We start from the raw sequence: 57,671 nt of genomic DNA, 5'->3' as shown, positions 1-57,671 counted from the left end.
AGCGCAGGCGCAGCTCGGCCGAAAAACTTACCGTTCCCTCGATCCCCCGAATGATGCGGATCAGCTCATGCAGGTCGCCATCGACCGGCGTGGGCATGAAATCCTGCACCACGGCACGCCCCTGCGGCGTTTCGATCGTGGTTTCCAGAATCATCGTGTCCGGCACGTAACGGCGGGAAATGCGGGCCGTCGGGTCGGTTGCGCGCAGGACCCATTCGCCATTTTCCGGGGTCCCCAGAAGGGAGGCAAATATCGCCTCGGAATCGAAACGCGGCATGCACAGCCACTCGATCGTGCCGTTGCGATGCACCAGTGCTGCGCTGTGGGTGGAGCCGATCATCGCATAATCCTCAATCCGGCGCGAGGTGACTGAAACAGGCGACATGCATGGCCCTCAGCTGGATGGAGACGCGTCGCGCACGGGCGCTGCGGCCTCGTCACGGGTGGCGTAATCCAGCATGGCGCGGGCGATTTCACGTTCGCCCATGATGACCAGGCTGGCGCCATATTCGGAAAGGTAGTCGGCGGCGCTGTCGAAATGCGCCCGGGCGACGATATCAAGCTGGGGGCTGAGGCCTCGCGCCTGCTGTATGATTTCCCCGGCCTCGAACGCATCGGGAATGGCGACGATCAGGATGCGCGCGCGATCCAGCCCGGCGAGGGGAAGAAGCCCCGGATCGGCCGCATTGCCCAGCAGCACCGAGATCCCCCGCTCATTCAGCGCATGGACACGGGTATCCCCCGCCTCGATCACCAGCAGCGGGACATGACGCGCGCGCAGTCCTTCCGCCACGAGGGAGCCGACACGCCCGTACCCGATCAGCACGGCATGGTCATGCAGCATCGCCATGCTTCCGTCGCGGCCTTCCTGTCCCATCCGCAGCCATTCGCGCCGGTCGAGCATGGCATTGATCTGGTTGACGATCGCAATGACGACAGGGTTGAGCAGGATCGATACGATCGACGCCCCCAGCACCAGATCGTGCGCGCGCTGCGCCAGCAGCCCGGACTGCACCCCAAGGGCGGCCAAGATAAAGGAAAACTCCCCGATCTGGGCCAGTCCCGCGCCAACGCCAAGAGCAGTCTGCCACGACTGGCGCAGGCAGCGCAGGATGATGACCGTGATCGCCGGGGTGGCGATCATGATGACCCCAAGCGTCGCCAGCAGGGGCAGGGGGTCGTGCAGCATGATCCCCGGATTGAACAGCATGCCCACGGAAATGAAGAACAGCACCGCGAACGCATCGCGCAGCGGCAGCGTTTCCGCGGCCGCGTGCTGCGAAAGTGGCGATTCACTCAGGACCATGCCTGCAACAAACGCCCCCAGCGCGAAAGAAACGCCAAAGACCTCGGTCGCCGTCATCGCGACGCCCAGCGCAATCGCAAGCACACACAGGCGAAACAGTTCCCGCGATCCGGTATGGGCGACGGAATGCAGCATCATCGGAATCAGCCGCCGCCCCACCAGCAGCATGAGCGCGATGAACGCCACGACCTTGCCGATCGTCACCCCGATCGCCAGCGCCACCCGCCATGGATCGACCATGCCGGCCGGCGCATCCGGCCTGAGCAGCGGCGCCAGAACCGGCAGCAGCACCAGCACCATGACGGTCAGCAGGTCCTGTATGACCAGCCAGCCCACGGCGATATGCCCGCGCTGGCTTTCCATCAGTCTCTGTTCCTGCAGGGTGCGCAGCAGGACCACCGTACTGGCGATCGCGACCGTCAGGCCAAAGACCAGCCCGCCGCCCCATGACCACCCCAGCGCCCGCGCCAGCAGAATCCCGCATATCGTCGAAAGGATCACCTGCGTAAGCGCGCCCGGAATGGCAATCGCGCGCACGGATACCAGATCATTGATGGAAAAATGCAGCCCCACCCCGAACATCAGCAGGATGACGCCAATTTCCGCCAGTTGCGGCACCAGTTCCTGATCAGCCACGAAACCGGGGGTGAAAGGACCGATGATGATCCCGGCCAGCAGATACGCCACCAGCAGCGAACATCCGATCCGGTGGGCGATCGTCCCCAGTATGAACGCAAGACCCAGACCGATGACAAGGATCGTGACAAGGGGACTTCCGTGCGGCATGACCTGCTGATCCCTTGAAACCGGTTATGTCAGACTGCCTCAGGACTAATCCGGATGCGTTTCGTGCAGCCCCATCCAGCCGGGATGGCGCCGTTCGATCCATTCCAGAATGCGCGCCATTCCCCGACGCAGAAGGGGAACGTCCTCCGCCAGCAGCATGAGGCCCAGCGGGGTCATCCACAGGCCAAAGACCGGCAGGATGGCAAGGAATCCCGCCGGTACAAGAATGATGCCCACCGGCATGCGTATCCAGCGCGCCGACGGGCGACGCAGCCTGTGGACGACAGCCTGAAGCCGCGACGGAAGACGACGGACAAGAAGGTCCATCCGCCGTTCATAATCCTGATGAAAGGTTTCACCGGATGACGCGCGTCCGGGCCCGGGCTGCCTCATATGGTCTTCATGCCTTTCAATCCTGTATCAAAACGGTTCAGTGGGGCAGGTTACGCGCCATTTCCAGATGGGATTTCAGCGTCGGCAGCGTCTTGGCGGCCCAGTTTTTCAGCTCCGTATTTTCTCCATTATCGGCATAACGCTGGAAAAGCGAAATGGCCGTCTGGTGGGCGCTGATCTGATCTTCCCGGTAATGCTCCTCGAAACTGTTTCCATGCAGTTTCCTGAGCTTGTCAAGCATGGACATGTGCGAACTGTCCAGCGTTGTGGGCAGGTCCGCCTGAAGGTTGCCGCTATGCACCATTTCCTTCAGTTGTCCCGATGTTTCCTGATGGTCGGAAATCATCCGCGCCGCGAATGATTCCAGCGCCGGGACATGCTCGGTCTGGGCAAGCTGGCTCGACTGGATTTCAAACTGGTCGCTGATCGCGACTTCCTTTATGAAATCCGCCGTATTGGGCGCCATTCCCAGAAGGGAATTCATGCCCGTCTTTTCCGGGACCGACTGTGCCAGCGCGGAAGATGAGCACAATAGCGCGGCGCAAAAAAACAAGGCTTTTTTCATGACTATTCCTCCGGTGTGTCATGTAAAAAGCCTTTGAAAGGTCAAAAGTTTTATTTATTTTGTCATAACGCGAAATTTAATCATCCGTTTTTCATCGCCATTTCACCCCACCAGTTCCGGTTTGAGCACCGGCCGCCGCGTCAGCCAGTAACCGGCCTGCATGCATGGATATTCGACCAGCCAGAAACATGCCGTCGCCCCTGCTATGGAAACCGGCAGTGCAAGCACCAGCCATGCCCATACCGGCATGATGGCATTCAGCGCGTACGCCATGGACAGGACAATGACCAGATGGCTGAGGTACAGGCTGTATGAAATATGTCCCAGCCCCTGCATATGGGATTTCTGCAGATACCCGCATATCCTTTCATTATGCAGCGCCACACAGATCGTGGCCACGGAACCGATTGTGGTACAGACAAGCCAGATCAGATTCCTTATGACGCCAACGGCATTTTCCGGTCCGATTGCCGGCACGCCAAGAAGGATTATCGCCAGGGGAAGGACGGCATTACGGACCATCGAAGATCTTGATCCATAAAAAGTCCTGATATTTTCCCTGAACTGAAAAAAAAGAATCCCCACGACAAAAAGCGGAAGATATTCAAAGGTGAATATGAGGCTGTTCGTGAAAGTTGTGGGCGGATTCTGCCCCACGCTGTTCAGAAACATGCTGGCGGCAAAATACAGGATCATGACAGCGGCAAGCGTCTGCGCCCGGTATTTTTCCATCAGGACGAAAAGGACCGGGAAAATCAGCGAAACCCGCATTTCGATGACCAGCGACCATGCCGGGTTGTCAAGGCTGAGCAGGGGAACGGTGCCCGTCATCAGCAGATGCCCCATGATGACCTGCTCCGTGGGATAGACAGACCACGGGCCGTTCGAGAACCATTCGCTCACTCCCGTCAGGGGGGCCTTTTTTACCAGGACCAGCATAAGGGCCGCAAACAGGATGATGGCGACAAAGGGAAGATATATCCGGCATATCCTGCGCACGACAAAACGTTCGTAAGACGCCATTCCGTGCCGCGATATGGACAGGGACAGGACATATCCACTCAGGACAAAAAAAAGCCCCACTGCTCCCGATCCGGAAATCAGAAGCCGCAGGGGCGTAAAGTGGAACAGGGTTTCAAGGTTGAAAGAATGTCCCATAAGCATGGGAAACCTTACCGCCTGCGTTTTCCATTCATCTGGCATGATCAACCAGAAATGAAAGAATACCACGATCAGGGCGGCGATGCCGCGCACAGCATCAAGCTCCGTTTCACGACGCACGTTTTCCTCCATATTGATGGGTTTGGTCACAAAAAACGCGACATTACTTCTGATTTTCATGAATATTATTTGTGGAATCGGTGTGGTCAGATGTCCTGATGAAGGCAGTTTACATGTCATGACGATTTTCAATCGCCCATGCCATGTCCCGTGTTTCCACGCGGACTCGGTGCCACAAAAAAAACATAATTCCATATTCAGCGAAAAACCACTTTATTTGCGTTTCTGCTGACACACGTTTATTTTTACGAAATGGCAACAAGAATCCGTATCATTTTAATTGCCATTTTATTTGTTTCGATATCGTTTTTATAAAAGAGAATCCTGTATCCGACATCTCTCTTCAGTATTCATCCATCCTGAAACAGACACTCCACCGGGACGATTCCATGAAGAAACGATAGTGAAAGATTGCTGTTTTCTTCATGACTCCTGTTTTCATGCAGTATGCTCCGCCACGCCCCGCGTCCCGTCAGCGGCAGGATCAGATGCGTCTGCGCCAGCATGTCGGTATCAAGCCTCAGATCATGGGGGGAGGGAACCAGCCCCCATGAATGACGCATGACAACCGTCAGCAGGGATCGCTGTTCGTATCGCCGCACAAAGGCAATGACATGTTTCCTCGCCGGTCCCGATACCTCGACCTGTTCATAGGATCCCGCCTGAAATAAAAGGGGATATTCCGCCCGGAATTTCAGAAGGCGGTGGATGAGATGAAGCTTGATTTCCCCCGTCCGCCATCGTGCCGCCAACTGCTGCAGGGATGTCGCGTCCCGCAGGGATTTTTCACGAAGGTCATAATCAACCGGCCGCCGGTTATCTGGATCCACAAGCGTGAAATCCCATAATTCCGTTCCCTGATACAGATCGGGCACGCCCGGCAGGGTATAGCGCAGCACGACCTGCGCCAGCGCATTTAGCGCGGCGGCAGGTGAAATCGTGCCAACCAGCGTCTGCATGTCGATCAGGAAAGTCCCTGAGATCGCCGGATCCAGCAGATGGTCAAGAAACGCGTGGCATGCATTTTCGTATTCCGTATCAGGATCCGTCCAGCTGGTATGGCGCTTTGCCTCGCGCAATGCCTTGACCTGCCATGCGGCCATGCGCTCCTGAAAATCCTGTCGGGCCGCCGCGTCCGGCCACGGTTCCAGCGGCCATGCCCCCAGCATCGCCTGATACAGGATCAGTTCGTCCGCGCGGTCCGGCATCATCCGATGCTCGCGGCAATGGGCATTCCCCACGATCCACTGATTGACCAGCGCATGCCACTGTCCGGCAATCCCGCTCAGCACGGCGATACGCATGCGCGCATCTTCGCCGCGTTTATGGTCATGTGTCGCCGTCGCCAGAAGCGTATCCGGAAACATCCTGTGGCGACGCAGGTTTTCATCATGGAACCGCGCCAGCGACAGGCAGATCCGCCCCGGGTCGGAACCGACCTCATTACGTGACAGCAATCGCCCGTATCTGTAAAAGGCCGTGTCTTCAACGGATTTTGCGGCAAGGGGCGCCGTCAGATGCTCAAAACGTTCCTGCGCATTACATACCGCGGCATCCTGCCCGCCAGTCCTGCCAAGGATGGTCGCAACCCATTCCAGAACATCATGATATGACGTCAGAAGATCGGAACGGGCGGCTTTTGCCGCGATGTTGAGCGTCACATGATCCGCATGATGGCGTTCATGACCGTTTTCTGAAAAATATGTTCGATAGTAATGGAAGTTCATCAACAGGGCCTGCAGGGCGATCCCGATCCGCTCCATGCCATGATCGCGGGTATCGATATCCGCCGCCGCGATCATGGCTAGCCGGGTCTGCAGGCCGACCATCTCTGCCGGGAATGTATTGCGCAGGATCAGGAAACGGGCGTTGTGTTCCGTCATGGCAAAGGTGGGGCTGTCACTCACATGGTCGCGCCACAGCCCGTCAAGCACCGCCGTCCCCGCCGCGTCATGCAGCACGGCGGAAACCTGATCCATGAAGTCGTATCCCGTCGTCCCGTCGACATTCCACGATGAAGGAAGATGTTCGCGTTCATGCAGTATCTTCTCGACATGGATGGACAGGCTGTCAGGCGCGGTCGGCGGACGCAGGTGCCGCACGGCCGACAGGCATTGACGCAGGCGATGGCAATAGGAGGCCGGACGCGTCAGCCCATCGATATGATCGACCCGCACGCCATCGATCAGCCCGTCCGCATACAGGTCGATGACATGACGATGCACGGCATCGAACACGTCGTCATGTTCGACACTCAGGGCCGCCAGCCCGGTGATATCGAAAAAACGTCGCCAGTTGATGAGGTCCGGCGTCGTCCGCCACCATGCCAGCCGATAGGACTGTCGTTCCAGAAGTTCATGCAGGCGGGTCTGTCCGCAGGCGCCAGCCGGATCGTACTGGTCAAGAAGTGCCGCGATCGCGGCCTGTCCCGTCTCCGACCGGCTCCACGCCACCAGCCGCGACAGCACGCGACAGCATGCCTGCGTGCGGGTGTCGTCGGCGCTCAGGGCAGAAAGCTCCTCGCACAGCCCGGACGGCGCCTGCACGCCAGACAGCATGGCGCCGTAATCGCGCGGGCAGAGCGGGAAACGATGTTCGTGATGGTGGATGAAGAACATCCCCGTCGGCGCATCAAGGCCAAGGCGCAGCATCCCGTCCTTCAGCGCCTTCCCGTATGGACGGTCAAGAAACGGGACAAGGATGCGCCCATGCAGCCACGGCGCGAAAGCATGCCAGTCGATGTCGAAGAAATGGGCATGACGACTGTCGCGCCCCCATGCCAGCACATCTTCCCACCACCGGTTGCCCGAACCGCCCACGGCCATGTGGTTGGGCACGATGTCGGCAATCAGTCCCATTCCGTGCGCACGCAGGCATGCGACCAGACGACGCAGCGCGTCCTCCCCCCCCAGTTCCGGATTGACGCAGCCATAATCCAGCGTGTCGTACCCATGGGTGGAACCGGGACGTGCCTTCAGGATAGGGGAGGCATAGACATGGCTCAGCCCCAGACGCGCGAAATAGGGAACCCGCGCCGCCGCGTCGTCAAGGGTAAAACCTGCATGCAGTTGCAGCCGGATGGTCGCGCGCAGGTCGTTCATGACATCTCGCGCCCTTTACGCACCAGCGCCAGCCTGGCCGCGACCTCCGCATCCGACAGGATGGGACGGGAGGAAGCGGGATAGCGACGTCGCCAGTTGGGATGCCCGTCAACCGTGCCTGGCAGGTTGGGCTGCTCGATCAGGCCAAGTGCATCTTCCAGAGGCAGGATCACCAGCTGCGCCGCCGTCATTCCCAGAAACCGGGCGGCGGCATCCACGACTTCCTGCGCCCCCTCGGGCGTGATGGACGGGACGGGGACCGATGGCCCCTCCGCATGCAACGCGCGCCACAGTCCGATGCGCTCCGCCTCACGTTCCGCCCGCATCGTACGCAGGCTCCGGCGCAGGCCAACCTGCTTCAGCCGCTCGCGCCAGTCGATATCGGTTCCCAGCCACCATCCGGCCACGGTCGGCAGGTCATGCGTGCCCGTCATCCCGACAGAGCCGGGGGACCATTCCCCGGCATCCATGAACGTCCCGTCCCTGTGGCGCTGGAACCACAGGACGCTCATCCCCATGATGGAATGCCGCCGTGCCTCACGCCGGAAGGCAGGGGCGACCGTGCCCAGATCCTCGCCCACCACGATGGCCTCGTGACGCAGGGATTCCAGCGCGATCAGGCGCATCAGGTCCTGCCCCGGAAAGGCCAGATACGCCCCGTCGGTCGGCGCACCGCCCTCGGGAATGATCCACAGGCGCTGCAATCCCATCACATGATCGATCCGCAGGCCGCCGCCATGCGCGAAACCCGCGCGCAACGTCTGGATGAAAGCCGCATATCCATGCCGACGCAGCCCGATGGGGGAAAAACCGGTCAGCCCCCAGTTCTGTCCCATCGGGCTGAGGATATCGGGCGGTGCCCCGATCGACAGGCCGGTCAGGAACTGATCCTGCTGCGCCCAGCACTGGCTTCCTGTCGGATCGACGCCAATTGCCATATCCATGATAAGGCCGATTTTCATTCCCGCGCTACGTGCGCCTTCGCACGCGCGACGCAGGCTGGTGGCCGCCATCCATTGCAGGAATTCATGAAATCCTACCTCGGACGGATTGGAACGCGCGAATTCTTCCACTTCCTCGCTGTCGGGACGGTGCAGGGGGGATGGCCACATGCGCCAGTCCCCGCCTTTCGATCCTTTCCCGATTTCATGCGCGTGCAGGGCCTCGAAAATGGCATGACGTCGCAGGGGATCACCACCACGCGCCACGAAATCGGTCATGGCGACGGGTGGTACAGGGGCGATGACGTCATCATACAGCCTGCGCAGCAACGCCATGCGCAGGCGGGCGGCCTGTGGCCAGTCGATCAACGTCGCACTTTCCAGACGCGCCAGGTCGTCGCCCATGTCCTTTTGCGCATGCATCGCCATGGTGATGTCATGGCCGCTGAAAACACAGCGCGGATCGGCAAGCAGCACGTTGAGGAACAGGCGGCTGGACGGGGAATAGGGGCTGTACTGCTGTGGAACGGCCGCGAACATCGCATGGACCGGACTTACCGCCAGCGCATCGGCCCCATGCGCCACAGCCTGGCGGGCAAGCGATTCAACCGCGCTGAAATTCCCGATCCCGCCATCATGCGTGGTGCGCAGGCCGTATATCTGCGCCGCCAGTCCCCACAGGCGCGGACGATCGCTGCCCGCCCGCATCGCGACGTTGCAGCAGCGCGCGGGCGCCGCGGCAAGCGTCGTCACGGCATCGGCGACATGCAGCCGGTGATATCCGGGCTGCGGCACGGCAGGCAGCCTGCAGGTGCCATCCGCCTGCGCGCGCAGGAATCCCTCCAGCGATCCGCCATCCTCCAGCTCCAGATGGAATGTCCCGCTTCCGCGCAGCACATCACCGGGCAGGGGGGTGGGACGATCAACCTCGGTCACGACAAGCGGAGGCAGGACGGGCGTTTCCTCAAGGGTCGCCTCTTCCTTTTCCAGCACCCGCAGAAGATGGCGCAGGTTATCCGTACTGACGTGATGCCTGTGCCCCGCCGCATCCTGCCAGCGTGAACTCAGCCCCAGGGCGCGCAGCCGCGCGACCAGCACACGTTCATCCATGCGCGCCCTCCGTCATGAAAACCCTGACGCCGTACGCGGGCAGGTGTTCCTCCGCCACTTCGCGGGGAGGAATGGCGCACAGCAGCCGGTCCGCACAGGGCGGGATATCCGTTACGGGCGCGGCACCCAGATTGAGCAGGATCGTCAGGATCGCGTCATCGTTCATGCGCCAGCGCGCCATGACCGCCGCGGGTCCCACCGCCTGCGCATCAAGCGCGTGCGCGCCACGCAGGCGCGGGATGATCCATTGCGCCCGCAGGGCAAGCAGGCGCGTGGTCAGGTTGATACGGTCCTGGGCCGCGGTCGAAAGACGATCCGACTGCAACAGGCGCGAGGCCTCGAACGTCGCGGGATCATTGGGGTCGGGAATGGTTTCGCATTTCCGTGGATCGGAAAAATATGAAAACGCCGACAGTTCCCTGCGCCGGCCATCACGCACGATATGTCCAAGCGCCTCATTATGGCTGGTAAAGAACAGGAAGGGGCGCGTGCTGCCCCATTCCTCGCCCATGAACAGCATCGGGATCTGCGGCGACAGCAGCAGCAGGACATAGGCCGCCCGCAGGGCACGTGGGTCCGCCAGAACATCGAGGCGTTCGCCAAAGGCGCGGTTGCCGGTCTGATCATGGTTCTGCAGGAACAGGATGAAGCTGGTGGCGGGCAGGTCGCCGCTGGGGCTGCCACGCGGCGCGCCGGTCACGGGTTCGACCTGCCCCTGGAACAGAAAGCCATCACGCAGCACGGTTGCCAGTTCCCGCGCCGTGCCGGTTTCAAAGTTGCCGTAATATCCCTCGGTTTCCCCGGTCAGCAGGACATGCAGGACGTTATGGCCATCGTCATTCCACTGCGCATCGAACCCGCATCGCAGCAGGTCCGCGTCATTGTTGCGGTTTTCCAGCATCAGGTGAACGCGTCGCCCCGGTTCAACCGTACTGCGCACGCGCATCAGCAGTTCCACCAGCCAGTCGCGTTCCGTGATCGCGTCCACCGCATCGAGGCGAAGCCCGTCGAAACGGTATTCCATCAGCCAGTACAGCGCATTATCCAGAAAATAGGTCCGCACCTGCGGCACGCTGAAATCAATGGCCTGCCCCCATGCGGTATGTGACCCGGCGCGGAACACGGGGGCCGCGTACTGCGCCAGATAATTTCCGTCAGGGCCAAAGTGGTTATAGACGACATCAAGGAAGACCATCAGCCCGATCCGGTGGGCGGTATCAATCAGGGTCTTCAGATCGTCGGGCGTGCCATACGAAGATTCCGGCGCGTAAGGCAGCACGCCATCGTACCCCCAGTTGCGCCCGCCCGGAAATTCCGACAGCGGCATCAGTTCGACCGCACTTACCCCCAGCGCCGCAAGGCGAGGCAGATCATCGCACAGGGCCCGAAAGCCACCGGCAAGTCCGACATGCACCTCGTATATGACCGTTTCTTCCCATCTGCGTCCGGTCCACTGCGTGCTGCGCCATTCATGGGCGTTGGGATCGACCACCATGCTGGGGCCGTGCACGTCATCCGGCTGCGCCCGTGACGCCGGGTCCGGCACCAGAAGGTCCGGGCCAATGCGATAGCGATAGCGCGTGCCCGCGCCCACCGGGGCGATACATTCAAAGAACCCTTCGGCATCCTTGCGCATCGGAAGCGGTGGCTGCCCGTCCTCGATCTGGAGGGAGACGTCATCGCATGACGGGGCCCACAGCCGGAACAGCGTGCGCGACGGATCCAGCATGGTCGCCCCCATCGTGGTGCGAAAGGCGTGACGTGTGCTCATGATGGCATTTCTTTCGCTACGCCTTGTGGCGTGAAAGACAGGAACAGGATGGAATGGGCCGCGACACGCACCGTGCGCGCCATCCTTTCGCCCGTCTGGGGGCCGGATGGCTCCGCGCTGTCAAGCAGCAGGCGCCACTCCCCATCATCCGGATCGGGCAGCGTGCACGTGGCATCCTGAAAACCGGGATTAAGCAGCAGGAACGTGACATCCGGCGCGCCAGCAGGACGACGGCAGGCACGACGCAGGCCCAGCACGCGATCATTGGGATCGTTCCATTTTTCCGGCGTCATGGCCGTGCCATCGGCGGCATGCCACGAAATGTCCGTGATATCGGGGGAGGGGCAGTGCCGGTCGTGCCAGAACGTGTCGCCCCGGACCGATGGATGCTCCTGACGCAGGGCGGTCAGTTTCGCGACATAGGCCTGCATTTCGCGGCCCTGTGGTTCGTCGGCCCGCGACCAGTCAAGCCAGCTTGTCGCGTTATCCTGACAGTAGGCATTGTTGTTGCCCTGCTGGGTCTGTCCGAATTCGTCACCCGCCAGCAGCATGGGTGTTCCCTGCGCCAGAAGAAGCGTCGCCAGCATGCCACGGCGCACGAGTGTCCGGGTCCGGCTGATTCCCGGATCGTCCGATAGCCCTTCGACGCCCCAGTTCGCGCTCAGGTTGTCGGCATGCCCGTCCCGCCCGTCTTCGCCGTTCGCCGCGTTATGGCGTTCGACGTAGCTGACCTGATCCATCAGGGTGAACCCGTCATGCGCCGTCACGAAATTGATGGAGGCACACGGACGTCGGCCGCGACGGTCGAACAGGTCCCCGGATCCGGACAGCCGCACGGCCATGTCGCCACGCTGCAGTTCGTCGCCGCGCCAGAACCGGCGCGTGGTATCGCGGAAACGGTTGTTCCATTCCGCCAGCCCGGGCGGAAAATTGCCCAGCTGATAGCCACCCGGCCCCGGATCCCACGGTTCCATGATCAGCTTTAGCCGGCAAAGCACCGGATCCTGCCGCAGGGCGTCGAAGAACCCCGAACATGGATCAAAGCCATAGGCTTCACGCCCCAGCGTGGTGCCAAGATCAAAGCGGAAACCGTCGATATGGAAATTCACCGCCCAGTAGCGCAGGGAGTCCATCACCATCTGCAACACGCGCGGGTGCGAAAGGTTCAGCGTGTTCCCACACCCCGTATCGTTGATGAAATGCCGTTCGTCAGCGGGGACCAGCCGGTAATACGTGGCATTGTCCAGCCCCCGCCATGACAGCGTCGGCCCCAGTTCGTTTCCTTCGCAGGTGTGGTTATAGACCACATCCATGATGACCTCGATCCCTGCGGCATGCAGGCGCCGGATCGCGGCCTGCATTTCATGCATCGACCCATCCGAAAGATAGGCCGGATGCGGGGCAAAGAACCCCAGCGTGCTGTAGCCCCAGTAATTGGTCAGCCCGCGTTCCAGCAGGAAACGGTCGCGCGCGAATGCCTGCACGGGCATCAGTTCCAGCGTCGTCACCCCCAGCTTTGTCAGGTATTCGATCGTGGCGGGATGCGACAGGGCGCGGAACGTGCCGCGTTCGGCCGGCGGGATGTCATCGCGCAGGATCGACATGCCACGGACATGGGCCTCCATGATGACGGTATGTCCCCACGGCACGGCGGGCAGGCGGTCCTTTCCCCATTCAAATCCGCCGCCGCTTACCACGCATTTGGGCATGGCCTGTCCACTGTCGCGACGGTCAAAGGACAGGTCGCCACGCGGCCCGCCGATACGGTATCCAAACAGCGCATCGGACCAGACCAGCGAACCGTGCAGCCCCTTTGCATAGGGATCAAGCAGCAGCTTGTGCGGATTGAAGCGGTGCCCGCGTACGGGATCATAAGGCCCGAAGGCGCGAAACCCGTACAGCAGTCCCGGGCGCCCTTCGGGCAGATATCCGTGCCAGACCTCGTCAGTATATTCCGGCAGGCAGAAACGTGCGACCTCCCGGCGGCCCGCCTTGTCGAAAATGCACAGGTCCATGCGCTGCGCATGGGCGGAAAACACGGCGAAATTGACCCCCAGCCCGTCCCACGTCGCCCCCAGCGGATAGGGACTGCCTGCCTCCAGCCGGGTGGGCCATGTCGTCATGACAGGTCGGCCTCCGCCATGCTGAGATACAGTACGCCCAGGGGCGGCAAGGTCAGGACGCAGGAATGTTCAAACCCGTGCGCCCCATGATCGTGCGCATGCACCCCGCCCGCGTTCCCCACGCCGGCGCCCCCATATTCAACCGCGTCGCTGTTGAGGATTTCACGCCAGTACCCCCGATAGGGCACGCCGACACGGTAATCATGCCGGACCACGGGCGTCATGTTGCAGATGACCAGCACGGGGGCGCTGCCGACCGTATGCCGCAGCCACGCGAAGACGCTGTTCTGCGTATCGTCGCGAATCACCCATGAAAACCCGTCAGGCGCGCAGTCGCCACGATGAAGGGCGGGATAACCACGATAAAGGCGGTTCAGGTCCCCCACCATGCGCCGCATTCCGACCGGCGCGGGCAGGCGCGACGAATCCCAGTCCAGCTGCCCTTCGGGATTCCATACGCTTTCCTGCGCCAGTTCCAGCCCCATGAAGAGCAGTTTCTTGCCGGGCCATCCCCACATGAAGGACAGGTAGGTCCGCAGGCACGCCTGTTTCTGCCACGCATCCCCGGCCAGACGCGACAGCAGCGACCGCCCGTCGCGCATGCCGAAGGAATGTGCATGACAGAGGATGAACTTTTCGGAAAATGCCGTATCGGATCCGGCAATGATGTCCCCGTGAAATCCCCCGCGCCATAACGGGTCGCGCTCCATATAGGCCGACAGCACCCGCGGCAGGGCGGTATTACACTGAAAGGAAAATCCCATGCCCCCCTGCGTCACGGGCACTGTGACGCCGGATGTGGACAGGGTATCGGACGCGATGACAGCAGCGCCCGGCACGCGCCCGGCAATGGCTTCGTTGAGTTCACGCAGGAAAACGGCCATTTCTTCCTGCCGGTCCGCCGAAACAGGCTGCGTATCCACGCGCAGCCCGTCAAGGTGGTAACGCTCCAGCCACATCAGGGCGCTGGAGATCAGGAAGCCGCGGACTTCGCGACGGCCCAGATCATAAAACAGCGGCCTTCCTTCCGTCAGGGGACCGGCGGGGGGATGCGGATGTTCATATAATGCCGTTCCATCGAAACAGGCATTCCCATGCATGTCGGGGGGAAGGCGATCAGGCATCCAGTCAAGGATCACCCCCGTCTGCATGCCGTGACATGCATCCACGAAACGCGCGAAGCCTTCGGGCGCCCCGTGCCGCGCCGAAGGACAGAACAGTCCCAGCGGGGGACAGCCCCATACCCAGCCGGACGGATGTTCCATGACGGGCATGAGGCCGATATGGCTGAAGCCCCCGTCCCGCGCATGTGGCAGCAGTTCACGCGCCAGATCATCCCATGACATGGTAAGGGCGGGATCGCCCGTGGGACGCCGCCACGATGGGGCATGAACCTCGTATATCGCGATGGGGGCATCATCGGACTGCCTGCAGCCACGATCGCGCATCCACTCCCCGTCGGTCCATGAAAAAGGGGAGGGGGCGACAATGATCGACGCGGTGGCGGGCGGGATTTCGGCGCACAGGGCAAAAGGATCCGACTTGTGCGGGCCAATGCGTCCGTTATGGTCCAGTATTTCGTATTTGTACCGCTCCCCCGCGCCAATTCCGGGGATGAATATTTCCCATATGCCCGCCTCATGCCGCAGTCGCATCGGATGGCGGCGCCCGTCCCAGATATTGAAATCCCCCACGACCGATACACGTCGCGCATGCGGGGCCCATACCGCGAAACGCACCCCCGCGACGTCCTCGACCCGCATGGGACGTGCGCCCATGACCTGATCCAGCCTGCCCGGCCGGCCAGACAGGAAGAGGTCCATTTCACGTTCACTGAGCAACAGGGGAAAGGAATAGGGATCCGCCGTTTCCTCCACCCCGTCGGCCCATGTCACCTTCAGCCGGTAGGCCGCCCCTGCGGAAATATGCCCTATGTAAAGGCCGCCATCATCAACGCGGCGCATCGGGCGTTCAGCCCACCCGCCATTGCGTCGCGCGACAACCAGACGCACCCGGCGCGCATCGCGATAAAAAACGCGGATGATATCAACAGACCCGGCATTATGCCGTCCCAGGATGGAAAACGGATCGCCACAGGTGCCATCAAACAGCGCGCCGGTTCCATCGGGAATGGCATAAAGGATTTTGTCATCCGGTCTGGGCATTACTTTGCAATCCGCCGCCATTTCGAAAACAGTCGCGTAAAAGAAAGGAATATCGCGAACTCAATGCGGGATTCTGGTGCGTGGTCTGGGCTGGCGGGCAATCGCGCGCCGCGTGGACTGACCGTCACGACGCAGGGGAACCACGTTGTCATCGCCGCGCACTTGTGGTCGGGCGTGCGCGACAACCGCACGGAACAGGTTGGCATATTGCGCCGCCTTGCCACACCACGAAACGTCATAGGCGATGGCGTTGCGTTGCAGGACGGACCAGGCGGCCGGGTCGCGAAAAACCGTGCGCGCGCGCCGTACTTCCGCGACAAGGGACTGCGCATCGACAGGGGAAAACAGGAAACCCGTCGCTGCATTGCCCGCGATCGCCGCCGCATTGGCATCGACGATGGTATCCGCCAGCCCGCCCACGCGGGATGCGATCGGCACGCTGCCATAATGGCACGCGCTCATCTGTGTCAGGCCGCACGGTTCGAAACGCGAAGGCATCAGCATGGCATCGGCCGAGGCCGGCATGCGATGGCCCAGCGCCTCGCTATATCCCAGATGGCAGGCAAACCGCCGGGGAAAACGGCGCTGCAGGGCGGACAGTTCGCGCTGGATCGGCAGGGACCCGCTGCCGACCACGACAAGCTGCGTATTGTCCTGCAGGATTTCGTCAGCGGCCTGTGACAGCAGATCGATGCCCTTTTGCATCGTCAGGCGGCTGACAATCCCCAGAAGGAACGCATCCGGATCCTGCGGCAGGCCGAATTCCGCCTGCAGCGCCCGTTTGTTCGGCCTGCGTCCCGCAAGATCGCGCAGGCGATAGGGAAAATGGACGTCGGGATCATGTTCCGGGTCCCATATGTCGGTATCGATCCCGTTCAGGATGCCCGTCAGGACACGCGCGCGTGTCCGCAGCAACCCGCCAAGCCCCATCCCCCCCTCGGGCGTCTGGATTTCACGCGCATAGGTGGGCGATACGGTCGTAATCCAGGCGGAAAAATGAAGCCCGGCCTTCAGGAAACCGATATTGCCGTAATATTCCACTCCGTCGACACACATGGCCCGATCCGGCAGGCCAAGGCGGGACAGGGCGGAAGGCGGAAAACAGCCCTGAAAGGAAAGGTTATGGATCGTCTGGATGACAGGCGGCGCGACAGAGCCATCATAATGCAGGTATGCCGCCGTCAGCCCGGCCTGCCAATCATGGGCCTGCACCAGATCGGGACGATATCCGTCAATCATGCCCTGCGCGATGTGTGCGGCCACGCGCGCCAGAACGGCGAAACGGATATCGTTGTCGGGCCAGTCATTTCCATCCGGCCCCATATAGGGATCGCCGGGACGGTCATACAGGGCGGGCACGTCGAGTATGAAAATATCATTTCCGCATAAGTAACTTTCCCATATCGTCCCGGAATGTCCCAGCACGTCCGAAAAGCGCGCAGCGCATCGAGGGCTTCCCATGGCCGACAGAAGCGCGGGATATCCCGGCACCAGCGTGCGTGTCCTGATCCCGTGGCGGGCCAGCGCATGGGGAAGGGTGCCGACAATGTCGCCAAGTCCCCCCGTTTTTACAAAAGGAAACATTTCCGATGCTACGGACAGCAGTTCCAACGGACAGGCTGGATGCGTACTGGCAAAATTCATCCGCGGAAGGCCCCCATTGCAAAAACCGTGGAACAGTCTGTCTTCGTGCAACGCAGGCTGACTGCTGCGGTGCGGCAATCACGGTTAAGTGATGGATAGGGGATGGGGATATTTACATAATATTTCCTGAATTTTATTTTGCCTTCAGATTAATTTATTAAAAGTCATATTAATTAATACTTGAAAAAAGGTCTTCTCCTGAAATTTTGGGCCACATGCCGGAATAATGGAAACCGGCTGACATCTGCATGATTATGGCAGTAATTCCCGATGATCTGCGTCAATTACCACGCAGGACAGAAAAAGTATAAACACAGGGTATGACCAATTTTATGGAAATGTGGATATGAGCATGCATATTTAAACTTGTCATTCTGGCGACTGTTGCGAAACAGACACATCGTTGTATTTCAACATCGCCTGCACGCGGTCCATCGCTTCCACCCATGGCCATTCCCGCAGGTCCGCGAAAAAATACATGAACTGCCATTTCCCGTCTCGACGCAGGCACATTTCATCATGTACAGATCGTCATTGAATGAATGAGATATTCCCGTGATCGTCCAGGCGGACACCCCACATACCCAGAATCCTTTCACGGAGACACCTAATGTCCACCAATATCAGTCCCCTGGCCGGGAAACCCGCACCGGCATCCATTCTGGTCAATATTCCACGCCTGATGACCGCTTATTTCACGGGCAAGCCTGATCCGAAGATCCCGACCCAGCGGGTTTCGTTCGGCACATCGGGACATCGCGGCTCCTCGCTGAGCAACAGCTTCAACGAACACCACATCCTTGCCATCAGCCAGGCCATCTGCCTTTACCGCGCCAAGGCGGGCATCACCGGCCCGCTGTTCATCGGCATCGACACGCATGCCCTGTCCGAAGCGGCGCTGGCCAGTGCGCTGGAAGTGTTCGCCGCCAATAAGGTGCAGGTGATGATCGATCAGGATGGCGGCTATACCCCGACGCCCGTCATCTCACACGCGATCCTGACCTATAACCACGGCCGCAAGACCGATCTGGCGGATGGCGTGGTCATCACCCCGTCGCACAACCCGCCTGAGGATGGCGGCTTCAAATACAACCCGCCCAATGGCGGCCCTGCAGATACCGATGTCACCACCTGGATCCAGAACAAGGCCAACGAGTTCCTTGAGGCCCGGATGGAAGGCGTGCACCGCATCGCGTATGCGCAGGCCCTCGGTTCCCCGCATGTCCACAAGTATGATTACATCACGCCCTATGTCGCTGATCTGGAAAATGTCGTCGATATGGCGGCCATCCGTGAATCGGGCGTGAAGATCGGAATCGACCCGCTGGGCGGTGCCGCGGTTCATTACTGGAAGCCGATCATCGAGCGTTACGGCATCAATGCAACGGTCGTCAGCGAGGAAGTCGATCCCACCTTCCGTTTCATGACCGCCGACTGGGATGGCAAGATCCGCATGGACTGCTCATCACCCTATGCGATGGCGCGCCTGATCGACCTGCGCGATAAATTTGACGTCGCGTTCGCCAACGACACCGATGCGGACCGTCATGGAATTGTCACCCGTACATCCGGGCTGATGAATCCCAACCATTACCTCTCGGCGGCAATCTCCTACCTGTTCAACCACCGGGCCGGGTGGGGCAAGGATGCCGGCGTTGGCATCACCCTCGTCAGCAGCGCGATGATCGAACGCGTCGCCAACATGCTGGGCCGCAAGTTCGTGGAAATGCCGGTCGGGTTCAAATGGTTCGTCGACGGGCTGAGCAACGGCTCCCTGGGCTTCTGTGGAGAGGAAAGCGCGGGCGCGTCCTTCCTGCGCAACGACGCGGGCGCATGGTCCACGGACAAGGACGGGATCATCCTCGGCCTTCTGGCGGCGGAAATCACGGCCAAGACAAAGCTTGACCCCAGCCAGATCTATACGCAGCTGACCCAGAAGCTGGGCACCCCGTTCTATGCCCGCATCGATGTCGCGGCCGATCCCGAACAGAAGGCGCTGCTCAAGAAGGTTTCGGCCGATCAGCTTGCCTATCTGACCGAACTGGGGGGACAGCCCGTGCGCGCCAGGCTGACAAAGGCGCCGGGAAACAATGTTGCCTTTGGCGGCATCAAGGTCACGGCGGAAGATGGCTGGTTCGCGGTCCGTCCGTCCGGAACGGAAAACGTTTACAAGATCTATGCCGAAAGCTTCATTAGCGCGGATCACCTCAAACAGATCCAGCAGGAAGCACAGCAGGTCGTCTCGACCCTATTTGAAAAGGCGAAAGCCTGATTATACAACCGGGCCACGATCGTGGCCCGGTTTCGTGTGACATGACACCCCGCCGCCATCGCCGCGTCATGCACGCGGCCCCCGTGGGTCAGGCGGGGTGAATGCTTTTCAGGCCCGACAGGAAAATCCGGACGGCCATGCCTGTCCGCTGCTGGATGGCATCGCAGGTAAGGGGCTTTTGCGCACAGCCCAGCGTTTCGAAAATGAAATCGCCCACTGTCATCCCGAACAGCATTTTTCCCCATGACCGGACGTTGGTGCGGGCATATCCGTGCTGCCTGCAATAGGCCTGCAGCCACGTCTCCAGCGCATTGTCGTCACCGCCGGTTTCCAGCGTCGCGATGATTTCGCGCACATCCTCCGACTCAGAACTTTCCGTGATGATCGCCCGGATCAGGGAAATACGGTCCGGGCGCAGGATCGTGCGCGCCAGATCGATCAGCAGGCTGGTCAGTTCCTCTTCCGCCGTCGTGGCCTCGGGCGCCACCTGTGGCCTTACATCGAACAGGCGATCACGGATCAGGATCTGGAACAGTTCCAGCTTGGACGGAAACATCTTGTACAGCGTACGCTTGGACATGCCCGAACATTCGGCCACCTTGTCCATCGATGCACCATGATATCCGTGCTTTTGCAGGACTTTACACGCAGCCTCCAGGATACGTTCACGCCTGACGCATTCCTCCATCTCCGGGGGGCGGCCGCAACGCGGCTTTTCCTCGGCAGGGGAGCAGACTGCATCCTGCAATTTATGGCTGTTGCTGTTTTCCATCACCTCGCCCAGTTGCGTACGCCCTGTCACCACAGACGGCTTGACCGCCTTATGAAGACGATATAGTTTTCATTCCCTAGAAAACCAAGTGGTTTCTTTTTCCTTCCGTCTCCCTCGGGCACGTCGTGCATGCTGCATTCTGAAACAGGATTTTTCCGATGTCGTGGCAGACAGACTGCAAAGGCAAGGTCAAAACTTTGAAAAGCCAGCGTTATTTTCAGGCCATCGCCCCGGCCGCTGTCCTGCTTGCCCTTGCGGGCTGTAACCGCAGGGGAGCCCCCCCTGCGCCGCCCCCGCAGCAGGTCACCTTTGTTACGCTCAAGGCGCAACCCGTTGAAATCACCACCACGCTGCCCGGTCGTACGGAGGCCTTTGAAATCGCGCAGGTCCGCCCGCAGGTCAGCGGCGTGATCGAACAGCGCCTGTTTACCGAAGGTTCGGACGTCACCGCCGGACAGCAGCTGTACCAGATATATGCCGCCCCGTACCAAGCCTCCTATGATTCGGCAAAGGGGCAGCTGGTGCGCGCGCAGGCGGCGGAGATGACGGCGCGCGCGAAACTCAACCGCTACGGACCGCTGGTGCGCGCCCATGCCGTCAGCCAGCAGGATTACGACGATGCCCTTGCCGCCGAAAAGGAAGCGCAGGGCGAGATCCTGACCGCGCAGGGGCAGGTCGAACGCGCGGCCGTCGATCTGGGCTATACCAAGATGTATGCCCCCATCACCGGACGGATCGGGCGATCGCTTCTGACGGTCGGTGCGCTGGCAATTGCGAACCAGAACAGTAACGTGGCAATCGTGACGCGGCTGGATCCCATCTATGTGGACGTCAACCTGCCGGCCACCGAACTGCTGCGTTTCCGCCGCGAACTGGCACAGGGACGACTGCAGCGCAACGGGAACAACACGGCAAGCGTGTCGATCCAGCTGGAGGACGGGACGAAATACGAACATCCCGGCAGCATGGAATTTTCCGAAGTCAACGTCGATGAATCGACCGCCACGGTGATCGTGCGGGCAATCATGCCCAACCCGGACAAGCTGCTTCTGCCGGGCATGTATGTCCATGCGCAGCTTAAGGAAGGCACCGACCCCAGGGCGCTGCTGGTGCCGCAGCAGGCGGTGCAGCGCAATTCGCATGGCGACCCGCAGGTCTGGGTCATTGATGCCGCCAACAAGGTCAGCCTGCGCCCGATCACGGTCGGGCAGGCCATTGGCACGGACTGGCTCGTGACCGACGGGCTGAAAGGGGACGAGCGCGTGGTGGTCGAAGGACTGCAGAAAATCCACCCGGGCGACACCGTCACGCCGCTCGATGCGGCCGCCCCGGCCAAGGCAGGATAACGCCCCATGTCGCTGTCGCGCTTTTTTATCGACCGGCCCGTCTTCGCATGGGTGATCGGCCTGATCATCATGCTTGTCGGCGGGGTCTCGATCTTCCGGCTGCCCATCGCGCAGTATCCCAGCATCGCCCCGCCACAGATCGCCATATCGGTGACCTATCCCGGCGCGTCCGCCAACACGGTGAACGATACGGTGGTGCGCCCGATCCTGCAGCAGATGTTCGGTCTGGACCATCTGGAATACATCTCCGCGCAGTCCTACGCATCGGGTCAGATGGAAATCGACCTGACCTTCGCGCAGGGCACCAACCCCGATATCGCGCAGGTGCAGGTGCAGAACAAGCTGCAGCTGGCCCAGCCACGCCTGCCGCAGGAGGTCACCGCCCAGGGGCTGAGCATTACGAAGGCCGTCAAGAACTTCATGATGGTGATCGCCTTCATTTCCACCGACCACAGCATGAGCGGCGCCGATATTGCCGATTACGTATCGTCCAATATCTCCGACCCGCTCAGCCGTGTCACGGGCGTGGGCGACCATACGCAGTTCGGCTCCGAATATGCCATGCGCATCTGGCTGGACCCGAACAAGCTGTACAAGTACGGCCTGACGGTAGGGGACGTGCAGACCGCGATCCAGACCCAGAACATCCAGGTTTCGTCGGGTGAACTCGGCGGGGTGCCTGCGGTCAATGGCGCACGTCTGGACGCGACCATCATCGGTCCGACGCGCCTGAGCTCGCCCGAGGAATTCGGCAGGATCCTGCTGCGGGTGCAGCAGGACGGATCACAGGTGCGCATCCGTGACGTGGCGCATGTGGAACTGGGGCCGCAGACCTATAATACCTATTCCGCCTATAACAACATGCCGGCATCCGGCATGGCGCTGAAGCTTGCCCCCGGGGCGAACCAGCTCCAGACCGAAACGGCGGTGCGCGCGCAGATCCATGAGCTGGAGCAGTTCTTTCCGCCGGGGCTGAAGACCGTCTATCCGCTTGATACCAAGCCGTTCATCGTCCTGTCGATCCAGGAAGTGGTCATCACCCTGGCCGAGGCGATCGCACTGGTGTTCCTGGTGATGCTGGTGTTCCTGCAGAACTTCCGCGCGACCCTGATCCCCACGATCGCGGTTCCGGTGGTCCTGCTGGGGACGTTCGGCATCCTTGCCGCGCTGGGTTTTTCCATCAATACCCTGACCATGCTGGCGATGGTGCTGGCGGTGGGCCTGCTGGTGGATGACGCCATTGTCGTGGTCGAGAATGTCGAGCGCGTGATGACGGAAAAGAAACTCTCCCCCGCCGAAGCGGCGCGCCAGTCGATGGATGAAATCTCGGGGGCGCTGGTCGGCATCGTGCTGGTGCTGACGGCGGTGTTTCTGCCCATGGCCGCCTTTGGTGGTTCGACGGGCGTGATTTACCGGCAGTTCTCCATCACCATTGTCGCGGCCATGTGGCTTTCGGTCGTGGTGGCCATGATCATGACGCCCGCCCTGTGCGCCACCATGCTCAAGCCCGGTACACATGAAAAGACGACGGGGGCCGCGGGCTGGTTCAACCGGCATTTCACGCGCCTGACCAATGGATACCAGAACGGCGTGCGCCGCGTGCTGGGACATACGGGCCTTTCCATGCTGGTGTTCGTGGTGATCACGGCGGGCGTGGGCTGGCTGTTCATGAAGCTGCCGGGCGGCTTCCTGCCTGATGAGGACCAGGGCCTGATCTTTGGTCAGATCACCATGCCGCCCGGCTCCACGCTGGAGGAAACGGCGGCCGTCAACACCAAGGTCAGCGATTACATCCTCAAGACCGAAGGCCGGAATGTCGAATCCGTCTATGCCATGAACGGGTTCAACTTTGCCGGGCAGGGCCAGAGTGCCGGCGCCTTCTTCATCCGGCTCAAGGACTGGGACGAACGCCCGGCGGCGTCGCAGACATCGACGGCGATTGCCGGGCGCATCATGCAGCATTTCTGGGGCGACCCGGTGGCGCAGATCTTTGCCATCAACCCGCCTGCGGTTCTGGAACTGGGCAATGCCACCGGCTTTGACCTGGAGCTGGAGGACCGTGGCCACGTCAGCCATGCCCAGCTGCTGGCGGCGCGCAACATGGTGCTGGGGCTGGCGTCAAAAGACCGCCGGCTGGCGGCGGTGCGCCCCAACGGCATGGAGGACGCGCCACAGTTCCATCTGGATATCGACCGCGAAAAGGCGAACGCGCTGGGAATCAGTATCGCCGACATCAATACCACCATCGAGGGCGCACTGGGTTCGATCTATGTCAACCAGTTCATGCGCGATGACCGTGTGAAGCAGGTCTATATCCAGGGCGAAGCGGATTCCCGCATGATCCCCGACGACCTGAACAAATGGTATATCCGCAACGCCACGGGCGGCATGGTACCATTCAATGCCTTCGTTTCAGGACAGTGGATCGTGGGGCCGCAGAAGGTCGAGGATTATAATGGCCTCAACGCCTTTGAAATCCTCGGCCAGCCCGCATATGGCTACAGTTCGGGTGACTCGATCGAGGCCATGAAGGAAATCCTTGCCAAGCTGCCCCCCGGCATCGGTTACGAATGGACCGGTCTGTCGTTCGAACAGATGGCATCGGGGTCCTCCACCGGGCCGCTCTATGCGCTGGCGCTGGTTGTCATCCTGCTCTGCCTTGCCGCCCTGTATGAAAGCTGGGCCATCCCGTTCGCCGTGCTGCTGGTTGTTCCGCTGGGCGTGCTGGGGGCGATTGTCGCGACCCTGCTGCGTGGCATGGCAAATGACGTCTATTTCCAGGTCGGCCTGCTGACCACGGTGGGGCTGGCGGTCAAGAACGCTATTCTTATCGTGGAATTCGCCAAGGCGTTTTTCGAAAATGGCGCCACGCTGGAAGAATCCGTGCTCGAAGCCGGGCGTGAACGCCTGCGGCCCATCCTCATGACCTCCATCGCGTTCGTGGTCGGCGTGTTTCCGCTGGCGATCGCAACGGGCGCGGGTTCGGCCGCGCGTGTGGCCATCGGCACCGCCGTGGTGGGGGGCATGCTGACGGCGACGCTGCTGGCTGTCTATTTCGTGCCGCTGTTCTTTGTCGTGGTCCTGCGCCTGTTCAAGGTGCGCCGCCTGAGCAAACGCGCGCAACCTACCACAGCCCCTGAAATCCCGGGGGGAGAACACTGATGAACAAGTCTTCCCTTCGTGGTGTGGCGCTCGGCGCCATAACGGCGCTTGTCACGGGGTGCACCATGATCCCGCATTACAAGCGGCCCGTGGCCCCGGTTTCCAAAAGCTGGCCTTCCTATGCGACCACAAGCCAGTCGGTCATGGAAAACACGCTGGCCGCCGACCTAGGCTGGTCGGAATTCTTTACCGATCCGCGACTGAAGGCGCTGATCGCCATTGCCATCCGTGACAATCGCGACCTGCGGCAGGCCGCGGCCAACGTCCGCCGCGCGCAGGGGCAGTTCGACATCCAGCATGCCGGACTGTTCCCCCAGATCGGCGGCAATGGGGGCGCGATGTTCCAGGGACCGTCCCGCGCTGCGGGTCTGAGCTTCGCGCCGGGTCTGGACGCCGGGTCCAACCCGCCCATGTTCAAATATTTCAACATGGGCATCGGTTTTTCGTCCTATGAAATCGACCTGTTCGGACGTATCCGCAGCCTCTCCCGGGAGGCGGCCGAACATGCACTGATGCAGCGCGAGAATGCGCGCGCCATGCTCATCAGCATCATTGCGCAGGTTGCGAACGCCTATATCTCGTGGCTGGGGGATCAGGAGGCCCTCAAGCTGTCGGAAGCCACCATGAATTCGCAGAAAGCCACCCTCGACATGGTCCGGGCCAGGTTCGAGCATGGGGAGGCAGACCAGCTCACCCTGCGGCAGACCGAAACGCAGGTGGAACAGAGTGCTGCCTTCATGGCGGATTCACAGCGCCGGGTGGAGCAGGATACGAACCTCCTCACGCTTCTGATCGGCGCGCCAATTCCGGACAACCTGCCGCCGCCGCGTCCATTCGGTCAGCAGACCCTGATGCAGGACCTGCCACCCGGCCTGCCGTCCGACGTGCTGGAACACCGCCCGGACGTCATCGCGGCGGAACATGACCTGAAGGCGGCCAATGCCGACATCGGCGCGGCAAAGGCGGCGTTTTATCCACGCATCACCCTGACGGCATCGGACGGCATCAGCAGCCTGCAGCCACATCGCCTGTTTACGGCGGCCGGGACCACATGGGGGGTTTCCCCGCAGCTGCAGGTCCCACTGCTGAGCTGGGGACAGAACAGCGGTAACCTCAAGGCGTCGCGCGCGGAACGGAACGTCAAGGTCGCGGCCTATGAAAAGACGATCCAGTCGGCATTCCGGGAGGTGGCCGATGCGCTGGCAGGGCGTTCGGCCTATCATTATGAAGGCGAGCAGGTTGACCAGCTTGTCACGTCCTCGGCCGATGCTTACCGGCTGGCGAAGATGCGGTACGAGGCCGGGACGGATTCCTATCTGACCACCCTTGAATCACAGCGCTCCCTGTTTCAGGCCCAGCAATGGCAGATCTTCGTGCTGGTTTCGAAATACCAGAACCTGGTCACGCTTTATCGTGCGCTGGGGGGCGGATGGACTGAAAAGACGGTACAACAGACCGCCACGGCATCCCCCGGATCTTCTGACAGGAAGAAAGGATAGGGAGGGGACGTCCGTCATCCTGTTTCATGGATGCGGCAGATAAAAAAAACCGCTGACGATCGCAAAAGATCGTCAGCGGGATCGGTCTGACTGCCTTTTTTTCGGGAAATACAAGGATCATGGAAACCCTGTATCGATGTCCTTTCCCTTAGGGACTGGGTGAAAAGGCAAGCCCGACAATACAGAGATGCCGCCTTTTGCGAAAAAAGGCGGCATCCAAAAACTTTTGTTATTTTTTAGCAGGTTGTTTCCAGACAGCCCCTTATCCGGATTTGCCGGAACGTACTGGCGGCAGGTGATCTTTCAGATAACGCATGCGGGCGATCGAAACATTGGCGCGCAATATCGGATCCGAAAGCATATGCGTCCCCGGCAGCAGCATCAGGTCATACGGACGTCCCGCCGTGATCAGGGCACGCGTCAGTTTCAGGGTATTGATGAAATAGACGTTATCGTCCGTCACCCCGTGGATCAGCATCAGGGGACGGGACAGGTTTGCCGCATATGTCAGAACATTACTGGTCCGGTAGCCCGCGACATCCTGATCCGGCAGACCGAGATAGCGTTCGGTATAGGCGGTATCGTAATCGGAAAAATCGACCGGCGGCGCGCCGGCCACGCCCGCGCGGAACAGTTCGGGATGCCGCATGACCGCCATGGCGGTGAAATATCCACCGAATGACCAGCCATAGACACCAACACGGTTCATATCCATCTCGGGGAACTTCTGCCCGAGGGCCTTCACCCCGGCGACCTGATCCTCCAGCGGCGCATCGATCAGGTCATTCCTGATCGCGCGTTCCCAGTCCCGATCACGACCCGGCGTGCCTCGGCCATCCAGACTGACGACAATGAAGCCCTGATTGGCCAGGCACTGTTTTTCCGCATGCATGCGCGGCGCGCGCAGGACTTCCTTGTATCCCGGCCCGGCATAGACCGACAGGATGACCGGCAGGCGCTGCCCGCGGCGGAAATTGACGGGCCTGACGACCATCGCGTCATATCCCTGCGCCCCGACCGTCAGGAACTGCATGTTGAATGCCGGAAGGGCCTGCGCCACGTCGGGCAATGTCGCCGTTATCCGGCCGTCATGGTCCCGCAGCGCGACATGCACGCTTCCATCGGCGGCATTGAACCGGTCGATAAATGCGTCATGGCGGTCCGATGCGAAATGCACCTGATGCAGCCCGGCATCCGTCGCCAGCGGCGTTATCGCCCCGGTATCCAGATCCTGCCGATAGACGGCCGTTCCCATACGATCCGGCGTCGCCGTAAAGGTGATCGCATGATGCGCCTCGTCAACATCATCCAGCGAGGCAAACGGCAGGTTCGCAGGCGTCAGCACATGGTCGAGCGTACCGTCCGCATGCCGCATCTCCAGCTGCCATTTCCCGCTGCGTTCCGATGCCCACAGGAAATGCTGTCCGTCCTTGAGCCAGTGGGGCAGGGACAGGCCCGAGGTCCGGGCAGTGGGCGCGATATTCACCCATGCCGGATCATGTTCCGCCAGCAGTTCGGTCGTCCGCCCCGTGCGCGGATTGACATCCAGCACGCGTTCCTCGCTCTGCGCGCGGTTCATCACCACCAGCGACAGCCGCCCGGTCTCCTTCGACCAGACCACGCGCACGACATAGGGATAGGCGTTGTTGTCCCAGCGTATCCAGCGGGTATGGCCACCATGCCGCTTTATGATGCCCAGACGTACCCTGGCGTTCGGCGTGCCTGCCTTGGGATAGCGAAAGGCAACCGGCGCCGTCGCGGGATTTTCAGGGTCCGCAATGTAATGCTCCTCCACCCCCGAAAGGTCCGCTTCCTCATAGACGAGGGAACGGCTGTCGGGCGACCACCACATGCCGTCGTGACGATCCAGTTCCTCGGCCGCCGCGAATTCCGCCACGCCATGCGTCAGGTCCGGCTTGCCGCCGTGCGTGACCCGATGGGACTTCCCGCTGTCAAGCGCTATGACATGGACATCATTATCCTTGACCGCGGCGATATAGCGTCCATCCGGCGACAGACGCGGCGCGCCCCACTGATCACCCGGCAGCGCCGTAACGCCGTGATCGGTCAGGTTCACCTTCAGCAGCCGCCCCGCCTGACTGGCGATGGCGGACCTGCCGTTGTCGGCCACTTCGAACGCGGTCACGCCAGTCATCGTCAGGCGTGCGCGTTCGCGCCGGGCCTTTTCCTCCACCGACAGGTGTTCGTCCTTTGACGCCACATGCGTCAGGGCCGTTTCCTGACCGCTTGCGATGTCATAAAGCCACAGCTGCAGGGCGGTATCGCGTGGTCCACTGCGCAGGAACAGCGCGCCACGCCCGTCGGGCGTGAGCGTCGCGTTACGTGGCAGACCCAGCGAATATCCCTGCGTGGCGGCACTCTGCGCAAAACAGTCGAGCGAGGTATCGGCCGCCCGCGCCCCGCCATGCCATGTCGCCAGCAGCAGGCTTCCCATCAGCAGGTTGCGTGCCGACTGCCTCATTGTGCAATCGTCCGGGGCTTGAGGATATCGGCCAGCATGTCTGGCGTATTGGCGATACGTTCCAGACGGGGATAACGCAGGCCTCCGTGATAGGGGATGGAAACCGTCTTGTAACGGTCACCCGCGCGGATCAGCAGGCGGATCGGCGCACTTCCTGCCGCGGTCGCCGCGGTGATCGCATCCGACAGGGTATCCCCATCATATGCCAGATCGTTAACGGCCACGATTTCCTCATCCATCGTCAGGCCAGCCTGCCATGCCGGGCTGTTCCATTCGACGTTCAGCAGCTTGCCCTTCTGGTTGATGGCGAAGCCGAGGGAGAAGGTGTAATCGTTCATTTTCAGCAGCGCCTGACGCGCCGACTGGTAGGCGGAGGGCTCCTTCGCGTAAACCAGCCTGTAGCCACCGCGCGCCAGCCCCTCAAGCGGCGCGTGCTGGGTCACCACATCCACGCGGTCATGCAGGAATTTGGCCCAGTCGTACGGCTGCACCGCGTTGAGCGCGGCAATCATGTCCTCGCGGCGGTAGGTATGCGTCACGACGCTGCCGTCATCAACGCCAAAGAACTGCCGCGCCACGTCATCCAGCGAATGCTGCCCGTGCGAAAGCTGACGCAGGAGAGTATCGGCCTCCAGCCACAGCAGCTGCCCTTCGGAATAGTAATCCTCGCTCCGCTGCCAGCTGCGCCATGACAGGGAGGTACGCCGCGCGATCACGGGATCATTGGTCGTATCGACCAGCGGACGCCACAGCCGGCCGGCACGCCCGTCATAGGTCGCCGCCACCAGCGCAATCGCATCAAGCACCTGCGGCTGGGTCATCAGGCCACTGCGCGCGGCGAGGACATATCCCCAGTACTGGGTCTGCCCTTCGTAAATCCACAGCAGGGAGCCGCGATGCGGAGTATTGAAATCGGCCGCCCACAGATCCTCGGGGCGACGGAATTTGCCGTTCCACGAATGGGTGAACTCATGCGGCAGCAGATCGCGGAAGGGGAAGGTCTTGTCCCACTTCGTGAAGTAGCCACGCGGACCGCTGTTTTCGCTGGACTGATGGTGTTCAAGCCCGATACGGCCCAGTTCTTCCGTCAGGGCGAGCAGGAAGTCATAATGTTCGTAATGGTGGGAACCAAAGACCGCATTGGCCTGCAGGACCAGGTTACGGTGCGCCTGGATCTGGTCCGGCGTTGCCTCCAGTTCCTCGGGGCGATCAGCTATGACGTTAAGGGCCACCGGCGCGCCATGGGCGGGCGTCAGGTCGAAACGACGGAAGTAATGCCCGGCGAAAACGGGCGAATCAACCAGACGGTCAAACGACGTATCCTGAAACGTGACGCTGTCCCCGGCGGCAGCACCCGCGCGCGGGCGCAGCGCGGTGCCATACTGCCACCCATGGGGCAGGACCAAGGTGGGGGACACCGTTATGTCGCGGGTATAATATCCCGCCGGATACAGGGCGACCGCGTTCCACTGCACATTGAGCATATCGGGCGTCATCACCACGCGTCCGACCTCTGGCGACACGGGGGTCAGGATCTGGAAATCCAGCGTTACGCTGCTCGTGCCGGCGGATACCGGAATATGAAAGGCACTGACGTCAACCGTATCGCGAAGCCATGCGACCGTCTGGCTGCCCGCATGGACGGACAGGCCGCCAAGCTGCGTGATCGGGCCGGTGGGGGAATGATCGCCGGGCAGCCACATCGGGTAACGGACCACCAGATCCCCGCCATGGGCGGAAAGTTCGGACGGGACCGGAACCGTTTCATGAACATTATAGATGTGGCGGGCAAGGTCGGTTCCGTCCACCTTCAGCGTGATGGTGCCCGGCATATGCACGTCACGGGCGGGGGGAACCGCCGGGGGCAGGGCGAGCTGCTGCGGAGCGGCCGCGCGGACCTCCGCAGCGGCTGCATTCATTGCCACGAAAACCGCCAGTCCTGACAGGCCTGTCAAAAGAATAGACCGCAAAACGCATACTCCAGAAATATTGCACAGGTCATTCCGAACATCAGAAACCGCCCTCCCTGACGGAACAGGGGAAACATTCCTGCTTCCATCAGGAAGGGGCGGCCATCACATTCGGGTAATTACCAGATTTTCACACGGGATTCCGGCTTGATGTACAGCGACTGTCCCGGCTGGACATTCCATGCCTTGTACCACGCATCAATGTTATGCATCGGCATGTTCACGCGCGCGCGCGGCGGGGAATGCGGATCGGTGATGACGCGCTGGCGGATCGTGTCATCACGCAGCTTTTCACGCCATACCTGCGCCCAGCCGAGGAAGACCCGCTGTTCGCCGGTCATGCCATCGATGACCGGTGCCTTCTTGCCCTTGAGGGAGGCATGATAGGCATCCAGCGCAAGCGTCAGCCCGCCAAGGTCGGCAATGTTTTCGCCCATCGTCAGCTTGCCATTCACATGCACGCCCGGCAGGACCTCGAACGCGTCGTACTGGGCCCCGAAACGCGCGGCAAGCTGGTTGAAGCGTTCCTCGTCCTTTTTGGTCCACCAGTCACGCAGTTGCCCCTTTTCGTCGAACTTGCGTCCTTCATCGTCAAAGGAGTGGGTCATTTCGTGGCCGATCACGCCACCGATCGCCCCGTAATTGACCGCCATGTCCGCCGACGGGTTGAAGAAAGGCGGCTGGAGAATGGCGGCCGGGAAGACGACTTCGTTAAAGACCGGATTGTTGTAGGCATTGACCGTCTGCGGCGTCATGTCCCATTCGTCACGATCCACCGGCTTGCCAAGATGGTTCAGCCAGTAATTCCACTCAAACGCCACGCCCCGCGCCGAATTGCCATAGGCATCGTCCTTGTGGACGCTCAGACCACTGTAATCACGCCACTTGTTGGGATAGCCGATCTGGATCGCGGAACTTTCCAGCTTGCGGATGGCGGCCTTGCGGGTTGCCTTTTCCATCCATCCATTGTGCTTGAGACGGATCCGGAACGCAGCCTTGAGTTCCTGTGTCAGGCCCACCATCTTGTCGTGATAGGGTGCCGGGAAATACCGGCTGACATAGACCTTGCCCAGCGCCATGCCCATGGCTTCGCTGGTCGCATGTCCGGCACGCTTCCACCGCGCGGTCAGCTGGGGCTGTCCCGACAGGACGCGGCCATGGAAATTGAACGACGCATTGACGAACGCGCGGGGCAGGACCTGCGCCGCATTGTCGGCAAGGTGGAAAGCCAGCCATGCCTTCAGCGTCTTCATGTCCGTCTGGGCAAGGATATGCGCCTCGGCCGTGATGGCTGAGGGTTCGCCGACAATGATGTTGTCCGAATGAATGACGGCATCGGGAACGCCTGCGGCCTGCAGATAGGCCAGCCAGTCGAAACCAGGCGCCTTTTCCTGCAGGGCGGCCAGCGTCATGGGGTTATAGATCTTGTCGGGATCGCGCATGTCCTGGCGCGCCCAGTGCGCCTGCGCCAGCGAGGTCTCGAGCTTTACGATCGCGCTTGACGCGCCGCGCGCATCCGGCCAGTGGATCAGGTTCAGAACCTGCGACACATAGTTCTGGTAGGCGGTCTTCTTGGCCTGCATCTCAGGCTTGAGGTAATAATCCCGGTCCGGCATGCCCAGGCCAGCCTGATCCAGCGTCAGGGCGTATTTCGTGGGCGTACGGGCATCGGGCTGGATGCTCAGCGCGAAAGGCGTGAACTGGTATCCGTACTGCGCCGTGCCCGACAGGGTGGCAAAATCGGCGGCACTTCCGATCGCGCGGATTTTCGACAGGTCGTCGGAAAGGGGACGGATGCCCCGCGCCTCTATGGTCTTTTCATCAAGGAAAGTTGCGTAAAACGTTCCCAGCTTCTGTTCGATGGTCTGGGGATCCTGCACGGGATGGGCCGACAGTTCCTCCAGAATGGTTTTCACCCGCGTGCGCGACAGTTCCGCCAGTTCGTTGAACGGCCCGTACGACGTCATGTCAGGGGGAATGACGATATTGCGGACCGCCGTGCCATCCGCATATTCGAAAAAGTCGTTTCCGGGTGCGACGGCCGCGTCACGACCGGCAAGGTCAAAGCCCCAGCTTCCGAAATTTTCGGCCACGTTGCTGTCCGAAGCGGCAAAGGATGTCCCCGCGCCGCAGGTCGCCAGCAACGTGGCCCCCATCAATCCGGCGCGTATCGTACGTCCTGTCTTACCTGCCATTATATCTCTTCCCTGTTGCGAGAGCATGATTGAGCCGCGACATTTTGACCTCAAAATGGAATCACGACAATACGCCCACACATATAAGAAACCTGAAGTTCACATCGGGAAACGCATATCTGAAAATGGGACGTATCATATTCAAACAACAGACTTTCCACCCGGCGTGAGGATTCCACGATCATCATTATCCGTTGTTGATTCGTATCGATAATCACAAAAAAAAGCGCGACCCGTTCCCGGATCGCGCCATGATCAGAACTGCGCGGAGACAGATCCGAAGAATTCTCGTGGCGCCGCCACGTAAAGGATGGGATTGTCATCCCCCTTGAGGCTCGCGGCCCCATACACGCCGCCGATGTAATTCTTGTTGAAAAGATTGGTAATCCCGAACGTCGCCTTGATGTTGCGGGCAAACCCGACCTTGCCAAAATTGTAGCTGCCGTTGAGGTTTGACGTCCAGTAAGCCGGGATATACTGGTCATTCAGATAGGTGAGGGGACGCCCGCCCGTATAGGTCGCGTTGAAGTTGAACATGGCGCGACGCCAAGTATAGCTCAGGTTCGCCTTGTACATGAACTTGGGATAAAAGACCTGATGCTTTCCCTTCAGGCTGGTGCCATCAATGCTGCCCTCGTAGGTCGCATCGTTCCAGCTGAAGCTGTTCGTGATCTCCAGCCCCTTTACCGGACGCACGGCCGCCAGCACGTCAGCGCCATTCATTGATTCACGGCCAACGTTTCCGACCTCACTATACTGATTGGTGGTCGGGCCAGATGTAATGGTTGCCAGACGGTTGTAATAATCCGTGTGGTAAAAATCGACGCTGGCGGTCAGCATCTTTGAATTGTAGCGATACCCCACGACATAGTTCCAGGTCCGTTCCGGACGCAGCGTTTTCTTGTTCGCATTGAAAACCGACTGGGCCGGGTTGGATGCACTTCCCAGACCACCCCAGACGGTCCCGCTGCTCTGCTGGGTGGAATAGTCATACGCACGCATGTTTTCGGCGATATCGAAATAGATTTCGTGATTCTGCTTGAAATGATAATCCCAGTTGAAATGCGGCAGGAACGCGTTCGCTGCGGTCATGCTGCCATTCGCCGGATGACTGTAATAGGTGTTCCAGTCCGCAAGGCCGGCCGTATCATCCATCTTCGTGCCGCCATGCGTCGTCTGCAGCAACGACCGGAAACCGGCGTTGATGGTCATGCCGGGAATGATATGATAGGTATCCTGCAGGTAAAACTGGAATGTATTGGTATTAAAGGCATCCGAATACCAGGTAGATGCCTGACTTGCCCGGAAATCGCCAACCGAATTATGGGCCTGGTCCACGCCGTCTTCATACAGGCGCATCGGGTACGAATAATCAACGTTTTCATACCATATGCCGGTCTGGATATCGTTATCGTGGACCTTGATATCAAAACTCTGGGTAAAGCCGATGCGTTGCGTGCTCATGTGGCCCGTTTCCATCGCCATATCGACGCCAGAGGTTGGCGAGACGAGGTACGGGTTTGTGCCACTATAGTCGCCGCTGGACACATGGGCATAGGCCACGGTCTTGGACGTCACATTCGGGAACAGCTGGAAATCCGCCGTGACAGCCGACAGGTAATTACGCTGCGTCTGCGTGCCGTCATAGGCATAATCGCCGATTTCGTCATTCGTCAGGATGCCCTGAAGATTGGCCGGAACGCCACCATTCTGGGCATAATAGGCGTATTCCTTGGCCAGGGCGTAATTGGGTTTCAGGAAAGTCGTGTTCCGGCCCTGTGTTTCCCAAAGACCCTTTGTCAGGCCCATGTAGTTGTACTGTTCAAAATTGGAATAATCGAAAATCGCCGTTATCTTGCCCCGATCCCCGACAGGCTGGACCAGCTTGAAATTGGCCTGCTGTTCCAACTGATAGCCAAAGCCTTTCCACAGATCCTGATCGGTCCGGGCATAGGACGCATAGAATTTCGTGCCGGTCGAATTCAGGACGCCACTGTCAACGCGGCCGAACGTGCGGAAGGCGTTATAGCTGCCGAACGTCTGTCCCACACGTCCGCCCGCCTTGCTCAACGGATCGGATGTGGTGTAGGTCAGCGCCCCGCCAAGATTTTGCGCGGATGGCGTATCCACGGCGCCAGCCCCCTGAGAGACCGTCATGCCTGAGAGGTTTTCCTGAATGACGGCTTCATCAACGGTCAGGCCGTTGATGTTTCCGAACCCCTGTTCGCCCATGGGAATGCCATCAAGGGACGCGCCGACCTGATTACGGCTGAACCCACGGATATAAAGGGTATTCGCCACGGTATCGAGACCAAAGGCATCATCGGAAGCGAAGCTGACGCCGGGCGTTGTCATGGCAAGGACCTGATTGGGGCTCGTGCCTTCGACGAAATGGTCCATCTGCTGACGCGTTACCGCCTGCACCGCCCCGTGGGAGCGGATGCGCGACACGCTGACCTTCAGGGTCTCGGGGGCTGAATGGGGAGTAGCCGTACTCTGGCTACGGGCAGGGCGGCCATGCACCGCCTGTCCTCCAGCCGGCCGATGAAGACGATGGGCTGTTGCAGCAGTGGATGTGGTCTTTCCTGCCTGCGTCGCAGCCATGGCGGCAGACCCAACCGACAGCAGCCATAAAAATGCAGAGCCTGCCAGCACTGGCCGACAGGACAGACGAATTTTTTCCCGCCTCGCTATATTTGGCATAGAGGACTTTTTCCAATCACAGCCATGACGTGATGCCGCATCGGATCACTCCGTGTCCTGCACCGTCATATTGTTGATATTCACGCCACGGCGTGAGGAAAAAGTACGGAACGTCTTACTCATTATCCCCCCTCGTACGGCATTGCCGGCCACCGCAGCATGATTTCACGATGAAAATCATTACAGGGTCAGAAGAGGGAAGATTCAACGCAGAAAAAAGACAGCACCAACCAAACGCGCCTTTTGTGTTCAAAAAGCAACATCCGTCAGTCTATCTTGCAAAATATCAGATGCAATTTTCATGGATTTTTCCGCACCATGCTGGCGCGAGAAAATAACCTGTTATCCGGCTGTTATTTTTATCCCTTCCAAAATATGCCTTTTATATTTTTCAATCATATCAGAGAACCAAATCAAAAAGAAAGATAAATTCTTATTCCACAATCGCATCAAAACGATGCATCGGCTTACCGTTTTGAAAAAACAACGTTTTTTCCGTTAAACCAATATCCTTCCTGCCACAAAAAATTCACAAAAGCTTTGTTTTGTGACGTCCTGCGCCCGAACAGGGCTAGCCAACAGGGAAAAAGTAATATCCTGAACATCTTATGAAATTTCCACGAACATAAAATATGAAAAATATGTTTTGAAGTTAATGATATTGCAAACTTAGCGAGGCGGCGCACTTTTGCCCGTGCTCGATTCATTTGAATTTCGATTTAATACGCACGTCTTGGCAAAAATATCGAATGAACAATTTGCTTCCTCGATGCTCGAAAAATAGCCGAGCACAGCTTTCAGATTGTTCAGTTGCCAGAGGGAAGGGAAAGGAAGTCCCTGACAGGAGAGAAAAAGTATCTTTGCTTATCTCGATCCCGGGATCGCCCGTCGCAATGCCGGGTCTGTCGCGCCAGGTTTCTGTCTGTTGTTTCCACCCATCCAACTCGTCGCTGGGCAGGCGGCCGGACCTTCATATGAACGACCCGGTCGATCCCGCGTTTCAACGGGGCATGAAAGAAAACAAAAATAATCCCGGGCTTTCGATCGCTCGAAAACCCGGGATATTTCAACACATTCCGATCAGAGTTTTACGTTAACGCCGAACTGGAACGAGCGGTAGATGACACCCTTCTGCGACCAGGAAGAGTTGTAGAGGTAGGAACCATAGGTTCCGAAGTCATACGGAGAGCGGAAGCCAAGCAGGTTATACACGTTGGCATAAACCGACCAGCGACGGTTGATGTTGTAGTTAACCGTCAGATCCACATCCCAGTAGTTCTTGACATGGCACTGGCCCTGCGGTGAGAAGGAGTTAGCGGACGGCACGACCGAGTTGGCGCACGACCCACGGGTTCCAGGCCCCGTCGCATCTTCAGCAACGGTCTTGTAGCCACTGGTGTAGTACACGGTCGGCGTTACGGACAGGTTCCTCCAGCTGAAGGTGTTCTGCCAGTTCGCACGCCAGCGCGGCGTTCCCGAACCCGAGGTGATTTCCCACGGACCTTCAGTTCCCGCGAAGTGTTCAACCTGGCCATTGGGCAGGGTCAGGTTAAAGCTGCGGACATACGTCGCTTCACCACGGCTGTACCAACGGATGTTATGCAGGAAGCCCGGCAGACGACGGCTGGCGTCGATATGCAGGTCAACACCATCGGTCGTGAGCTTGTTGGTGTTGACATAACCCATGTTGATGATGCCCGGACGGACCGGAGCATTCGGGTGCAGCGTATCAACCACGTCAGGCGTGACCGTAACACCGGCCGGCAGCGCCTTGCCCGTCACGTAATCTTCCGCAACCGTATCATACGACACGGGGTTGGGGGCGATGTAGTTAGACTTCTGGATGTAGTAGTAGTCCGCCGTCAGGCTCAACCAGGGGAGGGGACGGATAACCGCGCCACCCGTGAAGTTGGTGGAGATTTCAGGCTTGAGGTCAGGGTTGCCCGACGTGTTCAGCCCCATGCTGTAGGACTGTGCATACGAGTCAGCCGTCCCGTTGGCGTTCAGATGCTGGTTATGCCACGCAGGATCCTGAATGGTGTAGTTCACGTAACCAACGTTCGCACCGCCCGTTTCCGCGAAGCTGGGCACGCGGAAGCCGCGGGAGAACGTGCCGCGCAGGGTGAACTGCTTGACCGGCTTGAAGTTCACGCCAACCTTTGGCGAGAAGTGGCTGTAGCCTTCCGAGTAATGGTCATAACGACCAGACACGTCGACGTTCAGCATCTTCACGATGGGAATGCCAACTTCGAAGAAGCCGGATTCAACCCAACGGCTGCCGTAAGCATAGAACGGGTTGATATAGCCCGCGTACTGCGCCCCGGGATCGGACGGGTTTGATTCGTTCGCGCTGGGATCGTTCAGGGATTCATAACGGACGTTGGCCCCGATCGCGAGGTCAACCATACCACCCGGCAGACGGAACAGGCCCTTGCTGAGCGAAACTTCGCCCGAATATTCCTGCGTCTGGGCATGCATCACGTTCTTGGGCGCGATCGAATTCAGGACCGACTTCGAATTCGCGGACGGATCCATGAAGTTATAGGTGCCGTTTATGATCGCATCTTCGATGCCATTGATCGTCGGAACGCCGGTGATGGTCTGTTCCAGATCGGTGTTCATGCCAACAAAGTTGGCATCATATTTCCAGTCCGAACCCCAGTTGGAATGCGCGGTGCCGTTATAACGCACGGACCCACGGAAGTTCTGGCTGTACTGGCTGGTTCTGGGAACCATGCCGGCAAAGGCATATTCCATTTCCGCCGCCTTGCCCTGGGAGGCATACGGATCGTTGGGGTTGAGCTGACCATTGGGCAGGTACGCCGGAATGGGCACGCTCAGCGTATTCGCCAGTTTCGACTGGGTGTAGTTACGCACGGTGTCATAGCTCAGCGGATCGCCGGAATACTGCGACAGGGCCTGCGAGTAGGTGAACATCGCAGTCAGCTGGGAATGCGAGGTTACGTTGGCGGTGAAATGCGCCGTGGCTTCGATACGGCGGAGCGACGGGGCGATCTGGCTGTAATCATGGACGCTGTCCACAGTACAGGTCGTGCTGGTGGAACCAGCCGGCGTGCCCGTGACATAGCCCGAAACCTGCTTGCCCCTTGCGCAACCCGCTGACGGGTTCAGCAGCTGCCATGGGCCCGTTCCGCTGTTGCCGCCATCGCTGGGACGGACAACCGGGGTCGTGGTCGCACCGAAGTTCTGGATCGAGCCATCGGACCCAAGGGCGTTGGTGTCACCGTTGGTGCCGCCGATACCGGTCAGGTTGCTCGAGCTATAGGGATAACCGACCTGACGGTTATACAGCGCGTCATCCTGCTGATATTCGGAGTTGATGTAGAAGTTGTAACCATCGCGCTCAAGGTCGCCATGACCATAGGTCGCGTAAAGACGCTGATGCCCCGCGTCCCCGCGCTGGCTCACGCCGCCTTCGGCATTTCCTTCAAAACCCTGGATTTCCTTACGGGTAATGAAGTTGATCACACCCGCGACGGCGTCAGCACCGTATGTCGCGGAACCACCGTCGTTCATCACGTCGATCGTCTGCATGATCGAGGATGGCATCCAGTTGGTGTCGACGAAGTTACGTTCGCCGTCATCCGACAGCGGGTAGTAGGAAAGACGCTGCCCGTCCATCAGGACCAGGGTGGAGTCAGTACTCAGTCCACGCAGCGACGGGGCCGACGCGCCACCGGCGAACGCGCCGTTGGCCGAGAAGGCGTTCGTCAGGTTGCCCGAGCCGTTGGAAGCCAGAAGCTGCAGGGCGTCGGTAACCGTCTTGATACCACGCTTCTGCATGTCGCCAGCAGTGATGTGGGTAATCGGCGATGCGCTCTGCAGGTTGGGATCATGCAGCAGCGAACCGGTCACGACGATGTTTTCGGAACGCGGAGCAGGGTTGCCGGAAGCATCCGCCTGTGCCTGCGAAACCGCGGCCGCACCGGTGGAGGTCGCGGTGGTGCTCGTCGAGCCCGCGTTCGTAGTTGCCTTCTTTTTGCTTTTTTTGACAGTCACCTTGTTGTCGGTGGTTTTCGACGCAACCGTCTGGGCCTGGGCATAGGCCTGCGGCCACATCAGGACCCCCAGAGAAACGTAGGCCAGCAAGAAACGTGAATATCTAGAATCTATCGACAGCCTGCGTGATGATTTGAACATTAGCAATTCTACTCCCTACGACATCCAGTCGACAGCTAACACATGCATACAATTTGCGATGCGCCGATGGGCGAATTATCGGTGTTCTCATTACACAGTCGAAAACAATCCCGTTCAATAAGAATATACTAAAGTGTAACCTTACCCCACATTGTGTTGCTCAAAGACAACACAATGTGGGGCACTCTTTTAAGTTTACATTGGTTTTTATTTAACGTTGTTGGACTGCATCCACTCCGTCAGGTCAGTACGTGCCCGGCCATAGATCTCGGCGTTGGACCGTATCTTGTCCGCAGCCTGCCGTGCTGCAACGAGGCTCCCGCGTGAGGAGTTGCTTGAAGGATTTGCCAGAAGGGCGGTTGCGATATCAGGATTCACGCTCTCCCCCGCCACGGCGGGAAGCAGTTTTTCCTGCGACCAGGGGGCCAGAAGCTTCCTGATGGCATCCTGATTCTTCAGGACGATATCCCACACCTGATCGGGGTGCCCGCTTCTGCGCGCGACCGTGGCCAGGGACATGACGATGCGCCCGTTGGGAATGATGCCACTATAGGCCAGGGCGACGCTGCGCTGCATCAGCGCGGGATCATGCGCCGAAGCCAGTGCGCCGAAGAAACGAAGTTTCTGTTCGGTGTCCGGCGCCTTGCGGATGACCTTCTCGATCTGGTCGTACGTTTTTTCCGTCGCCTCGCTGCCGACGATAACGGCAACCGGCTCAATCAGGCTGGACGGCAGGGAGTTCTGGTTCTTGAGATATTTTTCGAACCGGACCTGCGCTTCGGCGATGATGTCGCGATCCCCGAACTGACCCAGTGCCCGAATCACGCTCGGCCGCAGCAGCGTGTCGGTAAAGGGTTCGTCCGCGCGTACGTTCCAGCCCAGACGCTGCATCTGGCCCTGCAGGACGGAGCGGGCGAAATCATGGAACTGCGCCTGCGCCGGCGTGCCGGTCATCATGGTGTCGAGCGCCATCAGGTGCGAAATCGTATCCTGCCAGACGGCGATATCGTTTTCATGCGTGGCGGGCAGGTTGGCCACCAGCGACAGATAATCCTTCAGCGACGCCTGACCGGACTGGAACAGGGCGAATTCGTCGCCAAGGATGTTGGCGCGGTCCGCCGGCCCGAAAGAGGCGAAATCCTTCTGCAGCAGCGCAAGCGAGGCCGCGTCATAGCGCGTGCGGTAATACCCGTTTTCGCCAAGGTTGATCTTTACCGCCTGGTCACATCCCGCGACGCGCAGCGTGACGGGGGACTTCCCGAGGACGATTTTCTGCACGTTCGCGTCCGTGGCGGTACCGGCGACAACGGGGACCTTCCACTTCAGCGGCGCGGCATGCGGGTCATGGATGCTGAACCGCCCCTGCGTCAGGGTCAGGACCGTGTTGCCACCGACACAGCGGCGCGCCACGTTGACCTGCGGAATGCCGGGCTGTTCCACGAACGTGCGGGCAAGGGGGCCGACATCCTGTCCCGAAGCATGCGACAGCGCCTTCCACAGGTCGTCGCTGGTGGCGTTGCCATAGGCATGGGCCTGCATGTATTCGCGCATGCCGTCGCGGAACCGGTCTTCGCCCAGCCAGTTCTCGATCATGCGGATGACCTGCTCACCCTTCTGGTAGCTGATGCGGTCGAACGCGCTGCTGGCTTCGCTGACATCGTGAATGGTCTGCTGGATCGGATGGGTGGTCGACTGCGCATCCAGCGCCATCGCCGCTTCACGATCGGAATGCTGCCGGGGCCAGATTTCCCATCCGGGATTGAAATGATTGGTGGCCTTTGTTTCCATCCACGAAGCAAAACCTTCGTTCAGCCAGATGTCATTCCACCATCCCATGGTCACAAGGTCGCCCGACCACTGGTGCGCCATTTCATGCGCCACCACCAGATAGACCCATTCCTTGGTTTCGGGAGAACTGTGCTTGGGATCGAAAAGGACCGCATTGTCGATGAAGGTCATCGCGCCCCAGTTTTCCATCGCGCCGGCTTCGTAATTGCCGGGAATGGCGATCAGGTCCAGCTTGGGCAGGGGATATGAGACACCGAAATACTGGTTATAGTACGGCAGGATCGCGGTTGCCGCACCCAGCGCGTATTCGCCCTTCTTTTCCTCACCCGACGGGGCATAGACATTGATGGGGGTCGCGCCAGCCATGCCATGCACCGCGCCCAGATCGCCCGCAACCACCGCCAGCAGGTAGCTGGACATGCGGGGGGTCGTCGCGAAATTGACGTATTTCGTGTCGCCCTTTTCCTTGGAAACCGAGGTGACGGGCATGTTGCTGACAGCGGTATAGGAACGCGGTACCCGCACGCTCAGCTGATAGGTCGCCTTGAAGGACGGCTCATCCCAGCTGGGGAACATGCGACGGGCGTCGGCGACCTCGAACTGGGTCACCAGCATCCGCTTCTTCTTGCCCTTTTCGGTGCGGTAGTCATCGTAATAGATGCCATTGGGCGTCTGGGGGATCGGCCCGCTGTAACGGATGGACAGCACGTGCTTTCCAGCCGGAAGCTGTCCCGGCACCGGAACGGTCAGCGTGGCGGTCTGCGCGGTTTCGTCCTGAGTGACCTGCAGCGGGGTGCCATCAACCGTGGCAGCCTCCAGTTTCAGTCCCGCCTGGTTGAGCACGATCCGTCCCACCGGGCTTGTCACGGTAAGGTCGATATCCTCATGCCCCTTCAGCACGAGGGCCTTCATGTCCGTATCGACACTGATGCGATAGGCTGACGGAACGACGCTCCGTGGCAGGCCGCCCGGCGTCAGATCGGAAGAAGAAGCGGGAGCGGCTGCCTGGGACGGGGAAACGCATGCGATCCCCCCTGCGACCAGGGTAAATACCGACAATATATGACGCATTGAAAATTTACCTGACGCGTCGTCATCTGCGAAACGCACAATATCTCTCCTTGCGGAATGTCATTTCCATTCCTGTCATAGACATAAACCGTTACGGTTCCATATTTTTTTATGTGAAATTCATTAAAATAAATACAGCTCCGCCCGCGTGTTCCGCGAAATCCGGCCGTCCACGACCTTTCATCGCAGGCTTGTGTTCCCGTTTTCCTCAGGGGCCAGCAGGGCAGGCGCGCGCCATTTTCCGATCTTGTGGACAGGGGACGTTTTGACCGTTCGGAATAACGGGTTGCTATGATAAAGGCAGTGCTACAACAACGTCCCATGGGCAACAGTGGAGTGGAATGACGTGACACGGCTTTCCTGGCGGCGGCTGCCGTCGCTGGCAATCATGATTGCATGCGTATCAACCGGCGCGATGGCCGACAGGTCATACGCGGCGGATGCAACTCCCGCGCCGTCGAAGGCAACGTCGCCCGATGCCGCGGCACTGACGGTACAGACCGGCAACGACATTCCCGCCCATGTGGTTTTCCCTGACAGCGCACGCAACTATATCAAGCGCGACGTCATGATCCCGATGCGTGACGGCGTGAAACTGCATACGGTCATTGTCATTCCGAAAGGGGCCACGCAGGCACCGATCCTGCTGACGCGCACGCCCTATCATGCGTCGGCCCGGGCGAACCGCATTCCCGACGCGCCGGACATTCGTTCGATTCTGCCGCAGGGGGACGATACGTTCGTCGAAGGCGGCTATATCCGCGTCTTTCAGGACATCCGCGGCAAATACGGGTCGGAAGGGGATTATGTCATGACCCGTCCGCCGCGCGGCCCGCTCAACCCGACCAAGACGGACGAGACGACGGATGCGTGGGATACGATCGAATGGCTGACCCATAACGTGTCCGAAAGCAACGGACGCGTCGGCATGCTGGGATCGTCCTATGAAGGATATACGGTGGTCATGGCGCTGCTGGACCCGCATCCCGCCCTGAAGGTCGCGGCCCCCGAAAGCCCGATGGTCGATGGCTGGATGGGCGACGACTGGTATCATTATGGCGCGTTCCGCCAGGGTGGCCTTGACTATTTCACCATGCAGATGACCGAACGCGGATCGGGGAAGGCCATTCCGCGCATCGACCATGATGATTACACCAATTTCCTTGCCGCCGGTTCGACCGAGCAGTTCGCGCATGATGCCGGACTGGATCAGTTCCCGTGGTGGCAGCGCATGCTGGCCCATCCCGCGTACGACAATTTCTGGCAGCAGCAGGCCCTTGACCATCTTCTGGCGCAGCGCAAGGCGACGGTTCCGACCCTGTGGGAACAGGGGCTGTGGGATCAGGAAGACATGTGGGGCGCCATCCATGCGTGGCAGGTCCTTCAGGCCACGACGCCTGCGGTTCCCAATGTCCTGATCATGGGTCCATGGCGGCACAGCCAGGTGAATTACAACGGCTCGTCGCTTGGGCCGCTGCAATGGAATGGCGACACCGCCGCACAGTTCCGCCACGACGTCCTGCGGCCATTTTTTGATCAGTACCTGCGTCCCGGCGCGGCCTCGGTCCACCTGCCCGAAGCGATCATCTACAACACCGGCAAAAACCACTGGGACTATCTCGATCGCTGGCCGCTGGCGTGCGACGGACATTGCCCGCATCCGCTGCAACCGTTCTTCGTGCATGCGGAACATGGCCTTTCCACCCGTCAGCCCGATCATGAGGAACAGGCATCGGACCGTTATGTGTCCGATCCGCAGCATCCCGTGCCCTTCATCGCGCGCCCGTTCTCCTTCGTTTCCGATTCAGATCGATGGAAGACATGGCTGGTGCAGGACCAGCGCCAGGCTGAAAGCCGCCCGGATGTCCTGACCTATGAAACGCCGGTCCTGACCACCCCGGTCAAGGTCAGCGGCGTTCCCGTGGCGGACCTGTATGCCGCCACCACCGGCACGGATTCCGACTGGGTCGTCAAGGTCATCGACGTCAACCCGCCGACCACGGCCGACCGCCCGGAAATGGGGGGATACGAACTTGCTGTTTCCATGGATATCTTCCGGGGCCGCTACCGGCAGGACTTTGCAAAGCCCACCGCGATCACGCCCGGTCAGGTGACGCGCTACCGCTTTACGCTGCCAGCGGTCAATCACGTCTTTGAACCGGGCCACCGGATCATGATCCAGATCCAGTCCAGCCTCTTCCCGCTGTATGATCGCAACCCGCAGAAGTTCGTCCCCAATATCCTGAAGGCCCACAAGGAGGATTACACCGCAGCCACGCAGGACATCTATCATGACCGGGCGCATCCGACGGCGGTATGGCTGCCGGTCGTGCCCTGAGTCCGGCCAGATGCAGATTCCCGACGTCAAGGCGGACATGAAGTCCATGTCCGCCACCGACAGGTCCGCCGCCTTCCGTGTCGTCCTCGCCATCGAGATATGGGAGCGGTTTGGCTTCTATGGCATGCAGGCGATCCTGCTGCTCTACATGGTCCAGAAACTGGGCATGCACGACACGCAGGCCAACATGCTGTGGGGCAGCTTCGCCGCCATAACCTATGCCGCCCCGGTGATGGGGGGATGGCTTGGCGACCGGGTGCTGGGATCGCGCCGGACGATGCTGGTGGGCGCCATGGTCCTCGCGACCGGCTATCTCCTGCTGGGCGTGATGAGTGGGGACGCCCATTCCCTCTTTCTCGGGATGGCGACCATTTCGGTGGGCAATGGCCTGTTCAAGCCCAATTCGTGCAATACAGTGAACATCATCTATCGTGACGAGCCACAGAAACTCGATGTGGCCTTCACGATCTATTACATGTCCGTCAATATCGGATCGACATTTTCGCTGTTCCTGACCCCCTGGATCCAGCAGGCCTATGGCTGGGGCACGGCCTTCATATCCTGTGGCCTGGGGCTGCTGCTTGGGATTGGCGGGTATTTCCTGCGGCAAAAGCGGCTGTCGTCCATCGGCACGGCGCCGGATTTCCAGCCCGTCCCCATGCGGCGTACGGCGATGATATCCGTGACGATGTTGCTGGCCGTTGCGGTGATCGCGCATATTTTTGAATCCAGTTCGATCCAGGGCCTGCTGGTCATCGCCTCCGGCCTGCTGATCATCGCGGGATGGATCGTCCTTTATTTCAGGGTGGCGCCCCATGAACGGCCGGGCCTGAAGATCATATATCTGCTGATTTTCGAGGTAGCCCTCTATTTCGTTTTCTATCAGCAGATGGTCACGTCGCTGACCCTGTTCACGCTGCGCAATGTGGGCAAGGATTTCACCCTGTTCGGGCTGAACCTGTTTTCGCTGTCGGCCGGACAGTTCCAGGGGTTCAATCCATTATGGATCATGCTGGGCACCCCGCTGGTGATCGGGACTTACAACTGGCTGAGGCGGCGCGATGCCGATCTGAGCATCGCGGGGAAATTCGTGGTCGGGTTCGCCTGTGTCACACTGTCCTTCGTGATCTGGTGGCTCAGCGCGCGCATGTCGTCCACCCCCTATGTGTCGCCGTGGTGGATGCTGATCGGATACGGCCCGCTTTCCATCGGGGAACTCATGCTTAACAGCCTCGGCCTCGCTGCCATCGCGCGGTATGTTCCCGCACGCATCAGCGCCCTCATGGCGGGCTGCTTTTACGTGATGATCGGCTTTGCGATGTATGTCGGCAGCATGGTCGCCAACATGGCCGCCATTGACAATGCCGGGGGAAAAGAAGCCGACCCCGCGCAGACACTGGTAATCTATGGCAGCCTGTTCCGCGACCTTGCATATGTGGCGGGCGGGGCGACCCTGATCTTCGCGCTGCTGCTGCCGCTGGTCAGGAAATGGGAAAGCGCGCACGCGCGGCAGGTGACGGAGCAGGGGTAGGCAGCCCGGTCAGAGGCACAGCATACGGTCAAGAAAGGCCCGTGCGCGGGGGCTGTCGGGGGAGTGAAAAAAGGATGTCGCGGGGGCGGTTTCAAGAATCTTCCCGCAGTCCATGAACATGACGCGATCGGCCACGTGCCGGGCAAAACCCATTTCGTGCGTGACAAAAACCGTCGTGATCCCCGCCGCGCACAGGTCGTTTATGATGTTCTTCACGTCGCTGATGGCCTCGGGGTCCAGTGCCGCGGTCGGCTCGTCAAACAGCATGATTTCCGGCTGCATGCACAGGGCGCGGGCAATGGCGACGCGCTGCTGCTGCCCGCCCGACAGTTGCGCGGGATATTTCCCTGCCTGTTCGGCAATGCCCACCTTTTCCAGAAATTCCAGGGCAAGGTTGCGGGCATCCACGGGGGCCGCATTGCGCACGATACGCGGGGCCAGCGTGCAGTTGTCCAGTACGCTCAGATGCGGAAACAGGTTGTAATCCTGAAAGACCAGCCCGACCATTCCCCGCAATTTCACCAGATCCGTATTGCGGTCGATCACCTGTCCATTGATTGACAGGGTACCGCTGTCATGGACCTCGATCCGGTTGAAACAGCGGATCAGGGTGGACTTGCCGGCCCCCGATGGCCCCAGGATGGCTATTTTCTCGCCTTTGCGGATTTCAAGATCAATACCATCCAGCACGGTGAAATCACCATGATACCGGCTGAGCGCACGAGCCTGCAGCGCGACCGGCCGGGGCATCACGGACGTGCCCGGGTCATCTTTCATGTGCGTGCCCCATATTCCATCCGAAGCGCCGTTCCATCCATCTCTGCACCATGATGAAGGACAGGACCATCAGCAGATAATATACAAGTGCGGCCGCATAATACTCCGTAAATTCAAAACTGCGCGCCACGTCCATCTGGGCTACGGAAAGCAGTTCGTGCAGTGAAATGACGGAAGCCAGGGACGTGGTCTTGAGCAGCGTGATGAAATCATTGACCGTCGGGGGCAGGGCGATCCGCAGCGCCTGCGGAAAAATCACATAACGATAGATCTGCCGCCCACGCATCCCCAACGCGCGCGCGGCGGCAACCTGTCCCGCATCGACGGAGGCAAGGGCGGAACGGTTGATTTCAACCTGATAGGCGCTTTCGTTAAGTGAAAGGGATATCCATGCCGCGAAGAAGGGCGTGAACCAGGCATGCCGGAAAACGGGACAGAACTGCGGCAGGGCATTCCACACGAACAGCAGCTGCAGCAATGTCGGCACGGCACGGAACAGATAGACATAAAGATGCAGGAACGAGCGCAGCAGCCCCGCCCGCCCATCAAGGCGGAGCGCCATGGGCACGGAAATTACGATGGCTGTCGCATGCGACGCCAGCGCCAGCCCAAGGGTCAGCGCCGCGCCACGCAGGAACGACAGCGACGTCAGGGCACTGAAAAAGTCATGCCATGCGAAAACGGCATCGTGGCCGGACGACAGGGCTGTGGCATCGCCAGCGACCAGCGACCACCTGCGGGTGATTGCATTGAGCTGCCCGTCGCCAGACAGGCTGGCAACGGCACGCTGCAGGGCATCGCGGTCGTGCGGATCCTTGTGGATATATAACGCGAACTGCCGGTAATCGGGATCATCCGCGCGCAGGATGACATGCACCCTGCCATGCAGCTGTTTCTGGCGGAAAGATACCTCCACGTCCTGACTGATGAAGGCGAAATCCCGTTCCAGAAGCACCTGCTGCACCACGGCGTCTTCGGTCGGATACTGGTCTATTTCAATGGGAAGGCGATGCCGCGCAATCAGGATTTCATTCTGACGTTCAAGCATCGCGGCGTAACTTGTCCCTGCCTGCACGGCGACATGCTGCCCCGAAAGATCCGCCATGCCGGCGATCGGGACCGCAGTGACAGGCGCGACAACCACCATTGCCGTATCGAGATAGGGCACGGCGTCAAAGTTTCTTTCCCGACTGGGCAGACGCGCGACCCCGCTGGCAACCAGCGAGCACCTTCCGGCCATCAGCGATGGGAACAGGCCGGTAAAATCCATGGAAGAAATTTCAAGCCGCGCATGCCAGTACGTAGCCAGCGCGCGGGCAAGGTCGATATCCACCCCGGCAGGAACATCCCCCCCCGCATGATCCATGAAAGTCATCGGGGGAAGGACCGGGTTGGTACACAGCGTCAGGACGCCGTCATGGATGAAATCCGGCATGTCCACGGGCTGCGCCATGACAGGACGCACAAGCAGGGACAGGAACACGAAGAAAGGAAAGCAGAACGAGCAGACGTCCGTGATCACGCGACAGACGGAATATTTCAATACGATTCTTCCAGGATCGTACGGAAGGTTTCGATCATCAGGCTGGTGTCGGGGGAAGGGCGCACCAAGAAATGGAAACTGGTCATCAGGCGCAGGCTTTCAGGCCCGATATGACGCAGCAGCCCGTCCTCGACCAGGGGACGGGCATAGGCCTCCGGCAGGAACCCGATATAGTTTCCCGACAGGATCAGCAGGGCGCGCGCATCGACGTTTTCCGCGCCGGCGCAGAACGTCATCTGTCCCTTGATCCTGTCCCACGCGGGGGAGGAGACCGCGCTGGAAACCTCGATCATGCGCTGCTGCGTCAGAGTTTCGAGCGTGATGTCCTCTTCCGGCACATCGGCAAGCGGATGGCTTGCGCCGCAATACAGGCCGAGGGATTCCGTAAACAACGCCGTGCTCTGCAGGTCCGGACGATGGGGAGCATGCAGCACGATCCCCGCGGTGGCGCGTCCGTCAAGAACGGCAAGTTCCACCTCCCGCGGGGAGGCCGAACACATGTTCATGAAGACCGACGGGTTGCGCGAGGTAAAGATCTTGATCGCGCGGATGACCGCCGTTTCGCCATGAATCAGGATGTTATCAGGCATATAGAAGGAAAAACGCCCTGACAGGACACCGCTTGCGCTGTTGATGCGCTGCTGGAAACGGTCGATGTCCGACAGAAGTTCCTCCGTCGCCTCAAGCACCATGCGTCCTTCGCCCGTCAGGGCGAAACCACTGCGCCCACGCTGGCACAGCTTTATGTTCAGGCGGTTCTCGAGCGCCGATATGTCAATACTGATGGAAGACTTGCTTTTACCCAGCGCGATTTCGGCGGCGGAAAATCCCCCGCGCTCCGCCACGGTCCGGAATACCCGCAGCAGACGCAGATCAACCTCGGCAACCTGACCGCGAAATCCCCCGGTTCTGCGCCGTTTTGACGCCCGGCGCTGCCCGGAAGGCTGGGGTGGGGAAGAAAGAGTGGTCGGTTGGGCTGTCATGTGCGTCGGGATCCGTCCATGTTACCTGCGGCGGCTCTGTCTGAATGGGTCCAATCGGAACTATGTTACCTGAAAGGTGCCATAATCGTCTCTTATCCCTCTTCGTTTGTCCAGAGAGTGCAACAATATATTTCTGGACACAAACAAGTTTTCCGGTTCCATAAATTAATGGAATTTCAAAGTGAACTCGTTATCATTTTTATCCCGTCACGTTCCGGACACTGATAGCGTTTCCCCCTGCACGGAAAGCAGTCTGCTGTATCTGTTGAGGATTTTCATGTCATGAGAGCAAACCGCTGGTTCATTGACAGCGAAAGCGGAAACCTGTCGGATGTCCTTCTCTGCCGACCGGATCATTATTCGTGGATCCCCAGTAATGACATCGCAATCCAGACCATGGCCGAGGGACAGCGCGTCAATCATGAGGTCATGCTGTCACAGTTTGATGAACTGGTGGATGCCCTGCGCATGGCGGATGTCGCCTGTCATTTCCTGACGCCCCGAAGCGGGATGCCCTACGAGGTCTATACCCGCGACAGTTCCCAGACCACGCCGTTCGGCACGGTCGTCACCAACATGGCCCGCCCCGAACGCCGCCCCGAAGAGGCGCAGGTCAGGCAGTTCTATGGCCCGGACGAAATCTGGAAAACCTGCACGCAGGGCCATATCGAGGGCGGCGACATACATTTCATACGCCCCGGCCTGCTGGTGATCGGCGTCAGCGGGGGACGCACGGACGAAGCGGGCGCACGCGAATTCGCGCAGTGGTTCACACAGGAAGGCTGGACGTGCCGGCTAATCCGTTTTCCGGCGCATTTCCTGCATCTGGATGTCATTTTCACCATGGTCAGCGACGATACGGCCATCGCCGTCACGGACGTCCTGCCGGATACCGACCTGCAATGGCTGCGCGAACAGGGCATACAGTTGCTGCCGGTAAGTTACAAGGAAGCAATGAATGACATGGGATGCAATGTTCTTGCCCTTGGCAGGGGGCGGGTCATAAGTCCGCATCACTGCACCCGCATCAACCGGATGCTGCGGGCCGAAGGAATCGAGGTGCTGACACCGAATCTGGATCAGTTTTCACGCGGCGGCGGTAGCGTGCACTGCATGACCATGCCCCTGCGTCGGGACTCCCTTGCGACATGATCATTACCCATATTGCATGGTAGTACATAATTTATGGAATGTCTCCGCCACATCCGGCGCAACCATGAAAAAGAAAATGGCATGTCACGCCTGCCATTGCCGGGCGTCGGCAAATGACCGTTTCATGACCTGTTACAACACCGTTTTCACAATGAATCTTGATCGTAACGAATAACCTTGCATGATGCGTGAACCTGTATATGGATCGGTGCCACCTTCTGCCCGTGTCCTGTCATAACAAGGAACGCATATATGAATACACATGCGACTTTGTCGGCCGATGCCCGACGCGACCTGTTGGAACGTGGATATTCACGTCGCCAGTTCGGTCGTATCGGCGCGCTGCTGGGGGCAGGGATGGCACTGGCGTCGCTGCCGGGCAGGGCGGCGCAGGCGCGTGGTGTTGTCGCGTCGGCAGGCAATAACGAAGGCAAAGTGTTAATTGACAGTAACGAATGGTGGACCGGCCCGATGGAGGAAGGCGTGCGCGCCGGTTCCGCCATGGTGGCGCGGGGAAATCGTTACTGGCCTGGACATCTGCGTCAGGACCTTATCAACGCGGTGGCGTCGGTTGACGAAGTACCCGCCGATCACATCATGCCGTGGCCGGGATCGGGCGATCCGCTGTGCCGTGCGATTGTGACCTTCTGTTCCCCGCAACGTGGACTTGTGACCGTCAATCCCACCTACGAACCTTCGTGGGAAACGGCGGAATGGCTGAAGGTGCCCCTGACCAAGGTGCCGCTGCGTCCCGAAAACAACTGGCGGCCGGATGTCCGCGCCATGCTTGCCGCCAATCCCCGGGCCGGGGTCTATTACATCTGTTCGCCCAACAATCCCACCGGGACGCTGCCCCCGATCGAGGACATCGCGTGGCTGGTTGCCAACAAGCCTGCCGGTTCGATCGTGCTGGTGGATGAAGCCTATATCCATTTCGCCGGCACGCCCAGCGCGGCCTCGATGGTGACGGCGGGCAAGGATGTTGTCGTACTGCGCACCTTCTCAAAACTGTTCGGAATGGCCGGTCTGCGTCTGGGGCTGAGCATGGCGCGCCCGGACCTGCATGAGAAAATGATGCGCTATGATGGCTTTGCACAGTCCTTCATGCTGTCGACGGTGGGGCTGGCCACCGGGCTGGCCAGCATCACGCGGGCGCAGGAAATAGCGCAACGCCGCGCGCAGACCACGGAAATCCGTGAAAAGACCCTCGCGCATCTGCGTCAGCGGGGCATATCCTATATTCCCAGCACCGCGAACATGTTCATGGTGGACTGGAAACGCCCCGCGCAGCCGGTGCGCGAGGCAATTTCGAAACAGGGCGTCGTGATCGGGCGCAACTGGTCCATATGGCCGAACTGCTCGCGCGTTACCGTTGGCTCCGAAAGCGACATGCGCAGTTTCTGCAACGCCGTCGACGCGGTCATCGCCTGATCCCACGCGCACGAAACCGAAGGGCAACAGGCCCATGTCCACCGCCATGCCAGCCGCGCACCCTTCGTCGGAAAAGGAGCTCAGGCAGGAACTCGCCGCAGCCTACCGGCTGATAGCCCATTTCGGGATGACGGATCTCGTCTATACCCACCTGTCGGTGCGGCTGCCCGGTCCGCAGCATACCTATCTGGTCAATCCCTATGGGTTCCTGTTCGAGGAAATCACCGCAAGTTCGCTGGTGACAGTGGATGCGGACGGCCACCCCCGGCAACCTACGGCATGGCCCATCAATCCGGCCGGCTTCGTCATCCATTCCGCCATCCACCGTGCCCGTCCGGACGCGGCCTGTGTCATGCACACCCATACGGTCGCGGGCATGGCGGTGGCGGCACAGGATCAGAAGATCCTGCCGGTCAACCAGATCAGCATGGAATTTCATGACCGGATCGGCTTTCACGCCTATGAAGGGATTGCTGCCGACGACAATCTGAGCGAACGCGAACGTCTGGTTCGCGACCTTGGGCAGCATCACGGGCTGATCCTGCAAAATCACGGCCTGCTGACGGTCGGGCGCAGCGTGGCGGAATGTTTTTACCGCATGTATTATCTGGAACAGGCATGTCGCATCCAGATCGCGGCGCAATCAACCGGAATGCCGCTGCATTTCCCGTCCCGGGACAGTATTTTACGGGCACGACAGCAATTCGAGGACGATACGGACCAGGGGCAACTGATCTGGCAGGCGCTGATCCGCAAGCTGGACCGTGAACAACCGGATTACAAGGACTGAGGACGACCTCGCGCCCTGTCGCGCCATCAGGGCGATAAACGCGGCAACCTGACATTCCATTCGCCTGCGTCATGCCGACGCGCAGGAATCGGATGCATCGACCGGCATCGGTTCGGCACAGGACCGGAATGGAAGTCGACGCGTCATGGCGATGCCGCGACCATGATCCCTCCATCACGCCAGGATCAATACCCCTGACGGGCAGGGGACGGACATCGCCAGCCCCGGACCATCTTCAGCTCATGATCCGGTGATCGATCTCCTCCGATCGGGGCGCGGTCATCCCTGTACCATGAAAAATTGTTGTTACCACAACATATAGCATGTTGCATATTTGCGGACCGTCGCGTTGAATGGGCACAGACCAGCGTCTTGAGGCACCGTGCCATGTCCGACAGCCCATCCGTGCCCTCCACCCCCGGCTGGCGCTTTGCCCGGCGCACCAGCAACAGCCCCAGCCTGCCGGATGTTCATGGCAGCATTCATGTCCCGGAGGGCACGGCCCCCTGGTGGCGGCGCTTCGCGGCGTTCGTGGGGCCGGGATACATGGTTTCCGTCGGATACATGGACCCGGGGAACTGGGCGACGGACCTTCAGGGGGGCAGCCTGTTCGGATATCGGCTGCTGTCGGTCATCATGCTGTCGAACCTGATGGCGATCCTGCTTCAGGCACTGGCGGCCCGACTGGGAATTGTGACCGGGCGCGATCTGGCGCAGGCCTGCCGCGACCATTTCCCCCCCGTGGTCAGCCTTGCATTATGGCTGTCCTGCGAGCTCGCGATCATCGCCTGTGACCTGGCGGAGGTCATCGGCACGGCGGTCGCACTGCAACTGCTGTTTGGCATTCCCCTGATCGGGGGAGCGATCCTGTCCATCGGCGATGCGTTCCTCGTGCTTTTGCTGATGCGGCGCGGCTTTCGGTATCTGGAAGCATTTGTCATCGGACTGCTGCTGGTGATCGCGGGCTGCTTCGTGGTCCAGCTTGTCGCTGCCGTTCCATCGCTGTCCGCGATCCTGCGTGGCTTCATGCCGTCACCACAGATCCTGACCAACAGTTCCATGCTGTATGTCGCCATCGGCATCATCGGCGCGACTGTCATGCCGCATAACCTGTACCTGCATTCGTCCATCGTGCAGACCCGTGATTTCCAGCGTACCGCCGCCGGACGCCGGGACGCCATCAGGTGGGCAACGCTGGACAGCACCATCGCCCTCGTGCTGGCCCTGTTCATCAATGCCGCCATCCTGATCGTCGCGGCGGCGGCGTTCCATGCCAGCGGGCATCAGGACGTGGCGGAAATTTCCGATGCCTACCGCCTGCTGTCCCCCATTCTTGGCGTAGGAATCGCCTCGACCCTGTTCGCGACGGCACTGCTGGCGGCGGGCACCAATTCCACCGTGACGGGAACACTCGCCGGACAGATCGCCATGGAGGGGTTCCTGCACCTGACGCTTCCCCACTGGGCGCGCCGCCTCCTGACGCGCGGCCTTGCGGTGCTGCCGGTCCTTGTCGTCATACCCCTGTATGGCACACGCGGGGTGGGGGAGCTGCTGATGTTCAGTCAGGTCGTTCTGTCGATGCAGCTGCCATTCGCGGTCGTACCGCTGGTCATGTTCGTTTCCGATCGGGAAAAAATGGGGGAGTTCGCCATTTCCTTCCCGATGAAGATTTTCGCATGGATCGTTGCAACGACCATCCTCGTTCTCAATTTCAGGCTGTTGTGGGACACGCTCGCGGGACAGCCATGAAGGGCACATGTGGCATTTAACATTCGGGCAAAGGAAGGATCATGACAGAGCGGCATCGTGACATCGCCCCGGCAGTCATCCCGCTTGGCGGTCGGCATGCGGGTCCGGATTACTGGTCCGGGCATCTCGTCATCATCGTGATGGCCACCCTGTGCGTCATCACGCTTTTCGTCGTGCAATAAGGGCGGCCGCCTTCATCAGGCCGTGGCGGCCTCATGCCGCATCGGAACATGAAACGAAATGCCTGCTTCTGGACGTTCGCCTGCATGTCGATTATTTTCCGTTCCACGCCGGAGCCGGTTGAGCATCTGCTCCACAAACGCATACGAGACGGAAGAGCTGATGCCTGGCACATTTTACGACCTGCTTCTGAAGAACGGGACGGTTGTCCTGCCTGACCAGACCGTGGCGACGGACCTGTTCGTGCGCGACGGGCGCATCGCCCGCATTGGCGGCACGGGGAAGGCCGGGCGCACGATTGACTGCACGGGCCTGACCATCCTGCCCGGCGTGATCGACACGCAGGTCCATTTCAGGGAACCCGGTCCCGGCGATGCCGAAGACCTTGAATCCGGCAGCCGTGCCGCAGTGCTGGGCGGTGTGACCGGCGTCTTTGAAATGCCCAACACCCAGCCCCCCACCGATACCCCCGAGGCCGTCCGGAACAAGCTGGCGCGGGCACATGGCCGGATGTGGTGCGAGCACGCTTTTTATGTCGGCGCCACGACCGACAATGCAGACCGGTGCGGCGAACTGGAAAAGCTGCCAGGCACGGCGGGCATCAAGATTTTCATGGGATCCTCGACCGGTAGCCTGCTGGTTTCCGACGACCGGATTCTGGAGCGGGTCCTGCGCTCCGGCTCCCGCCGCGTGGCGATCCATGCCGAGGATGAGGCACGCCTCCATGAACGGCTTTCCCATCGCGTGGAGGGGGATCCGTCATCGCATCCGGTCTGGCGGGACGAGGAAACGGCGATGTGCGCGACCCGGCGCATCGTGCGGCTGGCGCGCAGGACGGGGCGTCGCATCCATGTCCTGCATGTCACGACGCCCGCGGAACTGGAATTCCTGTCCGCGAACAAGGATATCGCCAGTTGTGAGGTCACGCCGCAGCACCTGACCCTTGCCGCCGAAGATGCCTATCCCGAACTGGGCACGCTGGCCCAGATGAACCCGCCCATCCGCAACCGCGCGGCCCGCGACGGGCTGTGGTTCTGGATGGGGCAGGGGGTGCCCGACATCATCGGCTCCGACCATGCCCCCCATACTCGGGCCGCGAAGGAACGGGCCTATCCCGCGTCTCCGTCCGGCATGCCGGGGGTGCAGACGCTGCTTCCCCTGATGCTTGACCATGTCGCCCATGGGCGGCTGACGCTACGCCGCGTGGTGGACATGACATCCGCGGGTCCGCAGCGCCTTTTTGGACTGGTGCGGAAGGGACGTATCGCTGTCGGATATGACGCTGATTTTTCCATCGTGGACCTCAATGCCCAATGGGAAGTCAGGCAGGACTGGCTGGCCTCGCGCTGCGGATGGTCACCCTTTGTCGGGCGGACGCTGACGGGACGGCCGGTGGGCACCATCATCCGGGGCCATACCGTCATGTGGGAAGGCGAACTGCCGGGCATGGCCATCGGCGAGCCCCTGCGCTTCGAGGCCACGGACCGGCCGCAGGCCACCTGACCGGCCCCCATCGCGCATCCATGGCGTACTCTGGCCGTCATGGATGCGCGCCAGCCTGATCCCGCCTTGCGTCATGTCCACCATGTCCCATTCCGCACCGATAACAAGGACATCAAAATCAATAAACAATTGAACATACAGACATGTCCCTGAACGATTTTTTCAAGATGGAACGGAATAACGCAGGATCATCGGGCCATCATGTCAAAAGCCACATGCGGATGGTTTCATGCGCGGCCGGGATATTCCTTATTCTGGGCTGCGCGATGGAACAGGGCAGGGCCCAGCCTGCAACGCCTGATGTCTCGCACGAGATAAGCGCCCTCCAGACGGCCATGAAGGCCGAACTGGGGACGCAGATCGTACGGACCAGTCCAGCCATTACCAGCCACAGCCTGTCGCTGGCGAAACAGCTTCTGGACAATGCCCATCTCTGGCCCGACAGCCCGCAGGTCATCCTGGTGGTGGACCGTTCCGAACGGGTACAGAGACTGTGGGTTACCGTTGGGGGAGGGGACCTTGATGCCCTGACCTCCCTTGGCTCCGTGCGCGTCAGCACGGGACGCCCCGGCCGTGCGGAGCATTTCCGAACCCCGGTCGGTATCTTTACCAATGACGGGCAGATTTATGGATATCGCGCGCAGGGCACGAAAAATGAATTCGGCGTCAGGGGCAATGGCGACAAGGGCATGCGGGTATGGGATTTCGGATGGCAGACGACCGAGGACTGGCGCAAGAAAGGCGCGGTTGCCGTCGTGCGGCTGGAAATGCATGCCACCGATCCGGACCTGCTGGAACAACGGCTGGGTCGCTCTGATTCCGAAGGGTGCATACGCATCCCCTCTCGCTTCAATACATTCCTTGACCGTCACGGCCTGATCGATCGCGATCTGGATAACCTGATCCGTGACGGGCATGAGGCGCGTGCCCTGCAGGCGTTGCTGGGGGCGGGGCATGTGTCCGCCTCCCTCGCGGGGGACAAGGTTGTGGTGGTCGATTCCTCGCAGGTGGACGCACCGGTTTCCGATCCGCAACTGGCACGCAAGATACAGGACGATTTTGCAAAGTTCCTTGCACAATCGGCAAA

The 57,671-nt window shown here is 60.2% G+C and carries 36 protein-coding genes (1 of these 36 cut by a window edge); 15 read left to right on the top strand and 21 right to left on the bottom strand.

Annotated elements, in window-relative coordinates:
• From NJLHNGOC_RS03260 to NJLHNGOC_RS03240, 5 genes are all read right to left on the bottom strand, one after another.
• Positions 1–385, bottom strand: the 5' portion of a protein-coding gene (locus NJLHNGOC_RS03260; RefSeq protein ID WP_239021296.1) for a glycoside hydrolase family 15 protein. It extends 1,511 nt beyond the left edge of the window; 385 of the gene's 1,896 nt are visible here — the first part of the coding sequence; the start codon lies at positions 383–385; its stop codon lies beyond the left edge, outside the window.
• A gap of 9 nt (positions 386–394) precedes the next feature.
• The gene (gene ybaL / locus NJLHNGOC_RS03255; protein ID WP_113595083.1) at positions 395–2,092 is read right to left on the bottom strand and encodes a YbaL family putative K(+) efflux transporter; all 1,698 of its coding nucleotides are present in this window, start codon (positions 2,090–2,092) and stop codon (positions 395–397) included.
• Positions 2,093–2,137: 45 nt separating this feature from the next.
• Positions 2,138–2,485, bottom strand: a complete 348-nt coding sequence (locus tag NJLHNGOC_RS03250; protein WP_113595082.1) for a hypothetical protein — start codon at positions 2,483–2,485, stop codon at positions 2,138–2,140.
• 37 nt (positions 2,486–2,522) lie between these two features.
• On the bottom strand, positions 2,523–3,050 hold the full coding sequence (locus NJLHNGOC_RS03245) for a DUF4142 domain-containing protein (RefSeq protein WP_113595081.1): 528 nt from the start codon (positions 3,048–3,050) through the stop codon (positions 2,523–2,525).
• A 102-nt stretch (positions 3,051–3,152) separates the two neighbouring features.
• The gene (locus NJLHNGOC_RS03240) at positions 3,153–4,280 is read right to left on the bottom strand and encodes an acyltransferase family protein (RefSeq protein ID WP_239021312.1); all 1,128 of its coding nucleotides are present in this window, start codon (positions 4,278–4,280) and stop codon (positions 3,153–3,155) included.
• On the opposite strand from NJLHNGOC_RS03240, the gene NJLHNGOC_RS16245 reads away from it, so the two are divergent.
• Positions 4,200–4,430 carry a hypothetical protein gene (locus NJLHNGOC_RS16245; protein WP_239021315.1) on the top strand — a complete coding sequence of 77 codons (231 nt, stop codon included), beginning with the start codon at positions 4,200–4,202 and terminating at the stop codon, positions 4,428–4,430. The two genes, NJLHNGOC_RS03240 and NJLHNGOC_RS16245, sit on opposite strands and share 81 nt — an antisense overlap.
• Before the next feature lie 251 nt (positions 4,431–4,681).
• Here the strand turns inward: NJLHNGOC_RS16245 and treY are convergent, their stop codons facing one another.
• Genes treY through glgA form a run of 6 tightly spaced genes read right to left on the bottom strand, consistent with a single transcriptional unit; the run spans position 4,682 to position 17,126 of the window.
• Complete coding sequence (treY, locus tag NJLHNGOC_RS03235) at positions 4,682–7,432, bottom strand: malto-oligosyltrehalose synthase (RefSeq protein WP_113595079.1); 2,751 nt, start codon at positions 7,430–7,432, stop codon at positions 4,682–4,684.
• A complete protein-coding gene (malQ, locus tag NJLHNGOC_RS03230; RefSeq protein WP_113595078.1) occupies positions 7,429–9,483 on the bottom strand; it encodes a 4-alpha-glucanotransferase in 2,055 nt (684 codons plus the stop codon). Before malQ ends, treY begins: the two co-directional genes overlap by 4 nt.
• Positions 9,476–11,254, bottom strand: coding sequence for a malto-oligosyltrehalose trehalohydrolase (treZ, locus tag NJLHNGOC_RS03225; protein WP_113595077.1), 1,779 nt, complete (start codon positions 11,252–11,254; stop codon positions 9,476–9,478). Before treZ ends, malQ begins: the two co-directional genes overlap by 8 nt.
• Positions 11,251–13,377, bottom strand: a complete 2,127-nt coding sequence (gene glgX, locus NJLHNGOC_RS03220; protein ID WP_206059695.1) for a glycogen debranching protein GlgX — start codon at positions 13,375–13,377, stop codon at positions 11,251–11,253. Before glgX ends, treZ begins: the two co-directional genes overlap by 4 nt.
• Positions 13,374–15,542: a 1,4-alpha-glucan branching enzyme gene (gene glgB, locus NJLHNGOC_RS03215; RefSeq protein ID WP_113595076.1), complete on the bottom strand. Its 2,169-nt coding sequence runs from the start codon at positions 15,540–15,542 to the stop codon at positions 13,374–13,376. The genes glgX and glgB overlap by 4 nt, the downstream gene beginning before the upstream one ends.
• A 60-nt stretch (positions 15,543–15,602) precedes the next feature.
• Positions 15,603–17,126, bottom strand: coding sequence for a glycogen synthase GlgA (glgA, locus tag NJLHNGOC_RS03210; RefSeq protein ID WP_239021295.1), 1,524 nt, complete (start codon positions 17,124–17,126; stop codon positions 15,603–15,605).
• 670 nt (positions 17,127–17,796) lie between these two features.
• Between glgA and pgm the strand changes: the two genes are divergently transcribed.
• Positions 17,797–19,458: a phosphoglucomutase (alpha-D-glucose-1,6-bisphosphate-dependent) gene (gene pgm / locus NJLHNGOC_RS03205; protein WP_113595074.1), complete on the top strand. Its 1,662-nt coding sequence runs from the start codon at positions 17,797–17,799 to the stop codon at positions 19,456–19,458.
• 88 nt (positions 19,459–19,546) lie between these two features.
• Here the strand turns inward: pgm and NJLHNGOC_RS03200 are convergent, their stop codons facing one another.
• Positions 19,547–20,146 carry a TetR/AcrR family transcriptional regulator gene (locus tag NJLHNGOC_RS03200; protein WP_113595073.1) on the bottom strand — a complete coding sequence of 200 codons (600 nt, stop codon included), beginning with the start codon at positions 20,144–20,146 and terminating at the stop codon, positions 19,547–19,549.
• 242 nt (positions 20,147–20,388) lie between these two features.
• Between NJLHNGOC_RS03200 and NJLHNGOC_RS03195 the strand changes: the two genes are divergently transcribed.
• From NJLHNGOC_RS03195 to NJLHNGOC_RS03185, 3 genes are read left to right on the top strand one after another with little or no spacing between them, the layout of a single operon-like run.
• Positions 20,389–21,576, top strand: coding sequence for an efflux RND transporter periplasmic adaptor subunit (locus NJLHNGOC_RS03195; protein ID WP_113595072.1), 1,188 nt, complete (start codon positions 20,389–20,391; stop codon positions 21,574–21,576).
• Between the two features lie 6 nt (positions 21,577–21,582).
• Complete coding sequence (locus NJLHNGOC_RS03190; protein ID WP_113595071.1) at positions 21,583–24,738, top strand: efflux RND transporter permease subunit; 3,156 nt, start codon at positions 21,583–21,585, stop codon at positions 24,736–24,738.
• Positions 24,738–26,237 carry an efflux transporter outer membrane subunit gene (locus NJLHNGOC_RS03185; protein ID WP_113595070.1) on the top strand — a complete coding sequence of 500 codons (1,500 nt, stop codon included), beginning with the start codon at positions 24,738–24,740 and terminating at the stop codon, positions 26,235–26,237. The genes NJLHNGOC_RS03190 and NJLHNGOC_RS03185 overlap by 1 nt, the downstream gene beginning before the upstream one ends.
• Positions 26,238–26,499: 262 nt before the next feature.
• Here the strand turns inward: NJLHNGOC_RS03185 and NJLHNGOC_RS03180 are convergent, their stop codons facing one another.
• From NJLHNGOC_RS03180 to NJLHNGOC_RS03165, 4 genes are all read right to left on the bottom strand, one after another.
• Positions 26,500–28,719 (bottom strand): S9 family peptidase, encoded by a 2,220-nt coding sequence (locus NJLHNGOC_RS03180; RefSeq protein ID WP_113595069.1) that lies wholly within the window; start codon positions 28,717–28,719, stop codon positions 26,500–26,502.
• Positions 28,716–30,638 carry a M61 family metallopeptidase gene (locus tag NJLHNGOC_RS03175; protein WP_113595068.1) on the bottom strand — a complete coding sequence of 641 codons (1,923 nt, stop codon included), beginning with the start codon at positions 30,636–30,638 and terminating at the stop codon, positions 28,716–28,718. The genes NJLHNGOC_RS03180 and NJLHNGOC_RS03175 overlap by 4 nt, the downstream gene beginning before the upstream one ends.
• Positions 30,639–30,808: 170 nt before the next feature.
• Positions 30,809–32,884, bottom strand: coding sequence for a M13 family metallopeptidase (locus tag NJLHNGOC_RS03170; protein ID WP_113595067.1), 2,076 nt, complete (start codon positions 32,882–32,884; stop codon positions 30,809–30,811).
• A 255-nt stretch (positions 32,885–33,139) separates the two neighbouring features.
• On the bottom strand, positions 33,140–35,587 hold the full coding sequence (locus NJLHNGOC_RS03165; protein ID WP_206059693.1) for a TonB-dependent receptor domain-containing protein: 2,448 nt from the start codon (positions 35,585–35,587) through the stop codon (positions 33,140–33,142).
• Between the two features lie 170 nt (positions 35,588–35,757).
• Between NJLHNGOC_RS03165 and NJLHNGOC_RS15830 the strand changes: the two genes are divergently transcribed.
• Positions 35,758–35,925 (top strand): hypothetical protein, encoded by a 168-nt coding sequence (locus NJLHNGOC_RS15830; RefSeq protein WP_165837830.1) that lies wholly within the window; start codon positions 35,758–35,760, stop codon positions 35,923–35,925.
• A 742-nt stretch (positions 35,926–36,667) separates the two neighbouring features.
• Here NJLHNGOC_RS15830 and NJLHNGOC_RS03160 read toward each other — a convergent pair.
• Positions 36,668–39,667 (bottom strand): TonB-dependent receptor plug domain-containing protein, encoded by a 3,000-nt coding sequence (locus tag NJLHNGOC_RS03160; RefSeq protein ID WP_239021311.1) that lies wholly within the window; start codon positions 39,665–39,667, stop codon positions 36,668–36,670.
• 288 nt (positions 39,668–39,955) lie between these two features.
• Positions 39,956–42,607, bottom strand: coding sequence for a M1 family metallopeptidase (locus NJLHNGOC_RS03155; RefSeq protein ID WP_113595064.1), 2,652 nt, complete (start codon positions 42,605–42,607; stop codon positions 39,956–39,958).
• A 388-nt stretch (positions 42,608–42,995) separates the two neighbouring features.
• Here NJLHNGOC_RS03155 and NJLHNGOC_RS03150 point away from each other — a divergent pair, with 388 nt between their 5' ends.
• Together NJLHNGOC_RS03150 and NJLHNGOC_RS03145 are read left to right on the top strand one after the other, a co-directional pair.
• On the top strand, positions 42,996–44,945 hold the full coding sequence (locus NJLHNGOC_RS03150) for a CocE/NonD family hydrolase (protein ID WP_113595163.1): 1,950 nt from the start codon (positions 42,996–42,998) through the stop codon (positions 44,943–44,945).
• A 46-nt stretch (positions 44,946–44,991) separates the two neighbouring features.
• Entirely contained in the window at positions 44,992–46,476 is a 1,485-nt protein-coding gene (locus NJLHNGOC_RS03145) for a peptide MFS transporter (protein ID WP_113595162.1), read from the top strand.
• A gap of 9 nt (positions 46,477–46,485) precedes the next feature.
• On the opposite strand, the gene NJLHNGOC_RS03140 is transcribed toward NJLHNGOC_RS03145, so the two are convergent.
• Genes NJLHNGOC_RS03140 through NJLHNGOC_RS03130 form a run of 3 tightly spaced genes read right to left on the bottom strand, consistent with a single transcriptional unit; the run spans position 46,486 to position 49,779 of the window.
• On the bottom strand, positions 46,486–47,253 hold the full coding sequence (locus tag NJLHNGOC_RS03140) for an amino acid ABC transporter ATP-binding protein (RefSeq protein WP_113595063.1): 768 nt from the start codon (positions 47,251–47,253) through the stop codon (positions 46,486–46,488).
• The gene (locus tag NJLHNGOC_RS03135) at positions 47,243–48,796 is read right to left on the bottom strand and encodes an ABC transporter substrate-binding protein/permease (RefSeq protein WP_338045539.1); all 1,554 of its coding nucleotides are present in this window, start codon (positions 48,794–48,796) and stop codon (positions 47,243–47,245) included. Before NJLHNGOC_RS03135 ends, NJLHNGOC_RS03140 begins: the two co-directional genes overlap by 11 nt.
• The gene (locus NJLHNGOC_RS03130; protein WP_113595062.1) at positions 48,793–49,779 is read right to left on the bottom strand and encodes a LysR family transcriptional regulator; all 987 of its coding nucleotides are present in this window, start codon (positions 49,777–49,779) and stop codon (positions 48,793–48,795) included. The genes NJLHNGOC_RS03135 and NJLHNGOC_RS03130 overlap by 4 nt, the downstream gene beginning before the upstream one ends.
• Positions 49,780–50,061: 282 nt before the next feature.
• Here NJLHNGOC_RS03130 and NJLHNGOC_RS03125 point away from each other — a divergent pair, with 282 nt between their 5' ends.
• The 7 genes from NJLHNGOC_RS03125 to NJLHNGOC_RS03100 form a co-directional block, all read left to right on the top strand.
• The gene (locus NJLHNGOC_RS03125; RefSeq protein WP_113595061.1) at positions 50,062–50,931 is read left to right on the top strand and encodes a dimethylarginine dimethylaminohydrolase family protein; all 870 of its coding nucleotides are present in this window, start codon (positions 50,062–50,064) and stop codon (positions 50,929–50,931) included.
• A 252-nt stretch (positions 50,932–51,183) separates the two neighbouring features.
• Positions 51,184–52,362, top strand: a complete 1,179-nt coding sequence (locus NJLHNGOC_RS03120) for a pyridoxal phosphate-dependent aminotransferase (protein ID WP_113595060.1) — start codon at positions 51,184–51,186, stop codon at positions 52,360–52,362.
• 34 nt (positions 52,363–52,396) lie between these two features.
• Complete coding sequence (locus tag NJLHNGOC_RS03115; protein WP_239021292.1) at positions 52,397–53,152, top strand: class II aldolase/adducin family protein; 756 nt, start codon at positions 52,397–52,399, stop codon at positions 53,150–53,152.
• 387 nt (positions 53,153–53,539) lie between these two features.
• Complete coding sequence (locus tag NJLHNGOC_RS03110; RefSeq protein ID WP_113595059.1) at positions 53,540–54,901, top strand: Nramp family divalent metal transporter; 1,362 nt, start codon at positions 53,540–53,542, stop codon at positions 54,899–54,901.
• Positions 54,902–54,942: 41 nt separating this feature from the next.
• The gene (locus NJLHNGOC_RS15825) at positions 54,943–55,083 is read left to right on the top strand and encodes a hypothetical protein (protein ID WP_165837829.1); all 141 of its coding nucleotides are present in this window, start codon (positions 54,943–54,945) and stop codon (positions 55,081–55,083) included.
• 160 nt (positions 55,084–55,243) lie between these two features.
• Positions 55,244–56,584: a dihydroorotase gene (locus NJLHNGOC_RS03105; protein WP_113595058.1), complete on the top strand. Its 1,341-nt coding sequence runs from the start codon at positions 55,244–55,246 to the stop codon at positions 56,582–56,584.
• Between the two features lie 143 nt (positions 56,585–56,727).
• Positions 56,728–57,671 (top strand): L,D-transpeptidase (locus NJLHNGOC_RS03100; RefSeq protein WP_239021291.1); only part of this gene is annotated, 944 nt, incomplete at its 3' end.

This window comes from Novacetimonas cocois (genome assembly GCF_003311635.1).
GTDB lineage: Bacteria > Pseudomonadota > Alphaproteobacteria > Acetobacterales > Acetobacteraceae > Novacetimonas > Novacetimonas cocois.
Note: the sequence above shows the minus strand (reverse complement) of the source record. Positions and strands in the feature narration are given on the sequence as shown.

Excerpts from the sequence above, each read along its gene's own strand:
- glgA (WP_239021295.1), bottom strand. The coding sequence starts at position 17,126 with ATGTTTCCTTTTGTAAAAACGGGGGGACTTGGCGACATTGTCGGCACC.
- NJLHNGOC_RS03185 (WP_113595070.1), top strand. The coding sequence starts at position 24,738 with ATGAACAAGTCTTCCCTTCGTGGTGTGGCGCTCGGCGCCATAACGGCG.
- NJLHNGOC_RS03190 (WP_113595071.1), top strand. The coding sequence starts at position 21,583 with ATGTCGCTGTCGCGCTTTTTTATCGACCGGCCCGTCTTCGCATGGGTG.
- treY (WP_113595079.1), bottom strand. The coding sequence starts at position 7,432 with ATGAACGACCTGCGCGCGACCATCCGGCTGCAACTGCATGCAGGTTTT.
- pgm (WP_113595074.1), top strand. The coding sequence starts at position 17,797 with ATGTCCACCAATATCAGTCCCCTGGCCGGGAAACCCGCACCGGCATCC.
- NJLHNGOC_RS03200 (WP_113595073.1), bottom strand. The coding sequence starts at position 20,146 with ATGGAGGAATGCGTCAGGCGTGAACGTATCCTGGAGGCTGCGTGTAAA.
- NJLHNGOC_RS15825 (WP_165837829.1), top strand. The coding sequence starts at position 54,943 with ATGACAGAGCGGCATCGTGACATCGCCCCGGCAGTCATCCCGCTTGGC.
- NJLHNGOC_RS03120 (WP_113595060.1), top strand. The coding sequence starts at position 51,184 with ATGAATACACATGCGACTTTGTCGGCCGATGCCCGACGCGACCTGTTG.
- NJLHNGOC_RS03245 (WP_113595081.1), bottom strand. The coding sequence starts at position 3,050 with ATGAAAAAAGCCTTGTTTTTTTGCGCCGCGCTATTGTGCTCATCTTCC.
- NJLHNGOC_RS15830 (WP_165837830.1), top strand. The coding sequence starts at position 35,758 with ATGAAAATCATTACAGGGTCAGAAGAGGGAAGATTCAACGCAGAAAAA.
- NJLHNGOC_RS03160 (WP_239021311.1), bottom strand. The coding sequence starts at position 39,667 with ATGTGGCCGCAGGCCTATGCCCAGGCCCAGACGGTTGCGTCGAAAACC.
- NJLHNGOC_RS16245 (WP_239021315.1), top strand. The coding sequence starts at position 4,200 with ATGTCCCATAAGCATGGGAAACCTTACCGCCTGCGTTTTCCATTCATC.
- NJLHNGOC_RS03150 (WP_113595163.1), top strand. The coding sequence starts at position 42,996 with ATGATTGCATGCGTATCAACCGGCGCGATGGCCGACAGGTCATACGCG.
- glgB (WP_113595076.1), bottom strand. The coding sequence starts at position 15,542 with ATGCCCAGACCGGATGACAAAATCCTTTATGCCATTCCCGATGGAACC.
- treZ (WP_113595077.1), bottom strand. The coding sequence starts at position 11,254 with ATGAGCACACGTCACGCCTTTCGCACCACGATGGGGGCGACCATGCTG.
- NJLHNGOC_RS03165 (WP_206059693.1), bottom strand. The coding sequence starts at position 35,587 with ATGCCAAATATAGCGAGGCGGGAAAAAATTCGTCTGTCCTGTCGGCCA.
- glgX (WP_206059695.1), bottom strand. The coding sequence starts at position 13,377 with ATGACGACATGGCCCACCCGGCTGGAGGCAGGCAGTCCCTATCCGCTG.
- NJLHNGOC_RS03125 (WP_113595061.1), top strand. The coding sequence starts at position 50,062 with ATGAGAGCAAACCGCTGGTTCATTGACAGCGAAAGCGGAAACCTGTCG.
- NJLHNGOC_RS03105 (WP_113595058.1), top strand. The coding sequence starts at position 55,244 with ATGCCTGGCACATTTTACGACCTGCTTCTGAAGAACGGGACGGTTGTC.
- NJLHNGOC_RS03195 (WP_113595072.1), top strand. The coding sequence starts at position 20,389 with ATGTCGTGGCAGACAGACTGCAAAGGCAAGGTCAAAACTTTGAAAAGC.
- ybaL (WP_113595083.1), bottom strand. The coding sequence starts at position 2,092 with ATGCCGCACGGAAGTCCCCTTGTCACGATCCTTGTCATCGGTCTGGGT.
- NJLHNGOC_RS03180 (WP_113595069.1), bottom strand. The coding sequence starts at position 28,719 with ATGAGGCAGTCGGCACGCAACCTGCTGATGGGAAGCCTGCTGCTGGCG.
- NJLHNGOC_RS03170 (WP_113595067.1), bottom strand. The coding sequence starts at position 32,884 with ATGGCAGGTAAGACAGGACGTACGATACGCGCCGGATTGATGGGGGCC.
- NJLHNGOC_RS03145 (WP_113595162.1), top strand. The coding sequence starts at position 44,992 with ATGTCCGCCACCGACAGGTCCGCCGCCTTCCGTGTCGTCCTCGCCATC.
- NJLHNGOC_RS03110 (WP_113595059.1), top strand. The coding sequence starts at position 53,540 with ATGTCCGACAGCCCATCCGTGCCCTCCACCCCCGGCTGGCGCTTTGCC.
- NJLHNGOC_RS03130 (WP_113595062.1), bottom strand. The coding sequence starts at position 49,779 with ATGACAGCCCAACCGACCACTCTTTCTTCCCCACCCCAGCCTTCCGGG.
- NJLHNGOC_RS03115 (WP_239021292.1), top strand. The coding sequence starts at position 52,397 with ATGTCCACCGCCATGCCAGCCGCGCACCCTTCGTCGGAAAAGGAGCTC.
- NJLHNGOC_RS03250 (WP_113595082.1), bottom strand. The coding sequence starts at position 2,485 with ATGAGGCAGCCCGGGCCCGGACGCGCGTCATCCGGTGAAACCTTTCAT.
- NJLHNGOC_RS03175 (WP_113595068.1), bottom strand. The coding sequence starts at position 30,638 with ATGAATGCAGCCGCTGCGGAGGTCCGCGCGGCCGCTCCGCAGCAGCTC.
- NJLHNGOC_RS03155 (WP_113595064.1), bottom strand. The coding sequence starts at position 42,607 with ATGCGTCATATATTGTCGGTATTTACCCTGGTCGCAGGGGGGATCGCA.
- NJLHNGOC_RS03140 (WP_113595063.1), bottom strand. The coding sequence starts at position 47,253 with ATGAAAGATGACCCGGGCACGTCCGTGATGCCCCGGCCGGTCGCGCTG.
- malQ (WP_113595078.1), bottom strand. The coding sequence starts at position 9,483 with ATGGATGAACGTGTGCTGGTCGCGCGGCTGCGCGCCCTGGGGCTGAGT.